A 56,976-nucleotide genomic window follows, 5' to 3' on the forward strand; every position below is an offset into this window, starting at 1 on the left:
GCCGTCGCGCGTTTCGGCCAGACGCGCTTCCAGAACCGGAATGCCCGATACCTTCAGCAACAGCCACGCCATCAGCGCGGGCGGCGCGAGCGTGGCCCAGCTCCACGGCAGTTCGATCGACAGCACCGCGTAGGCGAGCCAATGCACGCACTCGAAGAAGTAATTCGGATGACGTGAATAGCGCCACCATCCCTCGCGGCACACTTTCCCGCGATTCGCGGGATCGGCGACGAAGCGTTTCAGTTGACGGTCGGCGGCGGCTTCGCCCGCGACGGCGATGATCCAGACCGCCGCGAACCCCGCGATGCTCAGCGGACTCGCCGCATCGTCCGCATAGGCCGGCACGAAAAAAGCGATGGCGAGCAGCACCGAAATGAACGCCTGCAACTGGAAGAACCCGAACATGTTGCGCGCGGCATGCGTGCCCCAGCGCTCGCGAAACGCGCGATAGCGCGGGTCTTCGGGCTTGCCGTGATTGCGCCGCCACAGATGCCGCGCGAGTCTTGCGCCCCAGACGGCGCCGCCCGCGGCCACGCACACGCGATTGACCATCGCCCCGGTTCCGCAAGCCGCGATGAACAGCGCGGCCGCGCCGAGCGTGGCGGCCCAGACCGGATCGACCATGCCGGCGTTTTTCGTGCGCAACTGCCAGAGCCACGCGACGGAAAACACCAGCACGAATCCGATGACGACGATGGAAACAGCAAAGATGACTGGCATGACCGCTCCGCAAACATGCGTTCACGGAGCAATACGGATGCCGCGCACGAGCGGATGCAGCGAGATGAGGGCGAACAAAACCACGACGGAGCGCGCGATGCGCATCCAGCGCCTCGACCGCGAAGCGTCAGGTCGAATGCATCTGGCCGGTCGCGAGTACCGCGCCCGTCGGCGCGCCGGTCGGCGATCCGCCCGGCGGCTCGTCGGATACCGCGAGCACGGCCTGCGCGTTCATCTGCGCGACGATCTCGGGCGGCAGGGTCATCGTCGCGGGCTGATCGGCGGGGAAGACGCCGAGCGCGATCGGCTTCGCGTTGGGCGGGATGAGCCAGAGTTCCGTCGCACGATTCGCGGGCACCTTCACGCGCGACGCGGGCACGACGACCATGCGCGCGCGCCGCACGTCGACGGTCGCGATCCAGTGCACGAGGCCGTCCTTGCGCGCGATCGTCGCGACGAGATATTCGCTCGGCACGGCTGCCGTCGGCGGTGCTTGCGGCGCTTGCCGCAGCAAGCCGAATGTGACGCCGAGCAGCACGAGCGCGGCGACGCTCGCGCCGATCGTCAGCCAGCGCCAGACGCTCAGGCTGTCGCGCCAGCGCTTGGGTTCCGGCGCGCGCTGCGGCGTCATGAAACCGAGATCGCGCCGGATGCGCGTCCACACACGCTCCGGCGGCGCGATCGCACGGACGTCTTCCGCGAGCGGCGCGAGGCGTTGCTGCCAGTCGTCGAGCGTGCGCTGCAACGCCGGATCGCGCGACACGTCCGCTTCGAGCGCCGCGCGTTCCTGCGCGCCGAGCACGCCGAGCGCGTGCTCGGCGCAGCGCAGATCGTCGTCGTCGCGGGCGGGCGTGTTCATTGTTCGAGGCAGGTCTTGAGTTGCATGAGGCTGCGGCGAATCCAGCTTTTCATCGTGCCGAGCGGGACGGCGAGCCGCTGCGCCAGCTCGCTATACGTCGCGCCGGTGAAGAAGGCCTCGCGGATCGCGCTCTTCTGTTGCGGTTCGAGCCGGTCGAGACAATCTTCGAGCCGGCGCCGCTCCTGGCTGGATTCGGCCGCGACGGAGGGCGTCGGCGATTCGTCGGCGATCTCGGGCGTGTCGTTCTCGCCGAGCAGTTCCTCGCGATGCTGCCGCATGCGGTCGATCGTGCGATTGCGCCCGAGCGTGACGAGCCATGTGACCGCGCTGCCGCGCGCCGGATCGAAGGTGTCCGCGCGCCGCCATGCGGTGGCGAAAACCTCTTGCAGGATGTCTTCGGCTTCGCCGCGATCGTGGATCATGCGCACGATCACGCCGAACACGCGCGGCGACGTCGCGCGATACAGCTCGGCGAACGCGTTCTCGTCGCCCTTCGCTACGTTCGCGAGCATCCGGTTGACGCGCTCGCGGCGCAGCCGGTCGGCGTCATCGAAATTCTCGGTGCTGCCTGAGGTGTCGTCCGTCATGGGCAGAATGAGCCGGGCTGTGCTTCTGGCTGGGTATGTCGCGCAATATAGCACTGCGCCTCGCGGCCCACTTATCGTTTTCATGTCGATGCCGATTTGCGTCGCGACCCGCGTCGCTTCATACGACGATACGGACGGCGAGCCCCGCGGGATGCAAGCGCGCGCGAATGCTACTTGCGCGACGACAGCATCGTTCCCCGGCAGCCCGACGCGAGACATCGGCACGCATAGAGCCGCTTGAGCGCGGCGGTGCGGCGCCCTTCGACGGTCAGGCAATAGTCGATGAACAATTCCTGTCCCTTCTCGATCGGCCGGATCGCGCGGATGAACACGCGCTCGCCGTCCTGTTCCGCTTCGCAGTTCGGTGCGCAACTGTGATTCAGCCAGCGCGCGGAATTGCCGCCGCGCGCGCCGTCGATGACGCTGCCGTCGTCGAGACCGAAGAGGAACGTGTGGCCCTCTTCCGCAACCGATTTCGCGTGCATGCGCTGCGCTTCCTTCCACGACAGACGCTCGCCCTTGTATTCGAGCAGCAACGCGCCCGTGGGCAGATCGGCGAGCGCGAATACGCCGCGGCCATGAACGGGCGAAGTGCGGACAGTGATTCGACGCATGGTGTGACGGTTCACAGTGAGGAGGTTGAATATTTGAGTGAAGGCGTGAGCATCGTTATGATGTGGCCGTCATAAATCGCTGTCACGTCCAATGCCCGCAGTTTCGCCCCACAAGAGCAGGAAGCGCAAGCCGTTACGCGGCTCGCTTGCGCGATATCGCAACAGGATCGTCGAGGTACTCGGGGAGGCGCGCGGCCAGCGCGTGATGATACGGTCGATCCACGACGACGGCGTGGAGCGGCGCACGGCAGTCAAATGGATCAACCTGCTGCCGCTGGAAACCGAGTTGTTCTAATCCCGCGACAGTCCGCGCGCCTGTTCGAGCAGCGCGGCCGCGGCGAGCAATTCCTTTCTTCCGGCCATCGTGAGCGCGGCGATCGCGGTGTCCTTGAAGAGTTCGTCGTCGGATGTGAGCGGCGCGCGCGAATCACCGGCACGCGCCTGACGCAGCCGAAAAAACGCCAGCATCTCGAACGCCTGTGCGCGCTGATCTTCGCTCGCGCCTGCCGCGACCAGTTCCGCCGCGCCCGTGAGTTGAGCCAGCGCGTTTTTGTAGTCTGCCCGTTCCATCGCCGCGTTTCCCCCAAATTGGTTGCCGATAATTCTCGCGCGTTTTGGTTCAAACTAGCGCATCTGACATCGACGCGAAACAACCAACGGAGACGACGCATGGCGGCAAGCGAAGCGGTTAGGGCATTGCGTGAAGCGCTCGGCGCGCAGGTCGTGGCGCTGCCCGACGAATTCGGCGACAGGCGCGTCGCGGACTGGAGCGGCTTGCCCGGCGCGACGCCGCTCGCAATCATCCGTCCGCGCAGCACCGATGAAGTCGCGCAGGCGCTCGCTATCTGCGCGAAGCACCGGCAGCCGGTCGTGACGCAAGGCGGTTTGACCGGGCTCGTCGGCGGCGCGAATCTGCTCGGCGGCGAAGTGGCGCTGAGTCTCGATCGCATGAACCGCATCGTCGAGATCGATGAAGTCTCCGCGACCATGACCGTCGAAGCCGGCACGCCGCTGCAAGTGGTCCAGGAAGCGGCGAGCGCGGCGGGCTTCTACTTTCCGCTCGATCTCGGCGCGCGCGGAAGCTGTTCCATCGGCGGCAATCTCGCGACGAACGCGGGCGGCAACCGCGTCATCAAGTACGGGATGATGCGCGATCAGGTGCTCGGCGTCGAAGCCGTGCTGGCGAGCGGCGAGATCGTCGGCGGGCTGAACAAGATGATCAAGAACAACAGCGGCTACGATCTGCGGCATTTGTTGATCGGCAGCGAAGGCACGCTCGCCGTGATTACGCGCGTCGTGTTGCGCCTGCGTCCGAAGCCCACCGCGACCGCCACCGCATGGTGCGGACTGCCGGATTTCGCCGCCGTCACCACGCTGCTCACGCGCGCGCAGGCGAGTCTCGCGCCGGGCGTGTCCGCGTTCGAGGTGATGTGGGCCGGCTATCACGATACGGTCATCGCCAATCTGAAGAATCTGCGCGCGCCGCTCGCCGATGCGCATCCGTTCTATGTGCTGCTGGAAAGCGTCGGCACCGATCCCGCGCGGCACGGCGAAGCCTTCGAGGAATTTCTCGGCGGCATGCTCGAAGCGGGCACCGTGACCGATGCGGCGATCGCGTCGAACGAGGCGCACGCGCGCGATTTCTGGGCGATCCGCGACGCGCCCGGCGAATACGATCGCTTCATCCCGAACTACGCGGCCTACGACGTGAGCTTCTCGATCGCGCAAGTGGGCGACGCGGCCGCGCAATGCGAGGCGCGTCTGCGCGCGCGCTGGCCCGACGCGATCGTGATGACATACGGCCATCTGGGCGACGGCAACATTCACATCGTCGTGGACCTGCCCGGCAGAGGAAAGCAGGACCACGACGACATCGATGCCGTCATCTACGACGTCACGCGCGAGTTCGAAGGCTCGATTTCGGCGGAGCACGGCATCGGCTTGAAGAAGCGCGACTATCTGCACCTCGCGCGCCGCGAAACCGATATCGCGTCGATGCGTGCGATCAAGGCATCGCTCGATCCGCACGGGCTGCTCAATCCGGGCAAGGTGTTCTAGCCGCGCTTGTGCGCGTGCCGGTGATGAACGTCGGGGAAATGCGCGTGTGAATGCGTGATCGGCAGATGTTCGTGCGGATGCGTATGCGGCTCGTCGCCGGAATACGGAAAGTCGTGCACATGCCGATGATGCTCGTCATGCACATGCCGATGCGTATGTTCGAGCCGCTCGTGCGTGTGCTTGTGTTCGTGGCGCTCGCGCACGTGCAGCCATACGCCGAGCGTCATCAGCGCGGCGGCGATCCAGAAGGAGGCGCCCGGCGCCTGCGGCCACATCGCGAGCGAGAGCGCGACGCCAAAGACCGGTCCGACCGAAAAGTACGCGCCCGTGCGCGCCGTCCCGAGACCGCGCAGCGCGATCACGAACAACACGAGGCTCACGCCGTAGCCGCCGAAGCCGGTCGTCATCGCGCCGATGACGATGTGCGGCGCGGGCAGGCGCGCGCCCATCGCGAACGCGATGCCGAGATTCGTCGCGCCCGCGACGAGGCCCTTCGCGCAGGCGATCACCACCGCGTCGGCGGTCGAGATTTTGCGCGTCAGATTGTTATCGATGGCCCAGCACAGGCACGCCAGCGCGATCAGAAGCGCGCCGGCCGTTGCGTGAGTCGCGCCCGGCTCCCACGCAAGCACGACGCCGCCCGCGACGATGGCGGCCATGCCGAGAAACACGGAGAAATCCACGTTCTCCCGGAACACGATCCACGCGATCGCCGCCGTCAGCACGCCTTCGAGGTTGAGCAGGAGCGAACTTGTCGCGGCGGGCGTGCTCGTGAGTCCGAGCATCAGTAGCGCCGGCCCGGCGACGCCGCCGAACACGATCGCGCCCAGCAGCCATGCGATGTCCCGCGCATGCAGGCCGGGGTTCGTCGCGCGCACGAACGCGCGGCCGAGCAGAATCGCGCCGAGGCCGACGCCGCTGCCGAGATAGAACAGGCCGGCGACCATGAACGGCGGCATCGGGCCGAGCAGCGCTTTGGCGATCGGCGTGGTCGCGCCGAAGAGCGCGGCGGCGGCGAGCGCGGTGAGGATGGCGGTGAATCGGTTTTGCATGAGGAAAATCGTCGAGTGAGCGCCGAACTTCAGTGTAGGCGACATCGAAACTTCGGAAGATTCGTCGCCTGCCGCGTTCTCATTCTTCGCTCATTTTCGTCGCGCAGAATGCCTCCCATCGACAGACAACTGCAAACCCGGAGACGAAAAATGAAAGCGATCAGATACGCGATGGTGGCCGCCAAACTGACCTTTGGCCTGGTGACGGTGGCGCAGGCGCATCCGTTCATCGGCGTGGGCATCGTGGGCGGGCCGGTGTTTCCGGTTGCATCGAGTTCGCAGAGCGCGCCGCCGCTGCCGGTCTTCGCCCGCGCGACGGATTCGGGCCCCGCGCCGCTGCCGCCTGAAGCGCCGCCGGTGCGTTACGTGCAGCCTGCCATCGGCAATATCGCGGCGATCATGGGGCGGGGCAACGTTTCGGGCCTTCAGAGCGGCGTGTGATCGGACAATCGCGCTCACATCGACGCGAAAAAGATTCGTTTGTGGCGGCGGTCGCGCGGCGTTAGGCTGACCGGATGACTGAAATCATCGACTACGCGGCCATCGCCGATGCCGCCCGCGACGGCTACATGAACCGCGTCATTTCGAGCGCCAACGATCACGATGTCCACATCAGCGTGATGGACGGGCCTTATCGATGGCACTTTCATCCGAATTCGGATGAAACGTTCGTGTCCGTCGAAGGCACGCTCGTCATCGAGTTCGAGGAAGGCGCCGTCGAATTGCGCGCCGGGCAATTGCTGACCGTGCCCGCGGGCAAGCCGCATTGCACGCGGCCGGGCGGCGCGCGATCCGTCAACCTGACTTTCGAGAAAAAGGACGCGCAAACCGTGTTCTGCGACGCGCCGCGTTAGCGCGCGGCACGCGTTTCCGGATGCTCGACGAGCCGCCGCGCCGCGGGCTGCAACGCTTCGAAATCCCTGAAGCACACGACGAAACGCCGTTTCGCGAACGCGTCGGAGAGCGGGATCGCCTCGACGCCGAGCGCCTGCCGATACGTTCCCGCGACTTCCATCGGCACGACGCTGATGCTCAATCCCGCCGCGACGACGCGAAACGCCGCGTCGAAACTCGACACGATCACGCGATACGACATCGTCTTGCCGGCCTGCGCGGCCGCGCGCTGCAGCATCGTATGAACGGCCGTTGCGGGCGGAAGGCCGACATGCTCGAATCCCAGCGATTCCTCGAAGCTCACCGAAGGCCGACGCGCGAGCGGATGACCGGCGGGCACCGCGAGCGCAAGCCGGTCGTGCCGATACGCGCGAAGCTGCAAGCCGCGCAGATCGACGCTGTCCCAGCACACGCCGACCGACGCCACGCCTTCGCGCAGTTGCCGCACGAGATCGTGCGATAGCCGCTCTTCCACATCGACCTTGATGTTCTGATTCGCGGGCTCGCGCATGAACGACGCGATATCGTCGAGCAGCGCTTCCGCAATCGCCGACGCCGACGCGCAAATGCTCACGCGCCCCATGAGACCGCCGCCGAACGACGAAGAGCCTGCTGTATTCGTTCGTCATCGCGTTCGCGCTGCCCGTCGGACCGCTGCTCGCGATGTTTTACGCCGACCGCATTCAGCGGAAGTATCTGATCGTCGGCGGCGCGCTCGTCGTGATCGCGAGCGGTCTCGCGTTCGGACAAATGCGGTCGCCCGCCGCGCTCATCGCGCTCGGCGTGCTGATCTCGCTCGCGGGGCAAACCATCTCGGTCAGCTATCACGCGTATCAGACCGAGCTTTTTCCGACGGCCGTGCGCTGCCGTGCGAGCGGCATCGTGTATTCCGCGAGCCGCGCGGGCGCGATGATGTCCGGCTTCACCATCGCGTCGCTGCTGAAGGACTTCGGCGTGCCGGGCGTGTTTATCGGCATCACGGTGTGCATGTTGCTGGTCGCGCTGGCGATCGGCCTGTTCGGACCGAAGACCAACGGACTGCGTCTGGAAGAACTGAATCACTGAAATTCACGAACCCGCGCGCGGGCTTGCGTTCGAAAGACGGTTCAATCGGACATACGCCCGCGCGCGCGGCATCCTGGGCCATTGCGGGTACGACTCCTGCATTGCATGGCTCCAGGCGAGCGAACCAGGCTCGCGACCGATCTTCCCTCGCTTTCACGACACCGCTCTCGATCGCCCGGGACGCCGTATTTCCAGCTTCCCGCGATGAAGGCAGGCCCGAGCAATATGGACACGCAACTCAGCGAACAGTGTAAGTCTCGCCTGTACCGCTTGAAATTCGAGGCGCCGCTGGAAAGCGTCGCGTTCGTTCTGGCGGATAGCCGCGAGGCCGCATGGCGCATCGGCAAGACGGTGATGGCGGTGCTGCTCGGCGTCGGCGTTCAGACGATCGCGCTGCAAGGCATTCTGTCGTTTCGCGAACTCGTGCGAACGGGCGTGAGCGACGACGCAGACATGCGCATCTTCGAAATCGTCGTCGCGGGCCGCAAGGTTCGACAGTGGGCGCATGCGCCGTACTTTCTCACCGACGACGCCACGCTGCTCGGCAAATGGGCCGAACTGCGCGCCGATCTCGCCGCCGATATCGCGCGCGAGGCGCTGCGCCGCGCCCGATAAAGGCGGCCGCGCACGGGTACGTCCCGTGCTGGAATCACGATCAGACGCCGTGCATCGTCACGGCGCGTGAATGTGTGTCGTCTCAGCGTGACGGGGTGTTCCGATGATCCGGTCGTACAACCACAAAGGCTTCGTGCTCGAAGTCGCGGTCGAAACGAGCCACCGGCTCGTGCCTTCGCCCGGCACGGTGCATTATCTGGCGATCGTGACCATCAGCCGATCGGGGAGGCCGGTCACCGCGTTTTCGCCGCTGTGCATCGAGAGCACGCGCTACGCGAATTTCTCGACTGCCGAGGACGCACTGATGAGCGGGCATACGGCGGCACGCACATTCGTCGATGAATGGGTGCGCGCGGCTTCGTGACGTCTTCGTGGAATGCGGAGTCGAGTCAGGCGGCGACGCGCCGGTTCTGCTCTCCGTCCTGCGCGTTGGCGGCGGTATCGAGTGCTTGATCCAGCAATGCGAGCTTGCGCTGAAGCGTCGCCACGCGATGACTTTGCGACGGAACGAGATCGTATTGCGCATCCAGTTGCGCAATGCGCATATCCCAATACTTCGTGGGCAGTCGATCCGAAGCCGCACTGCCTTCGACGAAACTCGCCAGTATCATTTCCAGATGTTTGAGTTCGCCCTCCGCAAGCTGCGCTGGGCGCCGCTGTCGAAATGCAGGGTTGGGGGTGGCATCGGCGCTTCGTTTCATGGTGCAGTTTCCGGCTGAATTTGCAGAGACCTCTATTTAAGCAATCAATGTTCCGACGAGACGATTCAAGGCAATTCAATTTGTTTCGAAATGAAACGCCGGATGGGCGATGACCGCTGCGCGCCGTAGCAAACGTTTGGCGAGCAGTTACATTTTTTTATGAAGTGGCGCTCGAATTTCCGAAATTCCGAAGCGATGGCAGTAAATACGTCGCGCTGAATCGGCGGAATTCCACGCAAAATTTTCAAAGGTATCGAGATATTCGGAGACGCATATCGGGCGAGGCAGGTCTAAATGCGAATCGTTTTGTCGGATGAATGAAAGAAAACACGCCGCATTCGCGAAAACGATTCGGGTAACTGATTAATCGCGATGCAGGGAATTCTTGAAGGGAAAATATGGCAAAAGAGAAAGACGCGTTAAAACGGAGCGGTCTCTTCTCGCGAAACCGCCCCGTGTCCTCATATCTGCTCGGAGATCTGTAGACGAAGGCAAGATTAGCAAATCCTCTCGCTCGTTATAAACGGCATGCGGCGCAATGGACTTCTCCAGAATGCGCAGTAATAACGTCGTCGATGCACAACAGCGTGTCCAATATCAGCCACGCGCTGCCGGCGCTAAGCAGTTGAACCTTAGAAGATTATGAAGGGTTTTCCACGCCGATTCGCAGAATCGGCAAATGATTATTGCGCGCGATACGCGGACACATACACGTGGCCGTCGCATAAAGTGTGTCCCAGTTTCACGAGGGCAAACGGCCATCGATTCGGCCCGTTGCTCCCGGAAGCTTTCGCTTTAAACAGGACACTAGAGAACCATGAAAAAAACCCTTCTCATCGCGGGCATTCTCGGCACGTTCGCAGCGGCAGCCCACGCGCAGAGCAGCGTCACGTTGTACGGCACCCTGGATGCAGGTCTCGTCTATACGAACAACTCCGGCGGCCATAACAACTGGCAGCAAGGCAGCGGTTCGGTTTCCGATACTTACTTCGGCCTGAAAGGCAGCGAAGATCTGGGCGGCGGGTTGCACGCGCTTTTCAAGTTGGAGAGCGGCTTCAACCTCAATAACGGCCGTTTCAACGAAAGCAACACGATGTTCAATCGCCAGGCGTATGTCGGTCTGCAGCACGATCGATTCGGCACGGTCACGCTCGGCCGTCAATATGACTCGATGGTTGATTATCTGTCGCCGTTCTCGGAAGCAGGCGCGGGCTACGGCAACAACCTGGCCGCGCATCCGTTCGACAACGACAATCTCGATCACTCGTTCTCGATCAAGAACGCGGTCAAATATCAGAGCACGAGTTACGCAGGCTTCAAGTTCGGCGGCCTGTACGGATTCTCGAACGACGCCGGCCAGTTCGCGAACAACCGCGCGTGGAGCGCCGGCGCGTCGTATGGCAACGGCCCGCTGAATTTCGCCGCAGCTTATTTGCAGACGAACAACTCGCGAAGCAATCTGAACGCGGGTGGCGCGGTGTCGGCGGGTCAGGGCAATAACGCCAACCTGACGGCCGAATTGCAGCGCACGTTCGGCGCAGGCGTGAACTACACGTACGGCCCGGCGACGGTCGCCTTCGTGTGGACCAACACGCACTACGACAACCTGCTCGCGTCGTCGCAAGGCGGCACGACGGTGGCGCTGCCGGGCAACACGAACCTGCATCTGAACAATTTCGAGCTGAACGGCCGCTATGCGCTGACGCCGGCGCTGAGCCTCGACGCCGCCTACACCTACACGGACGGCAAGGTGACGGGCGCGAACGGTTCGGGCGATCCGAAGTGGCATACCGCATCGCTGCAAGCCGATTACGCGCTGTCCAAGCGCACCGACGTCTACGTCGAAGGCGTCTATCAGCACGCGTCGGGCGAGCTGGGAAATGCCGGAGCCAACGTCGCGATGATCAACACGCTGTCGCCGTCGTCGACGCAGAATCAGGTCGCGGCGACCGTGGGCCTGCGTCACCGCTTCTAAGCGCCACGGAGCGCCCTGAAGGCAAAACGGCCGCGATCGATGAGATCGCGGCCGTTTTTGCGTTTCGCGTTACTTCTTTTCCTGCTCCGACCGTTTGATGAGCTGGCCGATGTCGTGCCCCGCGCCGCCCGTGCCTGCGGCGAGCCGCGCCAGCGCGGTCGCGGCCGTGTCGCGCCGCACGCCGCTCTCGGGACGAAACTGCTTCGGCAGCGCCATATGGAACGTCGCGCCCCGGTCGGGCGTGCCTTCGGCCCAGGCCTTGCCGCCATGTCGCTCGATGATCCGCCGCACGTTCGCGAGCCCGATGCCGGTGCCGTCGAACTTTTCGTTCACGTGCAGGCGCTGAAAGACACCGAAGAGCTTGTCGACATAGCGCATGTCGAAGCCCACGCCGTTGTCGCGCACGAAATACACGACGTGGCCGGCCAGTTCGCCCGTGCCGTCGCGCGCGCCGATCTCGATCGCCGGCTGTTCGCGCGCCGCGCTGAACTTCACCGCGTTCGACATGACGTTCGCGAACGCGACGTGCAGAAAGACGTGATCCGCTTCGATGGGCGGCAGCGCGTCCACCTTCCAGCGCACGCGCGCCGAAGCGTGCTCCTCGATATCGTTTTGGATGACCGTATGGACGAGCGCGTGGACATCGACTTTATGCGGACGCAGCGCCGCGCGGCCGAGTTGCGCGAACGAAAGCAGATCGTCGACGAGACGGCCGCCGAAACGCGCCGATGTCACGATGCGCTCCAGATAACCGCGTCCGCGCTCCGACAGCTTCTCGCCGTCCATCTGCCCGAGCAGGTCCGCGAAGCTCACGATATGCCGGAGCGGCGCGCGAAGATCGTGCGACACCGTGTACGAAAAACCTTCGAGCTCGTGATTCGCGCGGCCGAGCTCGGTCGCGAGCTGCGCGATTTCCTCCGCGCGCCGCAGCACGATGCCGAGCACCGCCGCGCGGAACTCCAGCGCGATCTCGCGTTCGGCGGCGCGCCACGGCAACGAGCGATGACGCACGACATCCGTCCACGTATCGAAGCTCACGCGCGGCGACAGCGAGTCCGCGAGGCCCGTGAGCTTCGCGCGCGGGTCGCCGGCCCATTCGATCGTCTGCACGACTTCGCGGCGAAACCAGATCACGTAGTTGCGGTAAATCTTCGAGATCGACACGGCTAGAAAACCTGCCACCTCCGGCGAATCGGCGAGCGCGGCGCATTCCTGTGAAGCGCGATCCGACATCACGACGTCTTCGCTCTGATCGTCGAGCCAGTCCACGAGCGCCGTCACGCCGTGCTCGCCCGGCGTCACGCCGACGAGCGACGTGCGCCCCTCGAAGATCACCGCCGCGCCCGACGAGCGCGTGAAGCCGAGCAGATCGGATGCGTCGTTGACGAGCGCATCGACGAAGCTGTCGGTATTGGCCATCGACGAAAGCAGCTTCGACAGCATGCGGCGCAGTTCGAGCCGGTAATGCGCTTCGCCCTGCGACGCGCGCGCCTCGATCTGCAGCGAGACGATCTGCGCGACATGCTCGCAGGCGGTGCGCACTTCGAACGGCGGCAGGCGCGGCGTCGCGTGATGGCAGGAGATGAGGCCCCAGAGCTTGTCGTCGACGAGAATCGACATCGACATGGAGGCGAGCGTGCCCATGTTGCGCATGTATTGCAGATGCACCGGCGACACGCTGCGCAAGGACGCATAGGTGAGATCGGTCGGGCGGCCGGTCGCCGGATGCTGCGCGGGCACGAGCGGCGCGGCTTCGTAGTCGGCGTTCGAAATCAGCCGGATGCGGTTCTTGCGATACAGCTCGCGCGCCTGCGCCGGAATGTCCGACGCCGGAAAATGCTGGTTCAGATACGACGGATAACCCGGCTCGACGGTTTCGGCGAGCACGTTGCCGTTGCCTTCTTCATCGAACTGATAGACGAGCGTTCGCCCGAATCCGGTGATGCGCGCGATTTCAGCCGCGGCGAACCGGCAGATTTGCTCGATGGTACGCATCGACTGCACTTCGGTGACGAAGGAGCGCACGAGCGGGTAAATGGTCGAGAAGACGTCGGCGGTGTCCTGCGCCGGCTCGACTTCGACGAACAGCAAGCCGTCATGCCGATGCACGACAAGCGCGACCGGCCCGCGTGTCGTCCAGCCGTCGAGGATCACGTTGCCGACGTGGATCGTCGCGCCGTCGCGTGCGAGTTGTGCGAGGCCCGCGCTCGCGCGTTCGCCGGCAGGCTGACCGAGCACGTCCGACAACGCGCGCCCGAGGCACTCGTCCGGCGCGATGTGCGCGAACTGCGCGACGTTGGCGCTCACCTGCGTGATGCGGCAGTGCGCATCGACGCTGAAGAGCACGCCGTGAGGCTGGATGCCGCCGGGAATGTGGATCGGCTCGCGCGCGCATTGCACGTCGACCGAGGCATCGGTGAAATCTGCGGTGGAGGTTTTGTCCATCCCTGTCCTGGTCATGCGGTTTCGGCTGCGCGTCGCGCCGATCGTGTTCGAATCATAGATGCGTTGGGCCTTCATGACAGGTGCCGCGCATAAGGCGGCGATTTCTACATGCCATGCGACTCGCGCCGCGTCATTTCTACTTGAAATGTCGTGGAAGCACTTGGCGCATGAAGCGTTCCGGGAAGCATACCCGGAGCGCGTGACCGGCTGATACCATGCGGAGCCGACCCACGCGACGAACGCCGGAGGAGACATGCTTCATGATCGCCGCGCGCGCTGCTTCGATTGACCCGCGTCCGCTTCGTCGCGATCGTCTGTATCGCGCTTGCAGGCGATGCCGCCGCGCAGTCGTATCGCGATGTCGCGCCGATCGCGCCGCCTGCCGTCGAACGGCCGCGCGCTTCGCCGTCGCGGCCCGAGCCCGCCGAAGCTTCGCAGAACGTCGCGATTCGTGAGTTGCGCGGCATCGCGTTCGTGCGCGCGGATGGCGCGTCGGCATCGTCGGTGCAATCGGCTGCAGGCGGCGCGATCACGGCAACGAGCGCTCCCTTGCTCACGCCCGAATTTCTCGACGGCTTCTCCGCCGATCTCCACAAGCCGCTGACTTTCGCGCGTCTCGCCGACATTCGACGCGCCGTCGTGCAGCGATACCGCGCCGCCGGTCAGCCGCTCGTCGATGTGTACGTGCCCGAACAGGACGTGAGCGATGGCCTCGTGAAGATCGTCATCGCCGAATATCGCGCGGGGCGTGTGATTCCCAAGGGCAATCGCCATTTCTCCGATGCGCTGCTCATCCGCGAGATGCCGCTCGAAAGCGGCGCGCCGATCCGCGAAAGCGATGTCGCTTCCGGGCTCGCGCTGCTCAACGCGAATCCGTACCGGCGCGTGGACGTGATCTACGCGCCCGGCGCCGCGCACGATACGACCGATATCGTGCTGCAAACCGAGGATCGCTTTCCGTTGCGCATTTACGGCGGCTACAACAACGACGGCGTGCGCGATCTCGGACGCGACCGCATCCTCGCGGGATTCGACTACGGCAATCTGTTCGGCGTCGATGCGCGCATCGGCTATCAGATGACCGCGAGCAACGATCTGTTGAGCGGCAATCCGGATATCGAAGGCCGGCCGGATCGTCCGCGTTACATCGCGCATGCGTTCAACGTGGTCGCGCCGTTGCCGTGGCTCGATCGCGTCGAGTTGTTCGGCGTGTTCGCGCAGAGCACGCCGCGTCTGCCCGACAGTTACGGGCAAACCGGTCTCAGCGCGCAGCTCAGCTTCCGCTACGACTGGCGCCTGCCGCCGCTCGACAACGCGGGCGCGTGGCAACAGCAGGTGCAAGTCGGCTACGACTTCAAGCGCTCGAACAACGACCTCGAATTCGGCGGCTTTCAGGTGTTCAACGCGAACACGCATATTCATCAGTTCGTCGTTGCCTACGATCTTTCGAACAGCGATGCTTCCGGCGATACGCATCTGAATGCATCGCTCTTCGCGAGTCCGGGCTATTTCGACAGCAGCAGCAACGACGCCGCCTACGATGCCGCGCGTCTCGGCGCGAAGCCGCGCTATCAGTACACGCAGCTATCGGCGCAACGCGACATGCCGCTCGGCAAGTCGGGCTTTTCGGTGTCGGCGCGCGGGCTCGTTCAGTGGACCGGCAGCACGCTCTTGCCGAGCGAGGAACTCGGTCTGGGCGGCGATGCCACCGTGCGCGGCTACGAGCCGTACGCGGCGCAAGGCGATCGCGGATGGAACCTGCAAACCGAACTGCGCGCCCCGGCGATATCGGCGGGCATCGCGGCGATGCAGCCGTTCGTGTTCTTCGATGCGGGGCACGTGTGGAATCGCATCGCCGAATTCGGCGAGGTCAATAACGCGTCACTGGCGAGCGTCGGCGCGGGGATTCGCGTGCAGGCCGGGCGCTTCGTCAGCTTTCGCGGCACCTATGGATTTCCGTTGAAGGCCGTGGTGCCGAATGGATCGAAGGCGCCGGTCGGCGAGCTCTTTCTCGTGATCGGGAGCTAGCGCGCCGTCCGGCCGGCCGCGTTTCAGGGCTGCGCCTGCTGCCACTGCAAGACGGGATGCGTCGCGCCCGACGGCATCGCCCAGACGCCGCCCGCCGGAATGTTCCAGCCGGCGAAACTCGACGCGTTGCTCATCTGCGCGGTGCCGAGACCGTTCGAAGCGGGCGGCACGGCGCCCGAATTCGATCCGGCGGCGCTGGTTTGCATCGTCGTGTCCTTGTTCCAGTAGACGTTGCCGTGAATCGCGCCCTGGTTGTACGCCGCGATGCCGGCTTCCGGATCGGCCGAAGGCCCGCCGAAGCCGACCTGCCCGGCTGCGAACGATTCGTCGATCACGCCGCTGCTGCCGTTGACGAATACGAGTCCGCCGCCGCCGAAGCCGCCCACGACGCCCGTCGCGTACGACTGCGTGATCAGTCCGTTGTTGAAGGCGACGAGTCCTCCGGTTTCGCCGTGGTTCCCGGCATAGGTGGCGCCGGTCGCGTACGACTGCGCAATCGTGCCGTTGTTCACGCCCACGAGCCCGCCGGCGGGAATCTGATAGCCGACCTCCGCCGTGCTCGACGACCGTTCGACGACCCCGTTGTTCACGCCGACGAGCCCGCCCGCACCGGCCCCGCCGAAGCCGTTCTGCCCGACGATGCCCGCCGTGTCGACATACGTGACGAGACCGTTGTTCTGCCCCGCGAGCAGGCCGAATGCGCCCGACGTGTAGTCGCCCGTGCTGGCGTTGGTGAGATTCAGATTGCGCACGACGCCGCTTGCGCCGATCACGCCGAACATGCCGTAGCGGTCATCGTTGGGATTCGCCACGGTCGCGAGCTTGTCGATCGTGTGGCCGAAGCCGTCGAACTGGCCGGTGAACGGCGTCTGCGTCGCGCCGATCGCCGTGAAGAACGACGGATAGGCGGTCGCGCTCGCGTCGATATCCTTGCCGAGCGCATAGGCGCCCGCGAGGTCTTTCGACACGTTGGAGAGATCGGCGAGCGTGTTCACGAGCCTGTACGCCGTGGCCTGCGTGACGAGTCCGCTGTATGGCGCGGCGGTCCATCCGCTGTTCGTGAGCAGCGTGCCCGGCGCATAGGCGCCGTTCATGTCGTAGAGCGCGCTGACGATGCCGCCGCTTTTCGACCAGTCGATCGTGCCGCCGTTCGTCACGGCGCCGCCGTTGTCGATGCCGCCCGCATCGGCGCGCAGCGTGAGATTGCCGTTGCCCGTGTTGCCGATGCCCGCGCCCGCGCCGATCGCCACGTCATGCGCCGCGCCGAGCGTGAGCGATGCATTGCCGTTCCACCTGACGTTCCCGCCTACGGTCAGATCGCCGCCGCTGGCTTCGACATCGACCGACGTGCCGTTGCCGAGACTGCGCGCGACCGAGTCCGCGGTCGCCTGATCGACCGTGAATGTCGGCGCGCCGAGCTTCCACGTACGCGCGAACACGTTCGCGCCCGCGACGTCGAGCGTGTTCGCGCGCGTCTCGACCGTGCCGCCGCCGCCGTCCGCGTTCGTCGCGGCGATCGTGCCGTTCGCATGCACCTCGCCCTGGTCGGCGACCAGCCAGACGTGACCGTCGCGGGTCGCGGTGCCGGTCGCGCGGATCGCGCTGCTGTTGCCCGCGAGCGCGTACACGTTGCCGTCGGCGGCCTGGAGACTGGCTTGCGCCGCCTGAATCGTCCCGGCGTTCATCGCCATGCCGCCGCTGCCCGCCTGCACGAAAACCTGTTGTCCGCCCGACGCATCCCGCAGCAGCACCTGATTGCCGGTCGCGATTTCGGCCGTGCCCTGCGGCGCGCTGATGCGCCCGCCGTTCACCGCCGCCGTGCGCGACACGAGGAACACGTCGCCGCCGCTCGATCCGATCTTGCCGAGATTGATGACCATGCCGCCGCCGCCGCCCGAGAGCGTGAGCGGGCCGCCCTGCATGAACGCGTCGTTGCCGATGTCCAACGCGGACGCGACGAAGCGCCCGCCCGTCGCGACGACGCCGCCCGGCCCGACCAGCACGCCCTGCGGATTGACGAGATACACGCTGCCCGTGGCGCTGAGCTGCCCGAGGATCACCGACGCGTCGCCGCCCGTCACGCGATTGAGCGTCGCGCCGGTGCCGTTGTGGAACGTGACCTGCCGTCCGCTGCCGATCGAGAAGCTGTTCCAGTCGATGACGCCGCGCGCCGACGTCTGATCGATCGTGAGCGACTGGCCGCCGCCGCCGATCGCGCCGCTGCCCGCGACGAACTGGCCGCCGCGCGGCAAGGGCGGCGCGGCGCCGGCGAAACTCGCGCACGTCAGGCCCGCGACGAGCGGCACGAGCACCGCGAGCGGCCGCAACCGCGCGCGACGAATCCGGATATGAGGAAGGAGCGGACGAATGCTGCGCGGCATGGCGACCTCCGGTCGGTGTCGATCGTTTTCATCGTTCTTGGCCGCTGACGGTGTAGCCGCGCTTCACCCGGCGATTCGAGTCACGGCGGGGGAGCTTTCATCGACGTGCGAGCAGGCGCGCCGATGGTAGCGCCGCACCATGCGCGTCTATGTGGGGTTCCGCACATATCGCCGGTCGAAAAAATGTCGGTGGCCGGACGCGAGACGCATCGGGGCATGCGCGCGCCGCGGCATGAAAATTGATCGCCGCACCGAAGAAGGGCGCTAATGCGAAGGCCTGCGCCGGCTCGTCAACTCGATTCGGCACGCCTGATAGATGCGCTGCACGAGCGCGCTGTCGTAGTCGAGATCCTCGCCTTCGAGAATGCGCTCGATGTCGCCGCGTGAGGCATCGGCGTCGAGCGTGGTCGAGAAGCGCGCGGCAAGCGCCTGCGCCGCCGCCGAGAGCCGCGCGGTTTCGATCCACTCCGCCGCGCGATGATGCCGGTCGAGCCAGCGATGCGCCGTGCGCACCTGAAACGAGGTATCGGGCCAGTCGCCTTCGATGTAATACGCGCCGAGCAATCCGCACGTGAGCCAGCACAACAGATGCACCCGGTCGTCGGGGCCGAGGGGATAGCGCACTTGACTCATGATGGCGGCACCGAAATGACCCATCGGAATGACGCATCGACGATAGCATGCCGCACATGCGCCCGGCATGCGGCTCGCGTATGTTCCTACGCGGCGCGCATGCGGCTGGCGATCGAACGGCCCGGCGCACGTTCCTGAACGCGGCGGCGCCGGGCCTCTTCCTCGCTGAACGTCAGAACGCGTGCCGCAACGCCACCCGCGCGACGAACTGCTCCGAATTCGACGACAAACCCAGCGCGCCCGGAATGAACGCCTGATCCATCACGGATTCGGTCGATTCACCGGTGATCTTCTGATACGCGCCCTGCAGGTACACATCGGTGCGCTTCGACAGGAAGTAATCCGCCATCAGACCGGCCGAATGAATGCGCGGCTTCACGGTGCCCGCCGCCGAGTCGTACGTCTCGATCGAATACACGTATTGCGCGCCGACGAAGAAGTCCGGCGTGAACTGATACTTCCCGTTCACTTCGAAGTTCTGATACTTCAGATTCTTGAGCGAATTCCCTGCCGGCGCGAGCGGCACGCCGATATAGCCGTTCGTCACCGGATCGCGATAACTCGAGTTCGTGTACGCGAACCCCGCGGTCGCGTTGCCGAACGTGTAATTCACGCCCGCGCCGAAAATCTGCATGCGCCGGGCGATGAAGCTGGCGTCGTTCGTGGCGATCGCGCCGTTCGCATTCGAACCCGTGCCGTCGGCGCGCAAATAGGCCGCGCCGGCCAGCAAGCCGCCATTCGCATACGATGCCCCGACGCTGTACTGCCGGTTGCTCGCGAAGTTCGTTTCGTTGCTGAAGCTGTACGTGCCGCCGAACCGGAAGCCGGAAAGCGAAGGGCTCGCATACTTGACCGTGTTGTTCACGCGGAACGAGTTGTCGGTGTTGTCGTTATCGAACGGATGCGCGAAGAGATAGCCGGCCCAGTTGCCGTTGGCTGTCGTCGGCGCGAGATAGTCGACCACCGAATCGTACTGGCGGCCGAGCCTGATGGAGCCGAAACGGTCGTTGTTTAGTCCCACGTACGCCTGCCGCCCGAACATGCGCCCGCCTTGCCCGGCGGCGCCGTTGCTCAGATTCACGCCGCTTTCGAGCTGGAAGACGGCCTTCGTGCCGCCGCCGAGATCCTCGACCCCGCGCAGGCCCCAGCGGCTGCCCGCCGCGTAGCCGCTCGTGAGTTCATAGGCGTGATTCCCGCCGACATTGCTCGTGTAGTCGAATCCTTCGTCGAGGATGCCGTACAGCGTGACGCTGTTCTGCGCATGCACCGAAGTGGCGATGCACGCGAGCGCGGTCAGGGAAATTGCTTTGATTCTCATGAAGTCTCAAGTCTTTTTGGTTATTTGAGAAGAAGTCCCAACCATCGATCTGGGCGGGACCGCGAGCGACGGATTGTCCGCGATGAAAGTGCGGCTGCAAATGGATTTAGTCGAAGACCAAGCGTGAGTTTTCCGAATGTTCTTCCAGAAAATTCTTCGCTTGTCGTTGCAGCGCGAGGCGCGGAAAAATGCGCCGCAAATGCGTTGTGTTGTCGCGGCGGTGCCCGAAATCCCGGCGACCGGCCGGCACGACGCACAGCGATCAAGGAAACCGCCAGACATGAAGCCAGAAAGCAATTTTGTGAACGGACGTTTCATCGAGCCCGCGAGCGATCACGTCACCGCCATCCTGAATCCCGCGACCGAAGAGGTGGTGGGGCACGTCCACAACGCGTCGCGCGAGCAGGCGTTGCTGGCCGTCGAACAGGCCGCCGCCGCGCAGCGTCTGTGGCGCGTGACGACGGCCGCCGAGCGCGGCGCGCACATGCAGCGTCTCGCCGACGCCATCGTCGAAGCGTCCGCCGAGATCGGCGCGGCGCTGTCGGCGGAGTCCGGCAAGAGCCTGCTCGACGCGACCAACGAAGCCGTGTACGCCGCGCAGATCACGCGTTATCACGCCGAATGGGCCCGCCGCATCGAAGGCGAAGTCATTCCGAGCGATACGCCGAACGAGAATCTCGTGCTGCATCGCGAGCCGATCGGCGTCGTCGCGTGCCTGATTCCGTTCAATTTCCCGATCTACACGCTGATGCGCAAGATCGCGCCGGCGCTAATTTCGGGCAACACGGTCGTCGTGCGTCCGAGCAACAACACGCCGCTGTCGGCGTTCGAACTGGCGCGCGCCGTCGAGCGCGCGGCGCTGCCTCCGGGCGTCGTCAATATTCTCGCGATGGAACACGCAACGGCCGAAGCCGTCTGCACGCATCCGAAGGTCGGCATGATCACGCTGACGGGCAGTGTCAACGCGGGCCGCAAGGTGCTCGAGTACTGCAAGGCGAACATTGCGAAGCCTTCGCTGGAACTGGGCGGCAAGACGCCCGCGATCGTCGAGCCGGACGCCGACCTGCAAAAGGCCGCGCGCGAGCTCGTCGCCTCGAAGCTCACGCATTCCGGTCAGCTCTGCACGGCCATCGAACGCGTCTATGTTCACGAGAGCATCCACGACGAATTCGTCGGCCTGCTGCGCGAGCAGATGACGGCGAAGCGCATCGGCGATCGTCACGAGGACGCGAGCAACATGGGTCCGCTCGTGAACAAGGCATCGCGCGACGGCATTCACGCGATGGTCCGCCGCGCAGTCGAGGCGGGCGCCAGGCTCGAAACCGGCGGCGAAGTGCCGAATCGCAAGGGCTTTTTCTATCCGCCGACGCTGCTCTCGAACTGCCGTCAGGACATGGAGATCGTGCAGGAAGAGACCTTCGGTCCGGTGCTCGCGGTGCTCAAGTACGCGACCATCGACGAAGCGCTCGCGATGGCCAACGACCACCAGTTCGGCCTCTCGTCGGTGCTCTACACCGAGAATTACCGCACGGCGATGAAGGTCGCCAACGCGATCGAAGCAGGCGAGCTCTACATCAACCGCACGCCTGCCGATCCTTACCAGGGTTTCCACGCCGGCTGGAAGCGCTCCGGCATCGGCGGCGACGACGGCAAGCACGGCATGCTCGAGTTCACGCAGACGCGTCTCGTCGTCATGAAGTACTGATTCTCGCGGCCGCTGTCCGGCCAATCACTTTCACCCTAGACAAAAACATATTGAAGGCCCAGCCGCGCGGCATCCGCATGCCGCGCGCCGCTGCCCTTCGAGGAGAACGACTGTGTCATCGAATCCCGCTCAATCCGGTCAGAGCGTGATCGCGCCGCGCGAGACCACGCGCGCCGACCGCTATATTCAACTCGCGCTGCTCGTGATCGCCGCCGGCGCCATCTATCCGATTCTGTATCTCCGGCAGGTCTATCAGCCGACCATGCTCGAGGTCTTTCACATCACCGAAGCGCAACTGGGGTATCTCTACTCCGCGCTCGGCACGATCTTTCTCGTCTGCTATCTGCCGAGCGGCTGGCTCGCGGATCGCGTCGCGCCGCGCGTGCTCATCAGCTTCTCGCTGGTCGCGACGGGCGCGCTCGGGCTGTGGTATTCCACCGCGCCGTCGTTCGGCTGCCTGATCGCGATCTTCGGCGGCTGGGGCCTGACGACCGGTCTCACGTTCTGGGCCGCGATCATCAAGCGCGTGCAAATGATCGCCGCCGACAACGAGCAAGGCCGCTTCTTCGGCTTTCTCGATGGCGGCCGCGGCCTGATCGAAGCGATGCTCGCGACCATCGCGATCACGCTCTTCGCGTGGGTCACGCAGACGCGCGGCGAATCCGCTACCGCGGGCTTCCGGGTCGTCGTCTACCTGTACGCATTCCTGTGCATCGGGCTCGGCGTGGCGCTCGCCGTCGTGCGCGATCCGCAAGGCGCGAACCCTGCGCAAGGCGTGCGGGAAAAGCGCAACGCGTTTCGCGATCTCGCCGTGCTGCTGAAGAACCCGCAACTGTGGCTGCTTTCGGCGATCGTGTTCTGCGGCTATCAGGTGTTCTGGGCGACGTACAGCTTCTCCGCGTATCTGCACGAGAAGGAAATCGGCTTGTCGGTGGTGGCCGCGGGCTTCATCACGACGGCCAAGCTGTGGATGCGCCCGATCGGCGGCATCGGCGGCGGCTTTCTCGGCGACCGTTTCTCGAAAACCTCCGTGCTCGTGTTCGCGCTGTTCGCGGCGGCTGCGGCGCTGCTCCTGCTGATGGCCGCGCCGTCGATCGGCAGTCACGTGCTCATCGCGGTGATCGTGCTGTTCATCGGCGTGATGACGTACGCGATTCGCGGCCTCTACTGGTCGCTGCTCGATCAATGCAAGGTGCCCGCCGAAACCATGGGCCTCGCGATCGGCCTCGTTTCGATGATCGGCTATTCGCCCGATGCGGTGCTGCCGCTCATCAACGGCTATCTCACGCAGAACTATCCGGGCGCGCATGGCTATCAGCTCTACTTCGGCTACATCGCGTCCATGTCCGCGCTGGGCGGCGTGGCCGGGCTCGTCTTCAAACATCGACTGAACAAACTGGGAGCGCAACAATGAAGATCGCTTCGCTGGAAACGTATATCGTCGCGGTTCCGCCGCCGCATATCGGCGGCATGTACTGGATTTTCGTGAAGCTGCGCACCGCGTGCGGCATCGAGGGCGTCGGCGAGATCTACTCCGCGACGTTCCATCCGAAGGCGATGGCGCCGGTCATCGAAGACGTGTTCGAACGCTATCTGCTCGGCCACGATCCGCATCATGTCGAGCGCTTCTATCGCGAGGCGTATTCGAGCGGCTTCACGCAGCGCCCCGATCTTACGATGATGGGTGTCGTCAGCGGCCTCGAAATGGCGTGCTGGGACATCATCGGCAAGGCGGCGGGCAAGCCGGTCTACGAGTTGCTCGGCGGCCGCGTGCATGAGCGCCTGCGTTCGTACACCTATCTCTACCCGAAGAACAGCCGCGGCGAATACGACTACGACGATCCCGATCTCGCCGCCGAATGCGCCGCGCACAACGTCGCGCTCGGCTTTACGGCAGTCAAGTTCGATCCGGCCGGCCCGTACACCGCGTATTCCGGTCATCAGATTTCGCTCGAAGTGATGGACCGCTGCGAAACGTTCTGCCGCAAGGTGCGCGAGGCGGTCGGCAGCAAGGCCGATCTGCTGTTCGGCACGCACGGGCAGATGGTGCCGTCGTCGGCGATCCGTCTCGCGCAGCGTCTCGAAAAGTTCGATCCGCTCTGGTTCGAGGAACCGGTGCCGCCGGGACAGGAAAGCGCGATGGCGCAAGTGGCCGAAAAGACCAGCATTCCGATCGCGGCCGGTGAGCGCCTGACGACGAAATACGAGTTCTTCAAGCTGCTCGAAGCGCGCGCGGCGTCGATTCTTCAGTTCAACGTCGGGCGCGTCGGCGGCCTGCTCGAAGCGAAGAAGATCGCGAGTCTCGCCGAGGTGTATTACGCGCAGATCGCCCCGCATCTCTACAACGGCCCGGTCGGCGCCGCCGCGAGCATTCAGATTGCCGCGTGCTCGCCGAACTTCCTGATTCAGGAAAGCATCGGCACGTGGGACGGCTTTCACGCGGACGTGCTCAAGTCGAAGATCCGCTGGGAAGACGGCTACATCATTCCGTCGACGGAGCCGGGCCTGGGCGTCGAACTGAACATGGACGTCGTACGCGCACATACGCCTTACACGGGCGAGCGTCTGCATTTGCAGATGGCGGCGCGGCCCGCCGACGTGAAGGATCTCGCGCCCGCAAAGGGCTGAACGCAGGGCACAGAAAGCATGAAGAGCATGGAATTCGATTACATCATCGTGGGCGCCGGATCGGCGGGCTGCATTCTCGCCGATCGCCTCACCGAGTCCGGCGAGCATTCGGTGCTGCTGCTCGAAGCGGGCGGCGCGGACGACTCGTTCTGGTTCAAGATTCCGGTCGGCTTCACCAAGACCTACTACAACCCGGAATACAACTGGATGTACTACAGCGAGCCGGAAGCGCAACTGAAGGACCGCTCGCTGTATTGTCCGCGCGGCAAGGTGCAGGGCGGCTCCGGTTCGATCAACGCGATGATCTACGTGCGAGGCCAGCCGCACGATTTCGACGACTGGCAGCGCGCGGGCAACGCGGGCTGGAGCTATCGCGACGTGCTGCCTTATTTCCGCCGCCTCGAATCGCACTGGGCCGGCGACACGCCGTATCACGGCGCGAAGGGCAAGATCCGGGTTTCGTCGATGAAAGACGGCGCGCACGCGATCTGCGGCACGTTCCTCGAAGGTGCGCGGCAGGCAGGCTTTCCCGTCACCGGCGACATCAACGGCGCGGACTACGAAGGCGCGACCATCTACGACATCAACGCGCGCAATGGCGAGCGTTCGTCGAGCAGCTTCGAGTATCTGCATCCGGTGCTCGGGCGCAAGAACCTGCGCGTGGAGCGCAACGTGAACGTGAGCCGCGTGCTGTTCGACGGCAAACGCGCGACGGGCGTGACGGCGTCGCGCAAGGGCGAAACGCTGCGATTCCATGCCAAGCGCGAGGTGATTCTGTCGGCGGGCGCGGTCGATTCGCCGAAGCTGATGCAGCTTTCCGGTCTCGGCGACGCCGCGCTGCTCGCGCGGCACGGCATTCCGGTCGTGCATGAATTGCCGGCCGTCGGAAAGAATCTGCAGGATCACCTGTGCGTGAGCTTCTACTATCGTGCGACGGTCGAGACGCTGAACGACGAGCTCGGTTCGCTTTTCGGCAAGGTCAAGGCCGCGATGCGGTATCTGACCTCGCGCAAGGGGCCGCTCTCGATGAGCGTGAACCAGTCGGGCGGCTTCTTCAAGGGCGATGACGACGAGACGCAGCCGAATCTCCAGCTGTATTTCAATCCGCTCTCGTATCGCATTCCGAAGAGCAGCAAGGCGCAACTCGAACCCGAGCCGTACTCGGGCTTCCTGCTGTGCTTCAACCCGTGCCGGCCGACGAGCCGCGGATCGATCGAAATCGCGTCCGGCCGCGCGGAAGACGCCGCGAAGATCAGCATCAACGCGCTGACCACGCCGAAGGACATACGCGAAGCGGTGCAGGGCAGCAAGCTCGTGCGCAAGATCATGAACTCGGCGGCGCTGCGCGCGATCACGGCGGAAGAAATCTCGCCGGGACCGGACGTGAAGTCCGACGCCGACATGCTGGCGTACTTCCGCGAGCAGTCGGGTTCGATCTACCATCTGTGCGGTTCCTGCGCGATGGGCCCGGACGAACGCACGGCGGTCGTGGACGAGCGGTTGCGCGTGCACGGCGTGCAGGGCTTGCGCATCGTCGATGCGTCGATTTTCCCGAACATCACGTCGGGCAATCTCAATGCACCGGTGATGATGGTCGCCGAGAAGGGCGCGGACATGATCCTCGACGACGCCCGCACGGTCGCCGGGCAAGTTTCGGCGCCGGCGGAGCCTGTCGCGATCGCCTGATCCGCATGGGCCGCGAGGGATCACACCCCTTCGCGGCCCGAAGCGGCATAATTTGCCTCGATTCGTAAAATGTCGCCTCAGAGCGGCACATTCCGGTGTGGATGCGTGCCCAATGCGCGCATCGAACGCACGGAAAGGAGATCGATTTGAAGCGGAAGATGCCTGCCCTGAACGCGCTGAGGGCATTCGAGGTGGCCGGACACACCGGCAGTTTCACGCGCGCCGCGGAAATGCTGCACGTGACGCAAAGCGCGGTGAGCCGGCAGGTGCGCCAGCTCGAAACGCAGCTCGGCGAGCCGCTGCTGTTGCGCCGGCATCATCATCTCGAATTGTCGGCGACGGGGCGGCTCTTGCTGCAGGCGCTCAGGATGTCGTTCGACCGCATCGAACTCACGGTGCGCAGCATTCAGGAAAGGACGCATCTGAAGCGCTTGCGCATCAACGCGCCGCCTACGTTTTCCAGCCGCTGGCTGATGCCGCGGCTGCAATCGTTGCGCGCCGCCGCGCCGGAACTCGAAATCACGCTGACTACGCGCCTGAAGGACGATCTCGTCGAATCGGGTGCGCTCGATTGCGCGATCCGCTTCGGCAACGGCGAATGGGACGGCCTCGACAATCAGTTGCTGATGAACGAGCGGCATATCGCCGTGTGTTCGCCGGCGCTGATCGGCGAGCGCGACACCTCCGGCATCGACCTGAACGAATTTACGCTGCTGCATGTGCTCGCCGCCAGCGATCAACGCTATCTCACGTGGCAGCACTGGCTCAAGGCGGCGAATATCGACGATGTCGAAACGCGCGGCGGCTATGAGTTCGATCTGCTCGATCACGCGATTCGCGCCGCGGTCGACGGCCTCGGCGTCACGATCGCCGATCGTCACATGATCGCGCCGGAGTTGCGGCAGGGAACGCTCGTGCCGATCGTCGATGTCGAGGTGGACGGGCATCAGTCGTACTGGCTCGTCACGCGGACCGGCCAGGACGATGCGCCGCAAGTCGCGCTCTTTCGCGAGTGGCTGCGCGCCGAGATCGAGAAACAGGCGCGCGGGCGTGGCGGCAAGCAAGGCAAGCGCAAATAACGGAGAAGATCGTGCGGCGATTGCCATCCTTGACCGCGTTGCGCTTCTTCGAGGAAAGCGCGCGCCATATGAGTTTCAACAAGTCCGCGGCGGCGCTTTGCGTGACGCCCGGCGCGGTGAGCCGCCAGATTCGCCTGCTCGAGGACGCGCTCGGCACGAAGCTGTTCGACCGCGATCACAAGGGCATTCGGCTGACGAAGCAAGGCGCGGAACTGCTCGCGTGTTTGTCGGAAGCGTTCGATTCGATCGAGCGCGTGACCCTGTCCCTCTCCACGATGCGGCGCAGCGAGCGCAAGCGCCTGACCGTGAGCGCCCCGCCGACGTTCGCGACCCGCTGGCTGTCGCCGCGACTCGGCTCGCTGATGGACGCGGTGCCCGACATCGATCTTTCCGTGCGCACCGATGCCACCGACGACCGTCAATGCAACATTCGCTTCGGGTACGAGGCGCGGGCGGATCACCGGTCGGAGCTGCTGTTCATCGAGCGGCATGTGCTGGTCGGCGCGACGAAGTTCGCGGGGCAGTCCGTCGAAGCGCTGCTCGAACGGCTGCCCGCGCTGCATGTGCTGCACAACGACGCGCGCCTCACGCTCTGGCCCAACTGGCTCGACGCAGCGGGATTGCCGCGCGCGTTCGGCGAAAACGGCATCGAATTCTCGACGCTCGATCAGGCCATTCATGCGGCGCGCGCGGGCTCGGGGCTGGCGGTTGTCGATCGCAGCATGATCGCCGATGAGTTGCATGATGGGTCGCTGGTATTGTTGTCGCCAGTGGAGTCGACCGGGCCTTACGGGTATTGGCTGGATATCGCGCCTTCGTTTGCGAGCGCGGACAGCGTGCAGGCTTTCGCGGAATGGCTGCGCGCCGAGGGAGCGAAGGGCGCGCAGCCGTAGCGAGCGATCACCCGCGGCTTGCCTGATTCAACGTCAGATGCTTCGTTTCGGGCGCCCACGCGATCGATACGATCATCCCGACGAGCAGCACCGCGGCGAGCACGAGCATCGTCATCTGCACGCCGGCCTGCGCGATCCCGATAGGCAACAGGAACGTTCCAACCGCCGATCCCAGCCGGCTGCACGCAATCGACAATCCCACGCCGCATGCGCGCGCCTCGGTCGGAAAGCATTCCGGCGGAAACACGCCGACGAGATTCGAGAATGCCGACATCGTCAACGTGAAGATGCCGAACGCGACGATCATCCCGACACTCGCCGACGACGGCAGCACGCTCAGCGCGAACAGCGACAGACAGCACACCGCAAACGATCCGATCAAGAACGAGCGCCGCGACAGCTTGATCGTGAGCCAGATTCCGAGCAGCGCGCCGAGCACGAGAAAGGCGTTGAGCAGCAGATCGGCGCCCGAGCCTTCGGGCAGGCGGATCGCCGTGAGAATGCTCGGCAGGAACGTATAGATCGCGAAGTAGGGAATCACGAGACACACGAAAAACGCGCAGTTGAACACCGTGCGGCGAAGCAGATCCGGCTTGAAGAGGCGCGCGAAGCCGCCGGCGGGCGCGAAGTGCTCGCCCGTATCGGCGTCGAGCGTCACGTTCGGGCCGAAGTGCTTGCGCACGATGCGCAGCGCTTCGTCGCGGCGGCCTTTGCCGAGCAGCCAGCGCGGCGACTCCGGCGTGCCCATGCGCATGATCAGCACGAGAAACGCAGGAATGCCCGCGGAGGCGAGCAGCCAGCGCCACGCATCCGGCGACGCATCCGCGTAGTGCATGCCGAGCACGTTCGCGATCACATAGCCGATCGTCCAGATCACGCTGAACGAGCCGAGCAGCGTGCCGCGATGCTTGCGCGGCGAGAACTCCGCGAGAATCGCATGACCGACCGCGAAGTCGCCGCCCATGCCGAAGCCGATCAACACGCGCAACGCGACGAGCATCGCGGGCGTGGCCGCGTAGAACTGCGCGAACGCGGCCGCCGTGATGATGACGAAGCTCAGGAGGAAAATTTTCTGACGGCCGAGCTTGTCGGAGAGCCAGCCGAACACGAGACTGCCGAGAAAAATGCCGATCAGCGCCGACGAGCCGAGCAGGCCCGTCCAGAAAGCGTCCAGCGGAATCTGCTTGTTCAGCGACGTCAGCGCATAACCGATCGTGCCGAGCGCATAACCTTCGGTGAAATGCGCGCCGAAAGTCAGGCCCGCGATCTTCACGTGGAAGCGGTTCAACGGCACATCGTCGAGTGCGATGCGGTCTTGTGCGGCATTGAAGGGTGCGCCCGCGCCGGGGGCGAGCGGCTGCGCGCTCAGGCTGTGAATGTCCAAGAGTATCTCCTCCACTTCCGAGTGGAGCGGCGTGTCGTACGCCGCAAGAAAACCGCGCACGCGATGGCGTTATCGTTCGTGCGCGCGCGGTGCGGGATGAATCAGCGGCCGAGTCCGGCCATCATCATGTACTTGAGCTCCATATATTCATCGAGCCCGTACTTCGATCCTTCGCGGCCCAGTCCCGACTGCTTCACGCCGCCGAAGGGCGCGACTTCCGTCGAGATGATGCCCTCGTTGATGCCGACCATGCCGCTCTCCAGCGCGTCCGCGACGCGCCACGCGCGGCCCAGGTCGCGCGTGTAGAAGTACGCGGCGAGGCCGTACGGCGTGTTGTTCGCCGCCGCGATCACGTCCTCTTCCGACTTGAAGCGGAAACACGCGGCCACGGGGCCGAAGGTTTCTTCGTCGGCGATCAACATGGAAGGCGTGGCGTCCGTCAGCACGGTCGGCTCGTAGAACGTGCCGCCGATCGCATGGGGCTTGCCGCCCGTCAGAACCGTTGCGCCTTTGCTCACGGCATCGGCGACATGGCTCTGCACCTTCTTCAGCGCGGCCTCGTTGATGAGCGGCCCCTGATCGAACTCGCCCTCGAGCCCGTTGCCGACGCGCAGCTTGTGCACCGCGCGCGTCAACGCATGCGTGAACGCGTCGTAGATGCCGTCCTGCACGAAGAAGCGGTTCACGCACACGCACGTCTGCCCGGTGTTGCGGAACTTCGACGCGATCGCGCCCTGCACGGCGGCGTCGATGTCGGCGTCGTCGAACACGATGAACGGCGCATTGCCGCCGAGTTCCAGCGACAGCTTCTTGAGCGTATCCGCCGATTGCTTCGCGAGCAGCTTGCCGACGCGCGTCGAGCCCGTGAACGACAGCTTGCGCACATCGGGCGATTCGGTGAGCACCTGGCCGATGGCCGTGGCGTCGCCGGAGACGACGTTGAACACGCCCGCCGGAATGCCGGCTTCCTCGGCGAGCACGGCAAGCGCGAAGGCGGAAAGCGGCGTCTCTTCCGACGGCTTGAGCACCATCGTGCAACCTGCGGCGAGCGCGGGGCCGGCTTTGCGCGTGATCATCGCGAGCGGGAAGTTCCACGGCGTGATGGCCGCGACGACACCCACCGGCTCGCGCGTGACGACGATCTTCGAGTTCGGCTTCGGACTCGGAATGACGTCGCCGTAGCTGCGCTTGGCTTCCTCGGCGAACCACTCGAAGAAGCTCGCCGCGTAAGCGACTTCGCCGAGCGCTTCGGCAAGCGGCTTGCCTTGCTCGCGTGTGAGCAATTCGGCGAGCGTGTTGCGATTGGCGAGCATCAGTTCGCCCCAGCGCTTCACGCGCGCGCCGCGTTCCTTCGCCGTCAGCGCGCGCCATGCGGGGAAGGCGCGCTTCGCGGCATCGATGGCTTGACGCGCTTCCGGGCCGCGGCCGTGCGCGACGTTCGCGATCACGTCGCCGGTCGCGGGATTGCGAACGGGATACGTGCTCGAACTCTCGTGCCACTTTCCGTCGATGTAATGATTCGATTGCAGCAGGTTCATCATGCCGCGCGCTCCAGTGCGTGTTCGAAGACTCCCTGCGCCGGACGCGCCTCGCGTGCGATGCGCCGCCCCGCGGTGTAGTCGTTGATGAGATCGCACGGGGTGTAGTTGCGCTCGAGTTCGTGCAGTTCGTCGTCGTCGAGCTTGGTGTCGAGCGCGGCGAGCGCGCTGTCGAACTGCGCCGCCGAATCCGCGCCGACGAGCATGCTCGAAATGCCGGGCCGGCTCAGCACCCACGCCTGCGCGATCTGCGCCGCCGGCACGCCGCGCCGCGCCGCGACACGCGCGACCGACGCGGCGATCTCCTGCGAAGCGCGATCGCCATACATTTGCGCGGTGAAGAAGTCGGTCTGATTGCGCGTGGACTTTGCGTCGGAAGTCAGCAGGCCGCGTGCGAGCGGGCTGAACACCGACACGCCGACGCCCTGGTCGATGCAATACGGAACCATCTCGCGCTCTTCCTCGCGATAGGCGACGTTCAACTGCAACTGCATGTTGATCGGCTTGTGCCAGCCGTTGCGCTCGCACGCCTGCATGATCTTGGCGAACTGCCAGGTGTACATCGTCGAGACGCCGACGTAACGCGCCTTGCCCGCGCGCACGATGTCGTCGAGCGCGCCCATCGTTTCTTCGACGGGCGTGTTCACGTCGAAGTAATGCAGCATGTAGACATCGACGTAATCCATGCCGAGACGCTTCAGCGACCCGTCGATGCCGTCCATGATGTGCTTGCGCGAATGCCCGCCCGCGTTCGGGTAGCTCGCCATGTCGTAGCCGACCTTCGTCGTCACCACGACTTCCTCGCGTTTCACGAGACGCTTCAGTATGCGGCCGACGACTTCCTCGCCCACGCCGGTCGAATAGAAATCGGCCAGATCGATGAAGTTCACGCCCGCTTCGAGCGCGTGGCGCACGATCGGCTCGCTTTGCGCTTCATCGAAAATCCAGGGCTTCCATTGCGGCGTGCCCATGTTCATCGTGCCGAGGCACAGGCGCGAAACCTTCAGGCCGGATTGGCCGAGACGCACGTATTCCATTTGCAGAAACTCCTTACTTCTTCGGCGTGTAGAACGGGTTCGAGACGTCGCGCGCGGCCTTGAACACGGCTTCCTTGCGCGGCAGGCCTTCCATCGCGGCGATGATCGCGTTCTTGCACGCGCGATAGTTGTTCTCGAAGACGGCGTCGAGATCGTCGGTTTTGGGATTGACCCAGTTCGCCGACACGACGACCCAGTCGTTCTCGGCCTCGGGCGGCAGCGTGCCGTTTTCGAGCGATTCGGCGACCGCCTTCGCGATGCCCGCCTGCGATGCGCCCCAGGTCGCGTTGCCGTGGAAATCGCCTTCGATCTGCGCCTTGTTGACGTAGAGCGTGAGCGGCTTGGTCGGCACGCCGGGCTGCGCGATCACGACGAACGGCGCGTGACCGGCGGACGGCGTCGCCAGCGCGGTCGCGAAAGCCTGACCGGCCGGGCCGTTGCGCGGGCCGACCAGCACGTTGATATGGGCGAGATTGACGCCCGGCCCTTCGAAGCCTTCGCCGATGAACAGATTCTTTTCCATAGACTCCTTCCTTGTGTCCGCGTGATGTGTAGGGTTCGGCCACCATTGCGGTGGATGTGAGGCATTCTGCGGCGGGGTTCGCGTGAGGAGGAATCGAGGATTTGTGAGGGTAGCGTTGATGAAAGCTCAACTCGGGGTTGACCCGTAGGCAACATTGTTTCGAATGGTGCCCGGCTCTGCGGTTTCCTAAGCGTCCCATAAGGAACGAACGTCGAAAATGACAGTTTTTTACCTGAATGCGGAGCGTTCCGGCGCATCGCGCGCGCCGCGTCTCCGCTGGCGCGCATGCCTTCTACCGACCGCATTTCCCCGCTCCACGCCACGGACGTTCCGTGGCGCTATCACGATCTCGCCAAGTCGCGCGTGCGGATTCACGAACCGCCCGCGCCCGGCGAGGTCTGTCTCTGGCTTGTGCCGAGCGAATTCCGCTTTGCATCGGCGTCGAATATCGGGAACTGGCTCACTCCGGCCGAGCGAAAGCGCGCGCGGCTGCATCCGAATTCGGCGCTCGGGCGGCGCTTCGGCGTCGCGCGCGCGACCCTGCGTCTCGTGCTCTCGCACATGCTCGATTGCGAGCCCGACGAAGTGGGCGTCGGCGATGAACCGGGGGAACGCATCGTCGTCGCGCATCCGCTCGCGGAGGGCGCGATTCATGCCGACGTGGCGTACTCGGGCATCTGGATCGTGATTGCGGTGGCATCGGCGAGAATAGGGCTCGGACTGACGGTCGAAACGACCGGCGTCCGCGACGCGGTCGCCAAAAAGCTCATGTGGGACGAAGCGGCGCGGATCGGCAGAACGCGCGCGGCGCACGGCGAAGCGGGCGACGATGCTTCCCTGCAAGACTGGTATGCCCTCACGCTGCCGATGCCCGGCGAAATCTGCGGCGTGCTCGTCACGGAGCAGCCGGTCGCGAGCGTGCAGGCGTTCGGGTGGGAGAAACCGTTCGAAGCGGAGGACAGCAGAGCCGCGTCCTGAGCCCGCGCGAGCGCCGGGCAATTCGGGAGAAACGAAACATCATGGAATACACGGCGCTCGCGCAACGCCATGCGGTTGCGATCATCGCGATCGTGCTCTTTGTCGTGCCCTCTGTCGCGGCTGGCGCGTGGGCGTGGGCCGCGCGAAAGAGGCCGGCGTCCGGTCCGGCCGTCGCGGTGTTCGCGCTCGCGACGATCGCGTGCGGCGCGGCGGCGTTCGTCGCGATTGCGACGCGCATCGCACGCGGCACGGCGTTTTCATCGGCGGATCAGCGTTTGCTCGACGCCGTGCGCGACGGCACGCCCGCATTCGTCGCGCGATGGTTCGCCGGTCTCACGCATCTCGGCGACCCGTGGTTTCTCACGCTCATGTGCGCGCTGATGTGCGCGGCGCTAATCCTGACGCGGCGCTTCGGCCTCGCCGTGTATCTCGCCGCGACGACGAGCGCGGGCGGCCTCTTCAATCAGGCGCTCAAGGCGATGATGCGCCGCGATCGTCCCACCGGTTCGACGGTGCCGCTGCCCGAGAGCTTCGCGTTTCCGAGCGGGCACACGTTCGGATCGATCGTCTGCTACGGCATGTGCGCGTACGTGTTGTTGCGCCTTGCGCCGACGCGCCGCGATCCGTTCATCGTCGGGCTGGCGTGCTTCATCGTGCTGGCGATCGGAACCAGCCGCGTTGTGATCGGCGTGCATTTTCCCGGCGATGTGATCGGCGGCTTCGCGTCGGGCGGCGCGTGGCTCGCGGCGTGCATCGGCGTGGCGGAACTGGCGCGGCGGCAAGCGCGCACTGTCGGATGAGCTCGATTGTTAGGCCCGCGATGTCGGCAACTCGCTGATTTCGTGAATACTATGAAATGAGCATTCGGATTTGAACGCGTATTAGAAAATATACTTCTCCTGTTGTGCGCGAGCACGCACAGCCTGCGATCACGGAGAAGAAGATGAGAAGATTCGGTGCGTGGCTATTGGCATTATTGTTAGGAATACTGCTTAGCGGATGCGGCGCAGGCGACAACACCGACGCCGCAAACGCCGCGGCCAGGAGTTCGACGGAGCAATCGAGCGCGCAAGACAAAGCCACGGCCAAGGGTTACGCGTTGTCCACCGTCATTTGGAAGCAGGTTCCGATCGGCGTCTGCTGGGATCTGAGCAGCGCCGACTTCGCGTTCTACGCCACCCAGCGCGACTGGAGTCGCCTCGCGGTCGAGGCGAGCTGGGAAGCGCATTCCGGCGTCACGTTCACGGGCTGGCAGCAATGCACGAACGATCCGAACTACTACGGCATTCGCATTTCGGTCGAGGACAGCGCCGCCACGGGGCCGCATACGCAAGGTCTCGGAACGACGCTGAACAACGTCGTCGGCGGGATGGTGCTGAACTTTACGTTCAGGAACTGGAGCCCGAGTTGCGTGGGTCGCGAAGAGTATTGCATTCGTAATATCGCCGCGCACGAGTTCGGCCATGCGATGGGTTTCGCGCATGAGCAGAACCGGCCCGATACGCCATCGACATGCAACGAGCCGGCGCAAGGCACTTTCGGCGACACGTTGATCGGCGCGTGGGATCTGGCGTCGATCATGAATTACTGCAATCCGGACTGGAACGGCAACGGCCAGTTGAGCACGACGGATATCGTGATGGCGCAGATGTTCTACGGACCTCGCTAAGTTCCGATTGCCGCACCGAACCTCCGCAAATTTCGCCGTCGAATTTTGGATCCAAAATCCTTGATTCAATTTTGATATGGGCGCACAATCCGTCGGAACCGCACCATGCGACCGAGGGAGCCGCCATGACCGACCGCGCCAACGCCGTTGCGAACCCGTACGTCTCCGGCGAGTCACAGAAAGCGTCATCGAAATCCAGCCGCGCGGTCACCGCCGCCGTCGTCGGCAATATTCTCGAATGGTTCGATTTCGGCACCTACGCGTTTCTCGCGACGGTCATCGCCAAAGTGATGTTCCCCGCCGGCGACGACTTCGCCGCGCTGCTCGGCACCTTCGGCGCGTTCGGCCTCGGTTTCGCGGCGCGTCCGCTCGGCGCGGTCATCTTCGGCTGGCTCGGCGACAAGAAAGGCCGCAAGTGGACGCTGACCTTCGTGATGCCGCTGATGGCCGCCGCCACACTGTTCATGGCGCTGCTGCCGACGTACGCATCCATCGGCATCATGGCGCCGATCCTGCTCGTCGCCGCGCGCATGCTGCAAGGGATTTCCGTCGGCGGCGAACTGGGCAACGCGGTCGCGTTTCTCGTCGAGTGGGCGCCGCCGAACCGGCGCGGCTTCTACGGCAGCTTCCAGCAATGCAGCACGCTCGGCGGCATGCTGCTCGGCTCGGGCGCGGCCGCGCTCATGACGACGCTGCTCAGCCAGGAGGCGCTGCTCGACTGGGGCTGGCGCGTGCCGTTCATCGTCGGGGCGATCGTGATCGGGCCGATCGGCTGGATCATTCGCAAGCGCAGCGAAGAGACGCCGGTCTACCGGAGCGCAAGCGACGAAGCGCCCAAGGCGAAAGGCCGCGCGCCCGCGCTGCTCGGCTTGCAGGCCTGCGGGCTCGTGATCGTGTGGACGGTCTCGCTCTATGTGCTGCTCAACTACTTGCCGTCGTTCACGACGAAGTACGTCGGCATTCATCCGTCGACGGCGCTCTGGCTCAACACGGCGGGCCTGATCGTGATGACGGCGTCGATTCCGTTCTGGGGCGCGGCCTCGGACCGCTTCGGCCGCAAGCCTGTCTATACGATCGGCTGCATTGCGTTTCTCGTGCTGCCGTATCCGATCTTTCATCTGATGCTCGAATACAAGTCGGCGGCGATCGTCGGCGCGGTGCAGGTGTTGGGCGGCGTGATCATCGGCATTTTCTCGGGCGTCGGGCCGGCTGTATTGTCCGAACTCTTTCCGACGAAAATCCGCACGACATGGATGTCGATCGGCTACGGCATCGCCAATGCGGTGTTCGGCGGTTTCGCGCCGATGATCTCCATCGCGCTCATCAAGGCGACGGGCTCGCCGCTGTCGCCCGCGTACTTCGTGATGCTCGCCGCGCTGCTGTCCACGATCACTGTCATCACCATCAAGGAGACGGCGCACGCGCCGCTGCAATAACATGCGCTGGAATCGAACGCTTACAGTAGTGAACTGCCATGCCGAAGGCGAAGTCGGCAACGTAGTGACGGGCGGCGTCTTCGGCGTGCCCGGCGCGACCATGTTCGAGAAGATGATGCATCTCGAAGAAGTGCGCGACGACCTGCGCCGCATCTGCATCTTCGAGCCGCGCGGCTCGGCGAATCAGACGGTGAACTTCCTTCTGCCCGCAACCGATCCGCGCGCGCAAATGGGTTACGTGATCGCGGAATCGACCGAATATCCGGCGATGTCCGGCTCGAACACGATGTGCGTCGCCACGGTGCTGCTCGAAACCGGCATCCTGCCGATGGTCGAGCCCGTCACCGAACTCGTGCTCGAAGCGCCGGCCGGGCTCATTCATCTGCGCTGCGCGTGCGCGAACGGCAAGGTCACGAAGGTCGAGTTCACGAATCAGCCCGCGTTCGCGAATCATCTCGACAGAACGATCGAGGTCGAAGGGCTCGGCAGCCTGACGGTCGATGTCGGCTATGGCGGCATGACCTACGTGATCGTCGATGCGCAAAAGCTCGGCTTTCGCATCACGCCCGACGAAGCGCGCGAGCTGTGCGAACTCGGGCAAGTCATCAAAGCTGCGGCGGCGGCGCAATTGCCTTCGCCGCATCCGCTGAATCCGCTCATCAAGGGCATCACGATGACCGAGTTCGTCGGGCCGCTCTCGCGCGAAAACGGCGTGCTGAAGTCGCGCAACACGGTGATCGTTTCGCCGGGCCGCTGCGACCGGTCGCCGTGCGGCACGGGCACGTCCGCGCGGCTCGCCGTGATGCATGCGAAAGGGCTGATCGACGTGGGCGAGACCTTCCTGCACGAGTCGATCATCGGGTCGGTGTTCGAAAGCCGTATCGATTCGGTCACGCGCCTCGGCGATGTTCCGGCGGTCGTGCCGGTCGTGTCGGGTCAGGCGTGGATCACCGCGATTTCGCAAGTCGGCGTCGATCCGACCGATCGCTTCCAGACCGGCTTTACGCTCGCGGATACGTGGTGCGAAGCCGTCGACGACAAGCTCATCAAGTCGCGCGCGAACTCATGAGCGTGGCAGGCGACGAAATGGCGGATGTCGTCGTGATCGGCGCGGGCGTCGTGGGACTGGCTTGTGCGTGGGCCGCGCTGCGCGATGGCGCGCGCGTGACGATCGTCGATCGCGATTTCGAGGGCGACCGCGCGTCGCACGGCAACGCGGGCGGCATCGCGGTGACGGAGAGCACACCGATCGCCGTGCACGGCATGTTCACGAAGGTCGCGAAATGGCTGATGGACCCGCTCGGGCCGCTCGCGCTCGACTGGAAGCATTTGCCGAAGGCGCTGCCCTGGTTGATGGCGTTTCGCCGCGCGAGCGAGCCGGACCGTTATCAGGCGATTTCGCATGCGCTCGCGCTGTTGAACAACCGCGTCTACGACGACATCCTGCCGATGTTCGACGATATCGGCGCGAGCGCGATGCATTATCGCCGTGGCGCGCTGACGGTCTATGAAACCGGCGAAGCCTTCGCCGCCGATCAGGCCGAATGGGCGTTCAAGCGCGAACTCGGTGTGCGCTGGCATGCGCTGAATGCGCAGCAGGTGCGCGAATGCGAGCCGTCGCTCGCGCCGGTGTTCCGGCATGGCGTGTTTATCGACGACTGGTCGCATATCGGCGATCCGCGCCGCATCGTCACGCTTTTGCGCGAGCGCGTGCGTGCGCTGGGCGCGCGCTTCGTGACGGGCAGCGCGCGTGCGCTCGATTCGCCGGAGTCGGTCTTGCTCGCGGACGGAAACCGCGTGAAAGGGCGACGCATCGTGATCGCGGCGGGCGCGTGGTCGGCGGCGCTGGCGAAGTCGATCGGCGACAGCGTCTTGCTCGAAAGCGAGCGCGGCTATAACGCGACGCTGCCGAAGCACGGCGTCGCGCTGACGCGCGAAGTGATTTTCGCGGAGCGCAAGTTCGTCGCGGCGCCGCTCGACGTCGGGCTGCGCATCGGCGGCGCGGCGGAGTTCGCGGGTCTCGATGCGCCGCCGAATTATCGTCGCAGCGATGCATTGCTCACGCTCGGCAAGCGCTTCATTCCCGGCATCGACGATACGGACGCCGCGAAATGGATGGGCCAGCGTCCCGCGACGCCCGACTCGCTGCCGGTGATCGGCGCATCGCCACGCGTGCCGTCGGTCGTATATGCATTCGGTCACGGGCATCTCGGCCTGACGCAATCGGCGACGACCGCCGCGCTCGTCGCCGATGTGCTCGCGGGCCGCACGCCGCGCGTACCGCTCAATCCGTATTCGATCGCGCGCTTCGATCACTGAATCAAAGGAGGAACGAGACATGCAAGTGAACTGGAAAGGCGTATTTCCCGCCGTCACGACGAAGCTCAGGGAAGACGGCTCGCTCGACCGCGATGCCATCGTGAGCGGCCTGAACCGGCTGATCGACAACGGCGTCGGCGGCGTCGTGATGATGGGCATGGTCGGCGAGAACGCGCAGCTCACGCCCGAGGAAAAGCGCGCGGTGCTGAAGATCGCGGTCGAAACGGTGAACGGGCGCGTGCCTGTCATTTCGGGTCTCGCGGAATTGAACACGGCGAACGCGACGCAATTTGCAAAGGATGCCGAAGCAATCGGCGTGCAAGGGTTGATGGTGTTTCCGGGGCTCACGTATCGCTCGGACGATCGCGAGACCGTCGAATACTATCGGTCGATCGCGCGTTCGACGCAGCTCGGCCTGATGATCTACAACAATCCGCGCGGCTATGGCGTCGACATGCGTCCCGACTTGCTCGCGCAATTGGCCGATGAACCGAACGTCGTCGCGATCAAGGAAGAGACCTACGACACGACGCGCGTCACCGATCTCTACGCGCGCTTCGGCGAGCGCTTCGTCGTGTTTTGCGGCGTGGACGATCTGATCGTCGAATCCGTCGCGCTCGGCGTGAAAGGCTGGGTCTCGGGCATGGCGAACGCGATGCCGAAAGAATCCGTCGACTTGCTGAACCACGCGGTCAATGGCGAATACGACAAGGCGCGCGCGCTGTATCGCGCGCTGATCGACCTGTTCCATCTCGACACGCACGTGAAGCTCGTGCAGTACATCAAGCTCGCGGAAAACATCACGGCGGGTTATCCGGAATACGTGAAAGCGCCCCGGCTGATGCTCGAAGGCGAAGAACGGCGGCGAACCATCGAGATCGTGGAAAAGGCGATCGCGAACGTCAAGGCGCTCGCGCGATGAAATCCACGTTCTTCTGCATCGACGGACACACGTGCGGCAATCCGGTGCGCGTCGTCGCGGGCGGCGCGCCGACGCTCGAAGGCGCGAATATGATCGAACGCCGCGCGCATTTCCTGCGTGAATTCGACTGGATTCGCACCGCGCTCATGTTCGAGCCGCGCGGACACGAGGTGATGTCGGGCAGCATTCTCTATCCGCCGACGCGCCCGGATTGCGATCTCGCGCTTCTCTTCATCGAAGTGAGCGGCTGCCTGCCGATGTGCGGACACGGCACCATCGGCACGGTGACGACGGCCATCGAACACGGGCTCGTGCGGCCGCGCGAGCCCGGCGTGTTGCGGCTCGATACGCCCGCGGGTCTCGTCGTCGCGCGGTATCGGATGAATGGCGAGCATGTGGATTCCGTGCAGCTCGTCAACGTGCCGTCGTTTTTGCATTCGCGCGACTTGTCCGTCGAAGTCGATGGCCTGGGCGAGATTCGTTTCGACGTTGCGTACGGCGGCAACTTCTATGCGATCGTGGAACCGCAGCGCAGCTATGAAGGCCTGCACGCGCTGAAGCCTGCCGACATTCAGCGTCTGAGCCCGATATTGCGCGAGAAGGCGAACGCGAAGTACACGTTCATCCACCCGGAAAACGATGCGATACGCGGCCTCAGTCACGTCATGTGGACAGGCGAGCCGACGATCGAAGGCGCGAGCGCGCGCAACGCCGTGTTCTACGGCGACAAGGCCATCGACCGCTCGCCGTGCGGCACGGGCACGTCGGCGCGCATGGCGCAGCGCGTCGCGAAGGGGCAGTTGAAGATCGGCGAGCGTTTCGTGCATGAGAGCATCATCGGCACCTTGTTCGAGGGCGTGGCGATGGAAGCGGCGCGCGTCGGCGAATACGATGCGATTCAGCCGGGCATTGAAGGCTGGGCGCGCGTGACCGGCCACAACACGATTTTCGTCGATGACCGCGATCCGCTCGCGCACGGATTCCTGCTGAAATAACGGGAGAAACATGGCCATGCTGATTCTGAAAAACGCTCGCGTGCTCGACGCCGATCACGAGCGCGACGACGGCCGCTATTCGATCGTCATCGACGGCGACACGATTCGCGACGTCACGCGCGAACCGGTGGAGGCGCGCGGCGCGCAGGTGATCGATGTCGGCGGCAAGACGGTGATGCCCGGCATGATCGATTGTCACGTGCATGTGATCGCGTCGGTCGCGCATCTCGGCAACAACAGCCGTTTGCCGAATACGTTCGCCGTGCTGCGCGCCGTGCCGATTCTCGCGGGCATGCTCGATCGCGGCTTCACGACCGTGCGCGACGCGGGCGGCGCGGATTACGCATTGTCGCGCGCGATCGAAGAGGGCGTGATCGCGGGGCCGCGTTTGTTCGTCGCGGGCAAGGCGCTTTCGCAGACCGGCGGCCACGGCGATTTCCGCGAGCGCTTCGACAACTCGGATCCCGACCCGTGCGGCTGCAATCGCAACATGGGCGCGATCGGGCGCGTGGTCGATGGCGTCGATGAAATGCGCAAGGCCGTGCGCGAGGAAATGCGTGCGGGCGCGCATCACATCAAGATCATGGCGTCGGGCGGCGTGGCTTCGCCGACCGATCCGATCGGCAACCTGCAATTTTCCGTCGATGAAGTGAAGGCCGCCGTCGAGGAAGCGGAATCGCATCAGACCTACGTGATGGCGCATGCCTACACGGCGAAGGCGATTGCGCGCGTCGTGAAGCTCGGCGTGCGCACGATCGAACACGGCAATCTGATCGATGACGCCGCCGCGCGCGTGATGGCCGAACACGGCGCCTACGCGGTGCCGACGCTCGTCACGTACGACGCGATGTCGAAAGTCGGCGCGCAGATGGGCCTCGCAAAAGACACGCTCGACAAGAACGAGTCGGTGCGCAAGCGCGGACTCGAAGCGCTGGCGATGCTGCACGCGCGCGGCGTGAAGATGGGCCTCGGCACCGATCTGCTCGGCGACATGCATCAATATCAGAGCGATGAACTTTCGATACGCGCGGAGATCGTCGGCGCATTCGAGGCCATTCGTCAGGCGACGGCGATCGGCGCGGAAATCGTGAACATGAAGGGCAGGCTCGGTGTCGTCGCGGCGGGTGCGTATGCGGATTTGCTTGTCGTGGATGGCGATCCGCTGAAGGATATTCGCGTGCTCACGGGACAGGGTGAGCGCATCGCGGGCGTGATGAAAAGCGGCGCGTGGGTGCGGGAGGCTTTGCTGTGAACATGCGTGTTACGATGCCGCAACCCTACGAATAAGCACTAAAAGAAACACATGCCTCCGGTCGCCACGAGTCCGAGCCCCACGGAATCCACGCACAAGATCGTGCGCACGACGACGGTCGAACTCGTCACCACGGCGATCCGCCAACGTATCCTCTCCGGCGATCTCGCGCCCGGCGAAGTGCTGCGTCAGGAAGCGCTCGCCGACGAACTCGGCGTGAGCCGCGTGCCGATCCGCGAGGCGATCACGCGGCTGACCGGCGAAGGCTTGCTGACGAAGGTGCCGCACAAGGGCGCGTATGTCGCGGAGCTGTCGATCGAAGAAGTGCAGGAGACGTTCGAGATTCGCTTGCGGCTGGAACCGTGGCTTTTTTCGCAGGCCATTCCGCATATCACCGACGCCGAAATCGCGAAAGCCGAAAAGCTCGTCAACGAAATGGATCACGCCGATTCGGGCGTTTGGGGCCAACTGAACTGGCGTCTGCACGAGACGCTTTATCTGCCGGCGCGGCGCGATATCACGGTGCAGATGCTGCGCGTGCTGCACGATCGCAGCGACCGCTATTTCCGTTTTCAGGTCGTGCAGGTGCCGATCCGCGAGCAGTCGCACGAAGAGCACATGAACCTGATCGACGCATGCAGAAAGCGCGACGCAAAGCTCGGCGCGAAACTGCTCGAGCAGCATGTGAAGACGGCGGGGCAGCAGATCATCTCGGTGGTCACGGCGATGATGGCGCGATGAGACGCACGTGCGCGGGCCGCGCCGCATCGCGCGCATCGATTTCGATGTGAGCATCGGCGGCTGCGATGTGCGCGAACGCGGTTTCATCGACCATCACGACCGGCACCTCCGACGCATACAGCTCGTTTGCGACGATCGCGCCGATCGACAAGATCAGATCGCGCTCCGTGAGCACGATGCCCGCCGGACCCGTGCCGTTGCGCAACGCTTCGGCGAGCACGCTGCTGCTCGAACTCGATCCGCGCGCACGCGGCATCACGAGAATGCGCGACGCGAGGCTCTGGCCGCGACCGGCGTGCGTGGCATCGACAATCACGCCGCGTTCGGCGTCGTAGCCGCCCCAGAAGCTGAGCGGCGGCAACGCGATGCCCACCGCGCGCGCGTGGCCGGGAACGAGTGTGACGCCCTCAAACGTTTTCATCGATGCATACCTTTCCTTCGAACGCCGATCGCACGCATTCGCTCATGCTGCCGAATGCCACCGTCACGCCGATATTCGCCGGCGCGTAGTGCGCCCATTTGCCCGAGTTGGTCATCACGAGGCCGCTCATTTGCTTCATCACCGGCGTGATGTACGTGCAGGTATCGACGACGATCTGCACGCCGCGTCCGGCCAGCGTCCGCGCGATGCCTTCTTCCTCGAGTTGCCAGAGCACGAAGCGGCTCGTGTTCACGTAGACATCGCAGCGTGGCGTGCCTTCATGCCGATCGAAGAGTGACGCGAGCGTGCGAAATTCATCGACGGAAAAGTGCGGCGTGCCGAGCGCGACGGCGGCGAGCGCGTCGCCCGGCTTCGCATGGCTCCAGCGCCTGCGCACGGCCTGAAGGTCCGACGCGCTGACCGCGACCGTGCGTTCTGGCGCGTGTCCCTGAAGCGCGGCATCCAGTGTTGCGGCTTCCGGCGTGATGCCGACCGCATGAAAGAGCGCCACGGATCCGCTCGACGCCGCCGCCGCGCCGAGCGCTTTGAGCTCGTCTTCGGTCGTGTCGGCGGGCAGGCCGGTGATGGCCGCGACCGTCGCGCCGACTTCGCTGCCGAGCAGGAAGCCGAGCGCCGCGAAATCCGCATCGCGATGTGTCGATGCGCGCAAGTCCGGTGCTTCGATCACGATGCGCGCCGCACGGTTCGCCGTGACGTGCAGGCCCGCGTTCGGCGCGCGGCCGGTGATCGCGGCGGCGAGATCGAGGAAATCGCCGTAGCGGCTCGTGCGCGCGCCGAGCACGGAGTTGGCGAAGACGATCGCGTTCGATTCGGCCCACGCGATCTGATCGCCCAGCTTCGGACGATGCTTCAACTGATAAGGCGCGCACGTGAAGCTCGCTTCGCAGCCGAGTTCGATATGCGCCTGCATGAGCCGCCTGCCCGCGCTCGCGACATGGACATCGCCGCGAAAGAGTTCGGGATGGATGAGATCGAGCGAGCCGACGTTGAGCGTGGTCGGCACGGCGACCTTCGCGCCGCTCGCGACGAAGCGCTCGACGAAATCGAGACTCGCCGCGCCATGATAGAGACAGCCGTCGATATGCGCGGACGTGATGTCGATGAGCGAGTCGGCGTCCATGACGCGCGCCGTCGCCGCGACGATGCGCATCGCGAGCGCGAGGCCGGCGCCGAGATCGCCGTCGAGCATCGCGGTATCGCGTGGGGAAAGAGTGAGCATCGGGCCGGTTGCGCTGCGCTGAACAATGACAGCGCAGGATAACGGATCGGCGCAATGCTGTGCGAACTACCTTCGGCCGAAACGGCGCACGAAGCAATAGAAAATCCACGGATGAATTTTCAGCATCGCCATCACGAAGGACAGTTTCGGCCGGTGATCCGAATACATGCCGACCAGATGCGCGACACGAAGTTTCTCCGAAACGCCGAGCAAAACCGGTTCCGCCAGCCGATAAGTCGGCGCCTTGATCGCGGCCTGGAACGCGATCGTCCGGTAGCCGTAGATATATTTCAGCCGGAAGAGCAGGCGGCGGTAATTGGGTATCGGCATCGACGCCGTTATCTTCTCCACCCGATCGATAATGGCGTACAGGTCGACAATCTTCGGATTGAAGCGCGTCGAAATTCCTGTTTCCCGATCCATGTACGCATACAGATTGTCAGGAATCAGCCGCACGACGTTCGATTTACCCAGCGTCTGAATCGACACGCAGATATCTTCATAGATAAGCCCGGTCGGATGCTCGATCGAGAGGAAGATTGATCGGCGCACGAGCTTGTTCCAGCAATAAGCCTGCAGCGTCAGGTCGAAGATTCTCTCAACGGCCTGCATACCGGTGATGACGGTATCGCCCGTTTCGATGCGGTAATTGACCTTGCCATCCGGCGTGACGTTTTCGGCGGCGAAGACCACGACGTCCGCGTTGTGCTTGTCCGCTTCCTCTATCACTCTGCGGATGAGGTCGTGATGAACGTGATCGTCGCTGTCCACGCACAGAACGTATTCGCCGCGCGCCGCCAGTGCGGCGACCTTGCGGGTTTCGGCGAGTCCTTTGTTCTCGGCGTTCTTAATGAGCTTCCACGGAATTCTGGTCTGATTCTCCAGAATGCGGGATGTCATTTCGCCGGACCGATCAGGACTGCTGTCGTCAACGGCGATTATTTCGAAGTCGGTGGAGGTTTGTGACAAAAGTGAGTCGAGGCACTCTTCGATGTACGGCTCCACTTTGTACACAGGCAGCAGGACGCTGATTTTGGGCGGTGCTTGCATGTATGGAGAATACCCGGTTCGGGATTTTCGAGGGGAACGAGAAGTGCCCAAGAATTCTACGTGCTGTGACGCATGCCGGTATTAGGGTCATTGACTATTGCCAGCGTGATCGAGGGGTTATTCGGCGGTATTTTCTTCTTAGAATAGTGTTTCGCGTTGTACTTAATACTTAAGGCATCCAAAGCGTCGCCATGATTGTCCTCGTCCAATGAGTGAGCCGGTCATCCTTGCTTGCCATTTGCTCAGAGAAAAGCCGGACTCATTCTGCGTTTCCCGGCATTCCCTTGTTCGCGAGAGGAACGCCGATCTCGGTGCATCGCCGTGAAAATAATTCGGAATACGAATAAGTATTCAGATGGACTTATGACGCACGTCGCGGCTAAGTAGCAGGTACGTCAATTTCTGTGTGATTAAGAGAAAAGCACTTGTTCGTACGCGGCAAGCGTGTCATTAGCATGTCCAAGCAACTCGGGTATTCCCGCGCCCACCCGCCTCGGGTAGTGGTCGGTTTGCGATCGCCTGCAACACTTCATCGGATCGGCGCCGCGTCGGTGCGGATTGCACCAATCGATCGCGCGCGCCGGCCAAACCACATCAAATACTCACAACGAGGAGACACTCATGGGTTTCATGAGGAAAGGCGCCGCCGGTGCGGCGCTCGCGGTTTTTGCCGGCAGCGCGGCGGCGCAATCCAGCGTGACGCTTTACGGCGTCGCCGATGCCTTCGGTCAGTGGTTCAACAACGGCGGCACGCAGTCGTGGTCGATGCGAAGCGGCGGCAACAGCGGCTCGATGATCGGCCTGAAGGGCAGCGAAGACCTTGGAGGCGGCCTCAAAGCCGTCTTCACCTTGGAAAATGGCTTCAACCTCAACAACGGTACGTTCTTCGCCGATTCCTCGGCGATGTTCTATCGTCAGGCGTGGGTCGGACTGACGCACGAGAAGTACGGTTCGTTGTCGCTCGGCAGGCAATATCAGCCGACATTCTGGTCGCTCTATCCGACCGACCCGTTCCGCGCGAACGAAGTGCTCTCGCCGCTCGCGGCGGCGTCGACGTCACTCGACCGCAACACGATAGCCACGCAAACGGGTGGCGGGCGTTCCAGTAATGCGATCGTCTACAAGTCGCCCAATTTCAGCGGCTTTCAGTTGTGGAGCATGTATGCGCTTGCTGCGTCGGTCACGCAGCCGTATCCGCAGTCGACCGGCAACATGCTGGATATCGCCGGAACCTATTCGGGTTACGGGCTCTACGTGGGGTTGTCGTATCAGTTTCAGCATCCGGGCTCGAAGAACATCCCGGGCTTGCCCGCCGCGGTCAACACGGTCTCGGTCGAGCATTACACGGGCGCGCTCGCGTATCGCATCGGCATCGTGAATCTGCAATTCAACTACACGTATCACAAGCCGGAAAACCCGGCTGCGGGTTCAGTCGCCGCGCGCCTGAATGCGGCGCATCCGTTCAGCGTGGCGGAACTCGGCGCGACGATCCAGGCGACGCCTGCCGACGCCATCGAAATTGCGGGCTTCCAGCGCGTCGTGCGCGGCGTGCACGACAACACGTGGGGCGTGCAGGTCGGCGTGGATCACAACATCTCCAAGCGCACGTCCTTCTATGGCCGCGCGGGCTATATGAAGAACAACGGCCTCGCGACGACGACCTGGCCCGGCCTCACCGCGATCGGCCCGGGCGAGAAGCAGACGCTGGTTGGCGTCGGCATGTCGCATCGCTTCTGAATGACATCGGGCGCTTCGTCCGGGCCGGTGGCCCGGCGGAGTGCGCGTGTCAGGACTCATCGCATCGAACATCGGTTACAACGAACGTGGCAACGGACAACACTATGAAATTCATTCGAACCGGAAAGCTGATGATCGGGCTGGCCGCCGTCGGCGCTTCCTTCTATGTTCACGGGCAGAACGTTGCGCCGGCGCCGGCGAGTGCCGAGGCGCCGGCATCGTCGTCGTCGTCGTCGTCGGCGAGCGCTGGCAAAACGTCGTCCAGGGCCGCCGATCGCGCGCTGCGACGTCGCATCCTCACCGCGCTCGGCAAGGCGAAAGGGATGCGCACGAGCGGCGTCACCGTGCGCGCGACCAACGGTGACGTAATACTGGAAGGCTGGGTGCCCGAGGAAGCGCAGATCGATCAGGCGACGCGCGTCGCGCAAAGCGTGCAGGGCGTGAAAACGGTCCGCAACACGTTGACGCTCTCGACGTTCTGAATTCGTCGCTTTATCGCCGTTTGCTTTCCCCGCAAACGGCGATCGATTTCGTTTCGAGACACTACGACAAACCGTGATCGCCGAATGTGCGGCCGTTGCCCGGTCGCTCGCGGTCACGGAAAGGCGCGTTCAAACCGAATGTTGCGCCGTTCGGCATCGCCGCGCTCGCGCGCCGGGTCCGCCGATGATCCATCAGCCGCGAGGCCGACCGCTTCGCGCGCAATCTAGGTGCTGTCGCGTTTCGCGACATGCTGCGCCATGAAGCTGGACAAGACCGCGCGCTCATCCTGTCTCCTTCTCTCTCTCGCGCGAGCCACGCGGGTACGTCCATTTTCGTGCTGATTGCTTCACTACGACAAACCGTGATCGCCGAACGCGCGACCGTTGCCCGGTCGCTCGCGGTCACGGAAAGGCGCGTTCAAACCGAATGTTGCGCCGTTCGGCATCGCCGCGCTCGCGGGCCGGGTCCGCCGACGATCCATCAGCCGCGAGGCCGACCGCCCTCGCGCGCAATCTAGGTGATGTCGCGTTCCGTGACATGCCGCACCATGAAGCTGGACAAGACCGCGCGCTCATCCTTTTTCTATCTCTCTCGCGAGCCATGCGAGCACTTCCATTTCGCGTTGATCGCTGCGGCGAGCGCGAAAATGCGCTACTTGTAGATCGCCACGACACGCCCAAGCCACGCGGCGCGCGTTTCGGCGCTCGAGGCGCGACCACGCCGGAAATGCGGCGCGCGCCGCGCGACCATACGGCGTGAGCCATTTCACGAGCCGGCCGGCGCTCGCAGGTCTGTATGCGAGCGGGTTGATCGAGCAAATTAACCGGAAGGGCAGTTTCGTCACGCATCGGCGGAAGGCTCGGAGTTCGGGCGGTCGGCAGGCTTTTGCGAGACGGCGCACGGAGCGCCAATGCACACGCGGCCGATCACGCCGCCGCCGCCGTTCGCGATGCGGGCCACATGCTCATGTGCGCCATGACTTCGCGTCTTTGGGATGCAGACCCGGCAGCGACGTTCATGGTGATCGGCGCACGGTGCGCCCGCCGCCGAGGATTTCGAAACGAACGACGCGATGCATGTCTTGAAGAAGCGGCATGAGGCATGCCGTGCGTCCGCTGCGCGCAGGCTAAAACGCAGTACCGCGCGAAGGTGTCGCGCGAGCGTGCTCAGGCGGCGCTGGTCGCGACGGGCTCGCTGGCCGCGCGCCGCGAGCGCTCGGGATGCAGCCAGCGCCATGCGACGAGTGCAGCGAGAATCAGCATGGCCGCGCTCGTCATGAAGCCCAGTTCGTAGGCACGCGCAGTCGTGCTGCCGTGGGCCTGCACGATCCGGCCGATCAGCATCGGCGCGATCGCGGCGCCCGTGCTGGCAATCGCAGTATGGATGCCGATGAGCGCGCCTCGCTGCGTATCGGGCACGACTTCGGAAAGGAGCGCGGGCGCGAGCGCGAAACAGACGGTCGGCAGCGCGCCCGCCAGAGCGAACATGGCGACCTTCTGCACGGGCGCGAGACCGGGCAACATCAACGCGACGAAAAGGCACGCGCCAGCGACGAACACCGCGCACAGCAAGCGCACGCGCGCGCTGCGCGACGATGCGCCGCGCGCCAGCATGCGCTGCGACAGCCAGCTCAGCCCGAGACTGAACGGCGCCGCCGTCGCGATCACGACCGCGAACCAGCGTCCGGACGCGATGCCCGAGAAGCCGAGCGCTCGTTCCAGATACGTCGGCAGCCAGGTCATGTTCGCGCCGAGCATCCAGTAGGCCGCGAAGCCGAGGAAGAACACGCAGAGAATGGTCGGGTTGCTCAGGAGTTCGCGGTAAGGCACGGTCTGGCGCGCCGCGCCGGCACCCGTGCTCGCGTTTCCGCGCGGACGCTGCGCGAGGTTGCCTTCGCGCCCGACGCACAGCCACAGCATGCTCCACACCGCGCCGATGACGCCGAGCACGACGAAGTTCATGCGCCAGCCCCAATGGTGCGTGATGACCGGAATCAGCAATCCCGCGATCAGCAAGCCCACGACGGCGCCCTGATTCAGGAGCGCGACCGGCATGTTGCGTTTCTCGTTGGGAAACCATTTGTAGAGCGCGTGAACGGACACCGGATAGAACGGGCCTTCCGCCGCGCCGAGCACGACGCGGCTGGCGAGGAACGCGGCCATGCTGCTGAAGAGCGCCTGCGGAATCTGCAGAACGGCCCACAGGATGCCCATCGCGAGCAGCAGCCAGCGCGTCTGGACGCGGTTCGAGAGGAATCCGACCAGCACCGTCGAAACGGCGAACAGCCAGAAGAAGCTCCCCGCCACCACGCCAAATTGCGCCGGCGACAGGTTCAGGTCGCGCATCATCGGCACGGCCACCATGCCGAGCACAATCTTGTCGAGGAAGTTGATGAGGGCAAGCGCCGTCAGCATCAGGGTTGTCATCCACGCAGCGCGTGGCCTGTAACCGTCAAGTGAATTCATGGTTCGGATCGGCTCAAGAACGTGGCGCGCGCCGGCGCGCCACTGGGTGCAAAGTAGGTTTCGCCGCGCTCGTTCGCGCCGGGTGCATGCCGCACGCTTGCCACGTTAAGTGCCCGCGACGAGCCCCACCCCCACCCGAAACAGGGAGGACAGGGAAAACACCGTCCCGCACAGTCTGTCTCGCGAAGAGCGCAATCTGTCGCCGCGCGTGGCGCCGCCGCCGCGCGGACGGCAATGGCATCGTCCTTGCATGCACTTGCTCCCTTAGTCGAGCGAACCATCGCTCAGCCCTTAAAGGAGAGTGTTCATGAGTCTCGATTTGACGTTTCGCGCAGGCGAAGCGACCGTGATGGCCGCATCGGGACAGGCGACCGATGCGATGCCGGAAATCCTGATCGGCCGCGTCGATGGGCCGGTCGGCCACGCGTTCGCCAACATGATGGCGCAATCGAAAGGACACACGGCCATGTTCGCGATTCGCGCGTGCAATCAGATGGTCCGCCCCGCGACGATGATCGTCCCGAAAGTGACGTTGAAGGACATGGCGAACATCGACCTCTTCGGCGGCGTGGTGCAATCCGCGACTGCTGACGCCATCGTCGATTGCCTGATCGAAGGCATTTTGCCGAAGGATCAGGCCAACGAGTTGTGCATCATCAGCCTCGTGTGGATCGATCCGCGTTGCGCAACGGATGCGAACCTCGACAAGAAGGACATGTATCGCACGAACTATGAAGCAACGAAACTCGCCATTCGGCGTGCAATGAGCAACGAGCCGAGCGTCGAGGAACTCATCGCGAACCGGCACAGCATCAAGCACGATATGGACGACTGGAGTTGAGGCGCACGTCGCCTGCCAAGCTCCCGCGACGCTGTTAGACTGAACTCGCGTGCCGAATTGCACCGGTGCGTCCAAGCTGCTCCCTACATCATCGGGAAGGCGCTTTCGTGACGAGCCGAAGTCAGGCACATTGCGTCGATCGTGCTTGGCGGCACGCGCCGGCACGTTGCGAAAGCGCAGCTTTCCCCTATAGCCGACACCTATCGGCGGCATTGCAAAAATCGCATTCTATTGAGCGTCGCTCTCACGTATTTTCTAAGTTGAGGAAAGCTGCCGGACGAGTCACGCTCGCCCGGCGCGCATCGCGAAAACCCTTATCGGATCAGGTTTGTGCAGCACGGAAAACACGAACCTGAAGCCTTGGTGGTGAGCAGTAAAAGAACTAGTGGGTACGTCCTCGCAAGGAGATAACGCATGTCGAACGAATCGAAATGCCCGTTTACGCATGCCGCCGGTACCGGCACGACGAACCGTGACTGGTGGCCGCGGCAACTACGGGTGGATCTGTTGAATCAGCATTCCAGCAAGTCGAACCCGCTCGGCTCGGGCTTCGACTACGCCGAGGCTTTCAAGAGCCTCGATCTCGCGGCGGTCAAGAAAGACCTCGCCGAAGTCATGACCGATTCGAAGGACTGGTGGCCCGCCGACTTCGGTCATTACGGCCCGCTTTTCATCCGCATGGCGTGGCATAGCGCGGGCACATACCGCATCGGCGATGGCCGGGGAGGCGGCGGCCGCGGTCAGCAACGGTTCGCGCCGCTCAATAGCTGGCCGGACAACGTCAGCCTGGACAAAGCGCGCCGGCTGCTCTGGCCGGTCAAGCAGAAGTATGGCCAGAAACTTTCCTGGGCCGATTTGCTCATTTTGTCCGGCAACGTCGCGCTGGAAACGATGGGCCTGAAGACCTTCGGCTTCGCGGGCGGACGCGAAGACACATGGGAGCCGGATCAGGACGTCTACTGGGGCAATGAAAAGACCTGGCTCGGCGGCGATGTCCGCTATGGCAAGGGCGCGGCCGGCAACGACGAAGATCAGGGCGTGATCACCGCGGACGCCGAGAAGCACGGCGAGGAAGTCAGCCGCACGGACGGCGGCCGCAATCTGGAGAACCCGCTCGGCGCGGTGCAGATGGGTCTGATCTACGTCAATCCGGAAGGCCCGGACGGCAACCCCGATCCGCTTGCGGCGGCGCACGACATCCGCGAGACGTTCGCGCGCATGGCGATGAACGACGAGGAAACCGTCGCGCTGATCGCGGGCGGACACACCTTCGGCAAGACGCACGGCGCGGGCCCGGCGGATAACGTCGGTGCCGAACCCGAATCGGCGGATCTGGAAAACATGGGCCTCGGCTGGAAGAGCAGCTACGGTTCGGGTAAAGGCGCGGATACGATCACGAGCGGCCTCGAAGTCACCTGGACCACGACGCCGACGAAGTGGGGCCAGGGCTTCTGGGAGAACCTGTTCGGTTACGAATGGGAATTGACGAAGAGCCCGGCGGGCGCGAATCAATGGGTCGCCAAGGATTCGGGCGAAACCGTTCCGCACGCGCACGATGCGTCGAAGAAGATCAAGCCGACGATGCTGACGACGGACCTGTCGCTGCGCTTCGATCCCGAATACGCGAAGATTTCGAAGCGCTTCTGGGAGAACCCCGACCAGTTCGCCGACGCCTTCGCCCGCGCGTGGTTCAAGCTGACGCACCGCGACATGGGTCCGAAGGCGCGCTATCTCGGGCCGGAAGTGCCGCAGGAAGAACTGCTGTGGCAAGACCCGATTCCGCAACTCGACCATCCGCTCGCCGGCGATGACGATGTCGCGGCGCTCAAGCAGAAAGTGCTGGCTTCGGGGCTGTCGATTTCCGAGCTGGTCTCGGCGGCGTGGGCATCGGCGTCGACGTTCCGTGGCTCCGACAAGCGCGGCGGCGCGAACGGCGCGCGCATTCGTCTCGCGCCGCAGAAGGACTGGGAAGCGAACGACCCCGAACAGCTCGGCAAGGTTTTGTCGGCGCTCGAAGGCATCCAGAAAGACTTCAACGGCGCGCAATCCGGCGGCAAGAAGATTTCGATGGCCGATCTGATCGTGCTGGCGGGCGGCGCGGCAATCGAAAAGGCGGCGGAGAAGGCCGGTCACAAGGTCACGGTGCCGTTCACGCCGGGCCGCATGGACGCCACGCAGGACAAGACGGACGTGCTTTCGGTCGGGGCGCTCGAACCGGTCGCCGATGGCTTTCGCAACTACGTCAACGCCAACGTGCGTGTGCCCGTCGAGTCGCTGCTGATCGACAAGGCGCAACTGCTGACGCTGACCGCGCCGGAAATGACGGCGCTCATCGGCGGGTTGCGGGCGCTGAACGTGTCGAGCGGAAAGAGCACGCACGGCGTCTTCACCGACAAACCCGAAACGCTGACCAACGACTTCTTCGTCAACCTGCTCGACATGGACACGGAATGGCAGGCTCTGTCGTCGCGCCGCGATGTGTTCGAAGGGCGCGATCGCAAGACCGGGCAGCGCAAGTGGACGGGCAGCCGCGTCGATCTGGTCTTCGGTTCGCATTCGGTGTTGCGCTCGCTCGCGGAAGTCTATGCGAGCAGCGATGCGCAGGAGAAGTTCGTCAACGACTTCGTCGCGGCCTGGACGAAGGTGATGAATCTCGATCGCTTCGATCTGAAGAAGCAGTAAGCGGCGGAAGTTGAAGTCGTAAGCGATGCGGCGGTCCTTCGGGACCGCCGTTTTCGTTTCGAGGCGCTACGCGTGTCGCGAGCGAGCCTTGGCGACGAGCACGCTTTTGGTCGATCGCGTATCGTCTACGTTCCGGCTCTCAAACGACAGGAGACACGCCATGCCCCGCACCGTCGCCGAGAAACGCGCCGCCTTTCGCGCGCTGCACGAATCCGGCTGCTTCATGTTGCCGAATCCCTGGGACATCGGTTCCGCGCGCTACCTCGAAACGCTCGGCTTCAAGGCGCTCGCGACGACGAGTTCGGGCTTCGCATGGTCGAAGGGCCGCGCCGACAATCACGTGACGCGCGACGCGGTGCTCGCTCATTTGCGCGAGATCGTCGACGCGACCGATCTGCCGGTGAACGCGGACTTCGAAAGCGGCTTCGGCGCGACGCCGGAGGAAGTTGCGCAGAGCGTGAAGCTCGCCGTGGAGACGGGCGTCGCGGGCTTGTCGATCGAAGATTCGACGGGCGATGTTTCGTCGCCGCTATTTCCGCTCGATGTCGCCGTGGCGCGCATGAAAGCGGCGCGGCGCGCGATCGACGAAACCGGCGGCGACACCTTGCTCGTCGGCCGCGCGGAGAATTTCTTCGCAGGCAAGCCCGATCTCGACGACGCGATCGCGCGTCTCAAAGCGTATTCCGAAGCCGGCGCGGACTGTCTCTACGCGCCCGGCATCAAGACGCGCGAGCAGATCGCGGCGGTGGTGAAGGCGGTGGGATCGAAGCCGGTGAATCTGCTGATCGGCGGCGTGTCGGAGTTCACGTTGAGCGATGTGGCGGCGCTCGGCGTGCGGCGCGTGAGTGTCGGAGGCGGGCTCGCGCGCGCCGCGTGGGGCGGCTTCATGCGCGCGGCGCAAGGGCTCGCCGACGGCCGCTTCGACGGCTTCAAGGACGCGACGCCGGGCAATGACCTGAACGGAATTTTCGAGGGTCGCGCGTAGTGCCTCACCGTAAAGGAGACGATGAAATGGCTCGCGAAATCATCCGCGTCGAACCGCTTTCGAGCTGGCTCGAACGATTCAAGGCGCCGACATCCGCCGTCACGCGCCACGGCGATACGGTCTACGTGTCCGGCTTTCCGCCGTTCGATCCGCAGACCGGCGAGGTCGTTGCGAACGCAACGATCGAACGTCAGACGGAACTCGTGCTTGCGCAGTTGAAGCTGTGTGTCGAGGCGGCGGGTTCGTCGCTCGATCAGGTGCTGAAGTGCAACGTGTATTGCACGTCGGTCGATGCGTTTCCCGTCGTCAACGCGGTCTACGCGCGCTTCTTCGGCCCGAACCCGCCGGCACGCATCTTCGTCAACGTGCCGGCGTGGCCGGGAGGATTCGACATCGAGATCGACTGCGTGGCGGCGGCGAACTGATTCAATCCGCGTGCGCGCGATCGAATGCCCAGACGTCCGGGAAGCCCATCAGTTCGCACATCTCCGGGAACGGATACATCGTGGCGGCCGCGCCTTGCGTGCCCTTGCGGGCGAGGATTTCGCCGTAGACGTCTTTCAACGCCTTCGCGACGGACAAGAACCCCGACGCCGGATAAATCGCGAGCGAAAATCCGAGCTTCTGCAATTCTTCGGGCGACAGTTGCGGCGTGCGCCCGCCTTCGACGACATTCACGAGCAAGGGCATATCGAACGTACGCCCGATCTTCTCCAGCTCTTCCACGCTCTCCGGCGATTCGATGAACAACACATCCGCGCCCGCTTTCGCATATGCCTCGCCGCGACGCAGCGCTTCGTCGAGCCCGAGCGACGTGCGCGCATCCGTGCGCGCGATGATCTGAAAGCTGCCATCGCTGCGGCTTTCCGCCGCGACCTTGATCTTGCGGACCATGTCTTCCATGGCGATCACGCGCCGTCCCGGCGTATGCCCGCATTTCTTCGGGAATTCCTGATCTTCGAGCTGAATGCCCGCCGCGCCCGCCTGCTCGTAACCCCGCACCGTATGCGCGACATTGAGCAGGCCGCCGTAGCCCGTGTCGCCGTCGCAGATCATCGGCGTTGTCGTGCCGCCGCAGAACGCCGCGACGCGATTCACCATGTCGGTATAAGTCGCGAGTCCCGCGTCGGGCAGGCCGAGATAAGACGCGACCGTGCCGAAGCCCGTCATATAGAGGCATTCGAAGCCCATCGAATCGGCCATCTTCGCCGAGATCATGTCGAAGATGCCGGGCGCGGTGACGATTTCCTTGCGCGCGAAACGCGCTTTCAGTGCCTGACGCTTGCTTTCATGCGTGACGCTCATGACGATATCCTCAGAAAGTTTCAACGATGCGATTCGTGCGAAAGCGTCGACGCCGCGAGCGTGCCATCGGTGTCGAGCGCAGGCGCGATGTCTTCCAGCGAACGGCGATTCGTCTCGATGCCGAACACCGCCAGCACGACGGCCATCACGACGAGCGCGCCGATGATCATCGACAGCACGTCTTTCACGCCGCCCGCCGCGTACATCACGACGACGAGCTGCGGCGCGAGAATGCCCGTGACGCGTCCCGCGCAGCCCGCGATGCCGTTCGCGCGCATGCGGTTCTCGGTCGCGAAAAGTTCGGGGATGTAAGTCGCGATGCCGAGCGCGACCATCAAGTACGTGAGCGTGAAGAGCAGGAAGCCGAGCATCGTGGCCATCGCGACGCCGGTGGAATGCCCGTACAGCCAGCCGATCAGCGCCGCGAGCGCCGCGACCGCGATCAGTCCGTTCTTGCGCCCGACGCGGTCGGCGATCAGCACGCCGACGAGCGCGCCCGCCGGCCCGCCCAGCGACATCAGCGTCGAATAGCCGAGCGACGACGCCATGCCGATGCCCTGCTTCATCAGGAAGGTCGGCACCCACACGATGAAGCCGTAGATCACCATGTTGACCGCGATCTGCACGACGATCGACACGAACGTGCGGCGAATCTGCGACGGCGAGAAGAGCTCGATCAGCGTGGTTTTCTTCGTCACGGTGCGCGGCGCGTCGTCGATGGGCGGCAGCGGCGCGCGGCGCGCCGACTCTTCCTCGGCGGCGCGCAGGATCGCCTCGGCTTCGTCGTAGCGGCCTTTCGATTCGAGCCAGCGCGGCGACTCGGGCATCTTCTTGCGAATGACCCACACGATCATCGCGCCGATGCCGACGATCGCGAACATCGCGCGCCAGCCGATCGCCGGAATGATCAGATAGCCGAGGAACGTCGAGAAAAAGAGCGCCGAGTTCGTGATGAGCGACAGATACGCCGACCACTTGCCGCGCACGGCGGGCGGCATGAACTCGCCGACCGAGCCATAACCGACGACGATCTCCGC

At 64.3% G+C, this 56,976-nt stretch carries 51 protein-coding genes and 2 pseudogenes (2 of these 53 only partly in view); 31 read left to right on the top strand and 22 right to left on the bottom strand.

All coding sequences use genetic code 11. The features are described 5' to 3' along the window. The 4 genes from NOV72_RS12570 to NOV72_RS12585 form a co-directional block, all read right to left on the bottom strand. On the bottom strand, positions 1–720 hold the 5' portion of the coding sequence (locus tag NOV72_RS12570) for a DUF1295 domain-containing protein (RefSeq protein WP_106854925.1). The gene continues 60 nt to the left of window position 1, outside the view; the window shows 720 of its 780 coding nt (coding positions 1–720); its start codon is at positions 718–720; the stop codon falls past the left edge of the window. Positions 721–847: 127 nt separating this feature from the next. Further along, positions 848–1,579, bottom strand: coding sequence for an anti-sigma factor (locus NOV72_RS12575; protein ID WP_106854926.1), 732 nt, complete (start codon positions 1,577–1,579; stop codon positions 848–850). Next, a complete protein-coding gene (locus tag NOV72_RS12580; protein WP_106854927.1) occupies positions 1,576–2,166 on the bottom strand; it encodes a sigma-70 family RNA polymerase sigma factor in 591 nt (196 codons plus the stop codon). Before NOV72_RS12580 ends, NOV72_RS12575 begins: the two co-directional genes overlap by 4 nt. Positions 2,167–2,336: 170 nt before the next feature. Continuing rightward, positions 2,337–2,780: an SET domain-containing protein gene (locus NOV72_RS12585; RefSeq protein ID WP_106854928.1), complete on the bottom strand. Its 444-nt coding sequence runs from the start codon at positions 2,778–2,780 to the stop codon at positions 2,337–2,339. A 91-nt stretch (positions 2,781–2,871) separates the two neighbouring features. On the opposite strand from NOV72_RS12585, the gene NOV72_RS12590 reads away from it, so the two are divergent. Next, positions 2,872–3,075 carry a hypothetical protein gene (locus NOV72_RS12590; protein WP_106854929.1) on the top strand — a complete coding sequence of 68 codons (204 nt, stop codon included), beginning with the start codon at positions 2,872–2,874 and terminating at the stop codon, positions 3,073–3,075. Here the strand turns inward: NOV72_RS12590 and NOV72_RS12595 are convergent. Then, positions 3,072–3,350, bottom strand: coding sequence for a hypothetical protein (locus NOV72_RS12595; RefSeq protein ID WP_106854930.1), 279 nt, complete (start codon positions 3,348–3,350; stop codon positions 3,072–3,074). The genes NOV72_RS12590 and NOV72_RS12595 overlap by 4 nt on opposite strands. Before the next feature lie 99 nt (positions 3,351–3,449). On the opposite strand from NOV72_RS12595, the gene NOV72_RS12600 reads away from it, so the two are divergent. Beyond that, positions 3,450–4,838: an FAD-binding oxidoreductase gene (locus NOV72_RS12600; RefSeq protein ID WP_106854931.1), complete on the top strand. Its 1,389-nt coding sequence runs from the start codon at positions 3,450–3,452 to the stop codon at positions 4,836–4,838. Here the strand turns inward: NOV72_RS12600 and NOV72_RS12605 are convergent. Continuing rightward, the gene (locus NOV72_RS12605; protein WP_106855096.1) at positions 4,835–5,890 is read right to left on the bottom strand and encodes a DMT family transporter; all 1,056 of its coding nucleotides are present in this window, start codon (positions 5,888–5,890) and stop codon (positions 4,835–4,837) included. The two genes, NOV72_RS12600 and NOV72_RS12605, sit on opposite strands and share 4 nt — an antisense overlap. A 150-nt stretch (positions 5,891–6,040) precedes the next feature. On the opposite strand from NOV72_RS12605, the gene NOV72_RS12610 reads away from it, so the two are divergent. After that, positions 6,041–6,331, top strand: a complete 291-nt coding sequence (locus tag NOV72_RS12610; protein ID WP_106854932.1) for a hypothetical protein — start codon at positions 6,041–6,043, stop codon at positions 6,329–6,331. A gap of 74 nt (positions 6,332–6,405) precedes the next feature. Beyond that, positions 6,406–6,744: a cupin domain-containing protein gene (locus NOV72_RS12615; RefSeq protein WP_106854933.1), complete on the top strand. Its 339-nt coding sequence runs from the start codon at positions 6,406–6,408 to the stop codon at positions 6,742–6,744. On the opposite strand, the pseudogene NOV72_RS12620 reads toward NOV72_RS12615, so the two are convergent. Beyond that, positions 6,741–7,388: pseudogene (locus tag NOV72_RS12620) on the bottom strand (LysR substrate-binding domain-containing protein); the annotation flags it as partial. The gene NOV72_RS12615 and the pseudogene NOV72_RS12620 overlap by 4 nt on opposite strands. Here NOV72_RS12620 and NOV72_RS12625 point away from each other — a divergent pair. The 3 genes and pseudogenes from NOV72_RS12625 to NOV72_RS12635 form a co-directional block, all read left to right on the top strand. Further along, positions 7,385–7,849 (top strand): annotated as a pseudogene (locus NOV72_RS12625) (MFS transporter); the annotation flags it as partial. The pseudogenes NOV72_RS12620 and NOV72_RS12625 sit on opposite strands and share 4 nt — an antisense overlap. A gap of 225 nt (positions 7,850–8,074) precedes the next feature. Continuing rightward, positions 8,075–8,464, top strand: coding sequence for a hypothetical protein (locus NOV72_RS12630; RefSeq protein WP_106854934.1), 390 nt, complete (start codon positions 8,075–8,077; stop codon positions 8,462–8,464). Positions 8,465–8,567: 103 nt separating this feature from the next. Continuing rightward, a complete protein-coding gene (locus NOV72_RS12635) occupies positions 8,568–8,828 on the top strand; it encodes a hypothetical protein (protein ID WP_106854935.1) in 261 nt (86 codons plus the stop codon). Positions 8,829–8,853: 25 nt separating this feature from the next. On the opposite strand, the gene NOV72_RS12640 is transcribed toward NOV72_RS12635, so the two are convergent. Continuing rightward, positions 8,854–9,165, bottom strand: a complete 312-nt coding sequence (locus tag NOV72_RS12640) for a hypothetical protein (RefSeq protein WP_106854936.1) — start codon at positions 9,163–9,165, stop codon at positions 8,854–8,856. Positions 9,166–9,982: 817 nt separating this feature from the next. Between NOV72_RS12640 and NOV72_RS12645 the strand changes: the two genes are divergently transcribed. Further along, positions 9,983–11,140: a porin gene (locus tag NOV72_RS12645; protein ID WP_106854937.1), complete on the top strand. Its 1,158-nt coding sequence runs from the start codon at positions 9,983–9,985 to the stop codon at positions 11,138–11,140. A gap of 69 nt (positions 11,141–11,209) precedes the next feature. Here NOV72_RS12645 and NOV72_RS12650 read toward each other — a convergent pair whose 3' ends face one another. Beyond that, a complete protein-coding gene (locus NOV72_RS12650) occupies positions 11,210–13,585 on the bottom strand; it encodes an ATP-binding protein (protein ID WP_106855097.1) in 2,376 nt (791 codons plus the stop codon). 285 nt (positions 13,586–13,870) lie between these two features. Between NOV72_RS12650 and NOV72_RS12655 the strand changes: the two genes are divergently transcribed. Then, positions 13,871–15,613 (top strand): ShlB/FhaC/HecB family hemolysin secretion/activation protein, encoded by a 1,743-nt coding sequence (locus NOV72_RS12655; protein ID WP_106854938.1) that lies wholly within the window; start codon positions 13,871–13,873, stop codon positions 15,611–15,613. A 23-nt stretch (positions 15,614–15,636) separates the two neighbouring features. On the opposite strand, the gene NOV72_RS12660 is transcribed toward NOV72_RS12655, so the two are convergent. The 3 genes from NOV72_RS12660 to NOV72_RS12670 form a co-directional block, all read right to left on the bottom strand. Next, positions 15,637–17,994, bottom strand: coding sequence for a beta strand repeat-containing protein (locus NOV72_RS12660; protein WP_106854939.1), 2,358 nt, complete (start codon positions 17,992–17,994; stop codon positions 15,637–15,639). A gap of 264 nt (positions 17,995–18,258) precedes the next feature. Beyond that, the gene (locus NOV72_RS12665) at positions 18,259–18,627 is read right to left on the bottom strand and encodes a hypothetical protein (protein ID WP_181291024.1); all 369 of its coding nucleotides are present in this window, start codon (positions 18,625–18,627) and stop codon (positions 18,259–18,261) included. A gap of 172 nt (positions 18,628–18,799) precedes the next feature. Then, positions 18,800–19,945, bottom strand: coding sequence for a porin (locus NOV72_RS12670; RefSeq protein ID WP_106854941.1), 1,146 nt, complete (start codon positions 19,943–19,945; stop codon positions 18,800–18,802). Between the two features lie 280 nt (positions 19,946–20,225). Between NOV72_RS12670 and aldA the strand changes: the two genes are divergently transcribed. The 6 genes from aldA (at position 20,226) to NOV72_RS12700 (ending at position 27,936) form a co-directional block, all read left to right on the top strand. Next, the gene (gene aldA / locus NOV72_RS12675; RefSeq protein WP_106854942.1) at positions 20,226–21,650 is read left to right on the top strand and encodes an aldehyde dehydrogenase; all 1,425 of its coding nucleotides are present in this window, start codon (positions 20,226–20,228) and stop codon (positions 21,648–21,650) included. A 112-nt stretch (positions 21,651–21,762) separates the two neighbouring features. After that, positions 21,763–23,064 carry an MFS transporter gene (locus NOV72_RS12680; protein WP_106854943.1) on the top strand — a complete coding sequence of 434 codons (1,302 nt, stop codon included), beginning with the start codon at positions 21,763–21,765 and terminating at the stop codon, positions 23,062–23,064. Beyond that, on the top strand, positions 23,061–24,278 hold the full coding sequence (locus tag NOV72_RS12685) for a mandelate racemase/muconate lactonizing enzyme family protein (protein ID WP_106854944.1): 1,218 nt from the start codon (positions 23,061–23,063) through the stop codon (positions 24,276–24,278). The genes NOV72_RS12680 and NOV72_RS12685 overlap by 4 nt, the downstream gene beginning before the upstream one ends. Before the next feature lie 27 nt (positions 24,279–24,305). Continuing rightward, positions 24,306–25,964, top strand: coding sequence for a GMC family oxidoreductase (locus NOV72_RS12690; RefSeq protein ID WP_106855098.1), 1,659 nt, complete (start codon positions 24,306–24,308; stop codon positions 25,962–25,964). 158 nt (positions 25,965–26,122) lie between these two features. Beyond that, positions 26,123–27,043: a LysR substrate-binding domain-containing protein gene (locus tag NOV72_RS12695; RefSeq protein WP_106855099.1), complete on the top strand. Its 921-nt coding sequence runs from the start codon at positions 26,123–26,125 to the stop codon at positions 27,041–27,043. An 11-nt stretch (positions 27,044–27,054) separates the two neighbouring features. Then, entirely contained in the window at positions 27,055–27,936 is an 882-nt protein-coding gene (locus tag NOV72_RS12700) for a LysR substrate-binding domain-containing protein (RefSeq protein ID WP_106854945.1), read from the top strand. A 7-nt stretch (positions 27,937–27,943) separates the two neighbouring features. Here the strand turns inward: NOV72_RS12700 and NOV72_RS12705 are convergent, their stop codons facing one another. From NOV72_RS12705 to fae (NOV72_RS12720), 4 genes are all read right to left on the bottom strand, one after another. After that, positions 27,944–29,320: an MFS transporter gene (locus NOV72_RS12705; protein ID WP_106855100.1), complete on the bottom strand. Its 1,377-nt coding sequence runs from the start codon at positions 29,318–29,320 to the stop codon at positions 27,944–27,946. A gap of 101 nt (positions 29,321–29,421) precedes the next feature. Then, positions 29,422–30,861 carry an NAD-dependent succinate-semialdehyde dehydrogenase gene (locus tag NOV72_RS12710; RefSeq protein ID WP_106854946.1) on the bottom strand — a complete coding sequence of 480 codons (1,440 nt, stop codon included), beginning with the start codon at positions 30,859–30,861 and terminating at the stop codon, positions 29,422–29,424. After that, positions 30,858–31,895 carry an aldo/keto reductase gene (locus NOV72_RS12715; RefSeq protein WP_106854947.1) on the bottom strand — a complete coding sequence of 346 codons (1,038 nt, stop codon included), beginning with the start codon at positions 31,893–31,895 and terminating at the stop codon, positions 30,858–30,860. Before NOV72_RS12715 ends, NOV72_RS12710 begins: the two co-directional genes overlap by 4 nt. Before the next feature lie 13 nt (positions 31,896–31,908). Beyond that, positions 31,909–32,418 (bottom strand): formaldehyde-activating enzyme, encoded by a 510-nt coding sequence (gene fae, locus NOV72_RS12720; RefSeq protein ID WP_106854948.1) that lies wholly within the window; start codon positions 32,416–32,418, stop codon positions 31,909–31,911. 285 nt (positions 32,419–32,703) lie between these two features. Between fae (NOV72_RS12720) and NOV72_RS12725 the strand changes: the two genes are divergently transcribed. The 10 genes from NOV72_RS12725 to NOV72_RS12770 all read left to right on the top strand — a co-directional run bounded on the left by NOV72_RS12725 (position 32,704) and on the right by NOV72_RS12770 (position 42,730). Then, positions 32,704–33,396 (top strand): hypothetical protein, encoded by a 693-nt coding sequence (locus tag NOV72_RS12725; protein ID WP_106854949.1) that lies wholly within the window; start codon positions 32,704–32,706, stop codon positions 33,394–33,396. Between the two features lie 41 nt (positions 33,397–33,437). Then, the gene (locus tag NOV72_RS12730) at positions 33,438–34,196 is read left to right on the top strand and encodes a phosphatase PAP2 family protein (protein ID WP_106854950.1); all 759 of its coding nucleotides are present in this window, start codon (positions 33,438–33,440) and stop codon (positions 34,194–34,196) included. 299 nt (positions 34,197–34,495) lie between these two features. Further along, positions 34,496–35,065 carry a M12 family metallopeptidase gene (locus NOV72_RS12735; protein WP_245933009.1) on the top strand — a complete coding sequence of 190 codons (570 nt, stop codon included), beginning with the start codon at positions 34,496–34,498 and terminating at the stop codon, positions 35,063–35,065. 125 nt (positions 35,066–35,190) lie between these two features. Next, positions 35,191–36,501 (top strand): MFS transporter, encoded by a 1,311-nt coding sequence (locus NOV72_RS12740; protein ID WP_106855102.1) that lies wholly within the window; start codon positions 35,191–35,193, stop codon positions 36,499–36,501. Between the two features lie 28 nt (positions 36,502–36,529). Continuing rightward, positions 36,530–37,570, top strand: coding sequence for a proline racemase family protein (locus NOV72_RS12745; RefSeq protein WP_245933010.1), 1,041 nt, complete (start codon positions 36,530–36,532; stop codon positions 37,568–37,570). Beyond that, positions 37,567–38,820 (top strand): NAD(P)/FAD-dependent oxidoreductase, encoded by a 1,254-nt coding sequence (locus NOV72_RS12750; protein WP_106854952.1) that lies wholly within the window; start codon positions 37,567–37,569, stop codon positions 38,818–38,820. The genes NOV72_RS12745 and NOV72_RS12750 overlap by 4 nt, the downstream gene beginning before the upstream one ends. A gap of 19 nt (positions 38,821–38,839) precedes the next feature. Further along, positions 38,840–39,742 carry a dihydrodipicolinate synthase family protein gene (locus tag NOV72_RS12755; RefSeq protein ID WP_106854953.1) on the top strand — a complete coding sequence of 301 codons (903 nt, stop codon included), beginning with the start codon at positions 38,840–38,842 and terminating at the stop codon, positions 39,740–39,742. Continuing rightward, on the top strand, positions 39,739–40,737 hold the full coding sequence (locus tag NOV72_RS12760; protein ID WP_106854954.1) for a 4-hydroxyproline epimerase: 999 nt from the start codon (positions 39,739–39,741) through the stop codon (positions 40,735–40,737). The genes NOV72_RS12755 and NOV72_RS12760 overlap by 4 nt, the downstream gene beginning before the upstream one ends. A 16-nt stretch (positions 40,738–40,753) precedes the next feature. After that, on the top strand, positions 40,754–41,989 hold the full coding sequence (locus tag NOV72_RS12765; RefSeq protein WP_106855103.1) for a metal-dependent hydrolase family protein: 1,236 nt from the start codon (positions 40,754–40,756) through the stop codon (positions 41,987–41,989). Between the two features lie 51 nt (positions 41,990–42,040). Beyond that, positions 42,041–42,730 carry a GntR family transcriptional regulator gene (locus NOV72_RS12770; protein ID WP_106854955.1) on the top strand — a complete coding sequence of 230 codons (690 nt, stop codon included), beginning with the start codon at positions 42,041–42,043 and terminating at the stop codon, positions 42,728–42,730. Here NOV72_RS12770 and NOV72_RS12775 read toward each other — a convergent pair. The 3 genes from NOV72_RS12775 to NOV72_RS12785 form a co-directional block, all read right to left on the bottom strand. Continuing rightward, positions 42,708–43,151 carry an aconitase X swivel domain-containing protein gene (locus NOV72_RS12775; protein ID WP_106854956.1) on the bottom strand — a complete coding sequence of 148 codons (444 nt, stop codon included), beginning with the start codon at positions 43,149–43,151 and terminating at the stop codon, positions 42,708–42,710. The two genes, NOV72_RS12770 and NOV72_RS12775, sit on opposite strands and share 23 nt — an antisense overlap. Next, positions 43,138–44,391, bottom strand: a complete 1,254-nt coding sequence (locus NOV72_RS12780) for an aconitase X (protein ID WP_106854957.1) — start codon at positions 44,389–44,391, stop codon at positions 43,138–43,140. Before NOV72_RS12780 ends, NOV72_RS12775 begins: the two co-directional genes overlap by 14 nt. A gap of 66 nt (positions 44,392–44,457) precedes the next feature. Then, positions 44,458–45,441 carry a glycosyltransferase family 2 protein gene (locus tag NOV72_RS12785; RefSeq protein ID WP_106854958.1) on the bottom strand — a complete coding sequence of 328 codons (984 nt, stop codon included), beginning with the start codon at positions 45,439–45,441 and terminating at the stop codon, positions 44,458–44,460. A gap of 621 nt (positions 45,442–46,062) precedes the next feature. Between NOV72_RS12785 and NOV72_RS12790 the strand changes: the two genes are divergently transcribed. Both NOV72_RS12790 and NOV72_RS12795 read left to right on the top strand, forming a co-directional pair. Beyond that, a complete protein-coding gene (locus tag NOV72_RS12790) occupies positions 46,063–47,178 on the top strand; it encodes a porin (RefSeq protein ID WP_106854959.1) in 1,116 nt (371 codons plus the stop codon). Between the two features lie 104 nt (positions 47,179–47,282). Further along, a complete protein-coding gene (locus tag NOV72_RS12795) occupies positions 47,283–47,660 on the top strand; it encodes a BON domain-containing protein (protein ID WP_245933011.1) in 378 nt (125 codons plus the stop codon). Positions 47,661–48,827: 1,167 nt separating this feature from the next. Here the strand turns inward: NOV72_RS12795 and NOV72_RS12800 are convergent. After that, positions 48,828–50,087, bottom strand: coding sequence for an MFS transporter (locus tag NOV72_RS12800; RefSeq protein ID WP_342753396.1), 1,260 nt, complete (start codon positions 50,085–50,087; stop codon positions 48,828–48,830). Between the two features lie 346 nt (positions 50,088–50,433). Between NOV72_RS12800 and fae (NOV72_RS12805) the strand changes: the two genes are divergently transcribed. From fae (NOV72_RS12805) to NOV72_RS12820, 4 genes are all read left to right on the top strand, one after another. Further along, positions 50,434–50,967, top strand: coding sequence for a formaldehyde-activating enzyme (gene fae / locus NOV72_RS12805; protein WP_106854962.1), 534 nt, complete (start codon positions 50,434–50,436; stop codon positions 50,965–50,967). A 414-nt stretch (positions 50,968–51,381) separates the two neighbouring features. Further along, positions 51,382–53,649 carry a catalase/peroxidase HPI gene (gene katG / locus NOV72_RS12810; protein WP_106854963.1) on the top strand — a complete coding sequence of 756 codons (2,268 nt, stop codon included), beginning with the start codon at positions 51,382–51,384 and terminating at the stop codon, positions 53,647–53,649. Between the two features lie 160 nt (positions 53,650–53,809). Continuing rightward, positions 53,810–54,634 carry an isocitrate lyase/PEP mutase family protein gene (locus NOV72_RS12815; RefSeq protein ID WP_106854964.1) on the top strand — a complete coding sequence of 275 codons (825 nt, stop codon included), beginning with the start codon at positions 53,810–53,812 and terminating at the stop codon, positions 54,632–54,634. Between the two features lie 26 nt (positions 54,635–54,660). Further along, complete coding sequence (locus NOV72_RS12820) at positions 54,661–55,059, top strand: RidA family protein (protein ID WP_106854965.1); 399 nt, start codon at positions 54,661–54,663, stop codon at positions 55,057–55,059. Position 55,060: 1 nt separating this feature from the next. Here the strand turns inward: NOV72_RS12820 and NOV72_RS12825 are convergent, their stop codons facing one another. Then, entirely contained in the window at positions 55,061–55,939 is an 879-nt protein-coding gene (locus tag NOV72_RS12825) for an isocitrate lyase/PEP mutase family protein (protein WP_106854966.1), read from the bottom strand. A gap of 20 nt (positions 55,940–55,959) precedes the next feature. Further along, positions 55,960–56,976, bottom strand: the 3' portion of a protein-coding gene (locus tag NOV72_RS12830; protein ID WP_106854967.1) for an MFS transporter. Its footprint extends 396 nt past the window's final position; the window shows 1,017 of its 1,413 coding nt (coding positions 397–1,413); its start codon lies off the right edge, out of view — the gene reads right to left on this strand; the stop codon is at positions 55,960–55,962.

It is taken from the genome of Caballeronia novacaledonica, assembly GCF_900258035.1.
Taxonomy (GTDB): Bacteria; Pseudomonadota; Gammaproteobacteria; order Burkholderiales; family Burkholderiaceae; genus Caballeronia; species Caballeronia novacaledonica.

Excerpts from the sequence above, each read along its gene's own strand:
- NOV72_RS12575 (WP_106854926.1), bottom strand. The coding sequence starts at position 1,579 with ATGAACACGCCCGCCCGCGACGACGACGATCTGCGCTGCGCCGAGCAC.
- NOV72_RS12580 (WP_106854927.1), bottom strand. The coding sequence starts at position 2,166 with ATGACGGACGACACCTCAGGCAGCACCGAGAATTTCGATGACGCCGAC.
- NOV72_RS12585 (WP_106854928.1), bottom strand. The coding sequence starts at position 2,780 with ATGCGTCGAATCACTGTCCGCACTTCGCCCGTTCATGGCCGCGGCGTA.
- NOV72_RS12590 (WP_106854929.1), top strand. The coding sequence starts at position 2,872 with ATGCCCGCAGTTTCGCCCCACAAGAGCAGGAAGCGCAAGCCGTTACGC.
- NOV72_RS12595 (WP_106854930.1), bottom strand. The coding sequence starts at position 3,350 with ATGGAACGGGCAGACTACAAAAACGCGCTGGCTCAACTCACGGGCGCG.
- NOV72_RS12600 (WP_106854931.1), top strand. The coding sequence starts at position 3,450 with ATGGCGGCAAGCGAAGCGGTTAGGGCATTGCGTGAAGCGCTCGGCGCG.
- NOV72_RS12605 (WP_106855096.1), bottom strand. The coding sequence starts at position 5,890 with ATGCAAAACCGATTCACCGCCATCCTCACCGCGCTCGCCGCCGCCGCG.
- NOV72_RS12610 (WP_106854932.1), top strand. The coding sequence starts at position 6,041 with ATGAAAGCGATCAGATACGCGATGGTGGCCGCCAAACTGACCTTTGGC.
- NOV72_RS12615 (WP_106854933.1), top strand. The coding sequence starts at position 6,406 with ATGACTGAAATCATCGACTACGCGGCCATCGCCGATGCCGCCCGCGAC.
- NOV72_RS12630 (WP_106854934.1), top strand. The coding sequence starts at position 8,075 with ATGGACACGCAACTCAGCGAACAGTGTAAGTCTCGCCTGTACCGCTTG.
- NOV72_RS12635 (WP_106854935.1), top strand. The coding sequence starts at position 8,568 with ATGATCCGGTCGTACAACCACAAAGGCTTCGTGCTCGAAGTCGCGGTC.
- NOV72_RS12640 (WP_106854936.1), bottom strand. The coding sequence starts at position 9,165 with ATGAAACGAAGCGCCGATGCCACCCCCAACCCTGCATTTCGACAGCGG.
- NOV72_RS12645 (WP_106854937.1), top strand. The coding sequence starts at position 9,983 with ATGAAAAAAACCCTTCTCATCGCGGGCATTCTCGGCACGTTCGCAGCG.
- NOV72_RS12650 (WP_106855097.1), bottom strand. The coding sequence starts at position 13,585 with ATGGACAAAACCTCCACCGCAGATTTCACCGATGCCTCGGTCGACGTG.
- NOV72_RS12660 (WP_106854939.1), bottom strand. The coding sequence starts at position 17,994 with ATGCCGCGCAGCATTCGTCCGCTCCTTCCTCATATCCGGATTCGTCGC.
- NOV72_RS12665 (WP_181291024.1), bottom strand. The coding sequence starts at position 18,627 with ATGAGTCAAGTGCGCTATCCCCTCGGCCCCGACGACCGGGTGCATCTG.
- NOV72_RS12670 (WP_106854941.1), bottom strand. The coding sequence starts at position 19,945 with ATGAGAATCAAAGCAATTTCCCTGACCGCGCTCGCGTGCATCGCCACT.
- aldA (WP_106854942.1), top strand. The coding sequence starts at position 20,226 with ATGAAGCCAGAAAGCAATTTTGTGAACGGACGTTTCATCGAGCCCGCG.
- NOV72_RS12685 (WP_106854944.1), top strand. The coding sequence starts at position 23,061 with ATGAAGATCGCTTCGCTGGAAACGTATATCGTCGCGGTTCCGCCGCCG.
- NOV72_RS12690 (WP_106855098.1), top strand. The coding sequence starts at position 24,306 with ATGGAATTCGATTACATCATCGTGGGCGCCGGATCGGCGGGCTGCATT.
- NOV72_RS12695 (WP_106855099.1), top strand. The coding sequence starts at position 26,123 with ATGCCTGCCCTGAACGCGCTGAGGGCATTCGAGGTGGCCGGACACACC.
- NOV72_RS12710 (WP_106854946.1), bottom strand. The coding sequence starts at position 30,861 with ATGATGAACCTGCTGCAATCGAATCATTACATCGACGGAAAGTGGCAC.
- NOV72_RS12715 (WP_106854947.1), bottom strand. The coding sequence starts at position 31,895 with ATGGAATACGTGCGTCTCGGCCAATCCGGCCTGAAGGTTTCGCGCCTG.
- fae (WP_106854948.1), bottom strand. The coding sequence starts at position 32,418 with ATGGAAAAGAATCTGTTCATCGGCGAAGGCTTCGAAGGGCCGGGCGTC.
- NOV72_RS12725 (WP_106854949.1), top strand. The coding sequence starts at position 32,704 with ATGCCTTCTACCGACCGCATTTCCCCGCTCCACGCCACGGACGTTCCG.
- NOV72_RS12730 (WP_106854950.1), top strand. The coding sequence starts at position 33,438 with ATGGAATACACGGCGCTCGCGCAACGCCATGCGGTTGCGATCATCGCG.
- NOV72_RS12740 (WP_106855102.1), top strand. The coding sequence starts at position 35,191 with ATGACCGACCGCGCCAACGCCGTTGCGAACCCGTACGTCTCCGGCGAG.
- NOV72_RS12750 (WP_106854952.1), top strand. The coding sequence starts at position 37,567 with ATGAGCGTGGCAGGCGACGAAATGGCGGATGTCGTCGTGATCGGCGCG.
- NOV72_RS12755 (WP_106854953.1), top strand. The coding sequence starts at position 38,840 with ATGCAAGTGAACTGGAAAGGCGTATTTCCCGCCGTCACGACGAAGCTC.
- NOV72_RS12760 (WP_106854954.1), top strand. The coding sequence starts at position 39,739 with ATGAAATCCACGTTCTTCTGCATCGACGGACACACGTGCGGCAATCCG.
- NOV72_RS12765 (WP_106855103.1), top strand. The coding sequence starts at position 40,754 with ATGCTGATTCTGAAAAACGCTCGCGTGCTCGACGCCGATCACGAGCGC.
- NOV72_RS12770 (WP_106854955.1), top strand. The coding sequence starts at position 42,041 with ATGCCTCCGGTCGCCACGAGTCCGAGCCCCACGGAATCCACGCACAAG.
- NOV72_RS12775 (WP_106854956.1), bottom strand. The coding sequence starts at position 43,151 with ATGAAAACGTTTGAGGGCGTCACACTCGTTCCCGGCCACGCGCGCGCG.
- NOV72_RS12780 (WP_106854957.1), bottom strand. The coding sequence starts at position 44,391 with ATGCTCACTCTTTCCCCACGCGATACCGCGATGCTCGACGGCGATCTC.
- NOV72_RS12785 (WP_106854958.1), bottom strand. The coding sequence starts at position 45,441 with ATGCAAGCACCGCCCAAAATCAGCGTCCTGCTGCCTGTGTACAAAGTG.
- NOV72_RS12790 (WP_106854959.1), top strand. The coding sequence starts at position 46,063 with ATGGGTTTCATGAGGAAAGGCGCCGCCGGTGCGGCGCTCGCGGTTTTT.
- NOV72_RS12795 (WP_245933011.1), top strand. The coding sequence starts at position 47,283 with ATGAAATTCATTCGAACCGGAAAGCTGATGATCGGGCTGGCCGCCGTC.
- NOV72_RS12800 (WP_342753396.1), bottom strand. The coding sequence starts at position 50,087 with ATGACAACCCTGATGCTGACGGCGCTTGCCCTCATCAACTTCCTCGAC.
- fae (WP_106854962.1), top strand. The coding sequence starts at position 50,434 with ATGAGTCTCGATTTGACGTTTCGCGCAGGCGAAGCGACCGTGATGGCC.
- katG (WP_106854963.1), top strand. The coding sequence starts at position 51,382 with ATGTCGAACGAATCGAAATGCCCGTTTACGCATGCCGCCGGTACCGGC.
- NOV72_RS12815 (WP_106854964.1), top strand. The coding sequence starts at position 53,810 with ATGCCCCGCACCGTCGCCGAGAAACGCGCCGCCTTTCGCGCGCTGCAC.
- NOV72_RS12820 (WP_106854965.1), top strand. The coding sequence starts at position 54,661 with ATGGCTCGCGAAATCATCCGCGTCGAACCGCTTTCGAGCTGGCTCGAA.
- NOV72_RS12825 (WP_106854966.1), bottom strand. The coding sequence starts at position 55,939 with ATGAGCGTCACGCATGAAAGCAAGCGTCAGGCACTGAAAGCGCGTTTC.